54 protein-coding genes and 1 riboswitch (1 of these 55 only partly in view) are annotated in these 57144 nt (G+C 59.3%); of the genes, 27 read left to right on the top strand and 27 right to left on the bottom strand.

The window, feature by feature from the left end:
• Nucleotides 1–67 precede the first annotated feature (67 nt).
• Nucleotides 68–3064 (top strand): cyclic nucleotide-binding domain-containing protein, encoded by a 2997-nt coding sequence (locus ACR0DB_RS03915; RefSeq protein ID WP_170790499.1) that lies wholly within the window; start codon nt 68–70, stop codon nt 3062–3064.
• Here ACR0DB_RS03915 and ACR0DB_RS03910 read toward each other — a convergent pair.
• The 9 genes from ACR0DB_RS03910 to ACR0DB_RS03870 form a co-directional block, all read right to left on the bottom strand.
• A complete protein-coding gene (locus ACR0DB_RS03910; RefSeq protein ID WP_170770588.1) occupies nt 3061–3348 on the bottom strand; it encodes an ArsR/SmtB family transcription factor in 288 nt (95 codons plus the stop codon). The genes ACR0DB_RS03915 and ACR0DB_RS03910 overlap by 4 nt on opposite strands.
• A gap of 109 nt (nt 3349–3457) precedes the next feature.
• A complete protein-coding gene (locus ACR0DB_RS03905) occupies nt 3458–4690 on the bottom strand; it encodes a mandelate racemase/muconate lactonizing enzyme family protein (RefSeq protein WP_480549004.1) in 1233 nt (410 codons plus the stop codon).
• Between the two features lie 6 nt (nt 4691–4696).
• On the bottom strand, nt 4697–5791 hold the full coding sequence (locus tag ACR0DB_RS03900) for a Zn-dependent alcohol dehydrogenase (RefSeq protein WP_480549002.1): 1095 nt from the start codon (nt 5789–5791) through the stop codon (nt 4697–4699).
• Between the two features lie 82 nt (nt 5792–5873).
• Nucleotides 5874–7073 carry a TCR/Tet family MFS transporter gene (locus tag ACR0DB_RS03895; RefSeq protein WP_480549000.1) on the bottom strand — a complete coding sequence of 400 codons (1200 nt, stop codon included), beginning with the start codon at nt 7071–7073 and terminating at the stop codon, nt 5874–5876.
• 61 nt (nt 7074–7134) lie between these two features.
• Nucleotides 7135–7869 (bottom strand): alpha/beta fold hydrolase, encoded by a 735-nt coding sequence (locus tag ACR0DB_RS03890; protein ID WP_480548998.1) that lies wholly within the window; start codon nt 7867–7869, stop codon nt 7135–7137.
• An 11-nt stretch (nt 7870–7880) separates the two neighbouring features.
• On the bottom strand, nt 7881–8669 hold the full coding sequence (pcaD, locus tag ACR0DB_RS03885; RefSeq protein WP_480548996.1) for a 3-oxoadipate enol-lactonase: 789 nt from the start codon (nt 8667–8669) through the stop codon (nt 7881–7883).
• Nucleotides 8670–8728: 59 nt separating this feature from the next.
• Nucleotides 8729–9703 carry a threonine ammonia-lyase gene (locus tag ACR0DB_RS03880; RefSeq protein WP_480548994.1) on the bottom strand — a complete coding sequence of 325 codons (975 nt, stop codon included), beginning with the start codon at nt 9701–9703 and terminating at the stop codon, nt 8729–8731.
• Nucleotides 9700–10527 (bottom strand): alpha/beta fold hydrolase, encoded by an 828-nt coding sequence (locus tag ACR0DB_RS03875; RefSeq protein WP_480548992.1) that lies wholly within the window; start codon nt 10525–10527, stop codon nt 9700–9702. Before ACR0DB_RS03875 ends, ACR0DB_RS03880 begins: the two co-directional genes overlap by 4 nt.
• Nucleotides 10524–11213 carry a haloacid dehalogenase type II gene (locus ACR0DB_RS03870; RefSeq protein WP_480548990.1) on the bottom strand — a complete coding sequence of 230 codons (690 nt, stop codon included), beginning with the start codon at nt 11211–11213 and terminating at the stop codon, nt 10524–10526. Before ACR0DB_RS03870 ends, ACR0DB_RS03875 begins: the two co-directional genes overlap by 4 nt.
• A 108-nt stretch (nt 11214–11321) precedes the next feature.
• Between ACR0DB_RS03870 and ACR0DB_RS03865 the strand changes: the two genes are divergently transcribed.
• Nucleotides 11322–11750 (top strand): FKBP-type peptidyl-prolyl cis-trans isomerase, encoded by a 429-nt coding sequence (locus tag ACR0DB_RS03865; RefSeq protein WP_480548988.1) that lies wholly within the window; start codon nt 11322–11324, stop codon nt 11748–11750.
• Between the two features lie 17 nt (nt 11751–11767).
• On the opposite strand, the gene ACR0DB_RS03860 is transcribed toward ACR0DB_RS03865, so the two are convergent.
• From ACR0DB_RS03860 to fabA, 4 genes are read right to left on the bottom strand one after another with little or no spacing between them, the layout of a single operon-like run.
• The gene (locus tag ACR0DB_RS03860; protein WP_480548986.1) at nt 11768–11959 is read right to left on the bottom strand and encodes a hypothetical protein; all 192 of its coding nucleotides are present in this window, start codon (nt 11957–11959) and stop codon (nt 11768–11770) included.
• Nucleotides 11960–12018: 59 nt separating this feature from the next.
• The gene (locus ACR0DB_RS03855) at nt 12019–12810 is read right to left on the bottom strand and encodes an enoyl-ACP reductase FabI (protein WP_170782930.1); all 792 of its coding nucleotides are present in this window, start codon (nt 12808–12810) and stop codon (nt 12019–12021) included.
• Between the two features lie 5 nt (nt 12811–12815).
• A complete protein-coding gene (gene fabB, locus ACR0DB_RS03850; protein WP_170354844.1) occupies nt 12816–14045 on the bottom strand; it encodes a beta-ketoacyl-ACP synthase I in 1230 nt (409 codons plus the stop codon).
• A 31-nt stretch (nt 14046–14076) separates the two neighbouring features.
• Complete coding sequence (gene fabA / locus ACR0DB_RS03845) at nt 14077–14586, bottom strand: bifunctional 3-hydroxydecanoyl-ACP dehydratase/trans-2-decenoyl-ACP isomerase (RefSeq protein WP_170326986.1); 510 nt, start codon at nt 14584–14586, stop codon at nt 14077–14079.
• Between the two features lie 188 nt (nt 14587–14774).
• Here fabA and irrA point away from each other — a divergent pair, with 188 nt between their 5' ends.
• Nucleotides 14775–15191, top strand: a complete 417-nt coding sequence (gene irrA / locus ACR0DB_RS03840) for an iron response transcriptional regulator IrrA (RefSeq protein WP_170769903.1) — start codon at nt 14775–14777, stop codon at nt 15189–15191.
• Between the two features lie 2 nt (nt 15192–15193).
• Here the strand turns inward: irrA and ACR0DB_RS03835 are convergent, their stop codons facing one another.
• Nucleotides 15194–16084 (bottom strand): LysR family transcriptional regulator, encoded by an 891-nt coding sequence (locus ACR0DB_RS03835; RefSeq protein WP_480548984.1) that lies wholly within the window; start codon nt 16082–16084, stop codon nt 15194–15196.
• Between the two features lie 86 nt (nt 16085–16170).
• Between ACR0DB_RS03835 and ACR0DB_RS03830 the strand changes: the two genes are divergently transcribed.
• Nucleotides 16171–16968, top strand: a complete 798-nt coding sequence (locus tag ACR0DB_RS03830; RefSeq protein ID WP_480548982.1) for a phytanoyl-CoA dioxygenase family protein — start codon at nt 16171–16173, stop codon at nt 16966–16968.
• 68 nt (nt 16969–17036) lie between these two features.
• Here the strand turns inward: ACR0DB_RS03830 and ACR0DB_RS03825 are convergent, their stop codons facing one another.
• Nucleotides 17037–17960: a glycosyltransferase family 2 protein gene (locus tag ACR0DB_RS03825; RefSeq protein ID WP_480548980.1), complete on the bottom strand. Its 924-nt coding sequence runs from the start codon at nt 17958–17960 to the stop codon at nt 17037–17039.
• 60 nt (nt 17961–18020) lie between these two features.
• Between ACR0DB_RS03825 and miaB the strand changes: the two genes are divergently transcribed.
• From miaB to cmk, 10 genes are all read left to right on the top strand, one after another.
• Nucleotides 18021–19340, top strand: a complete 1320-nt coding sequence (miaB, locus tag ACR0DB_RS03820; protein WP_480548978.1) for a tRNA (N6-isopentenyl adenosine(37)-C2)-methylthiotransferase MiaB — start codon at nt 18021–18023, stop codon at nt 19338–19340.
• A 185-nt stretch (nt 19341–19525) separates the two neighbouring features.
• A complete protein-coding gene (locus tag ACR0DB_RS03815; RefSeq protein WP_336510117.1) occupies nt 19526–20290 on the top strand; it encodes an outer membrane protein in 765 nt (254 codons plus the stop codon).
• Between the two features lie 156 nt (nt 20291–20446).
• A complete protein-coding gene (locus ACR0DB_RS03810; RefSeq protein WP_480548976.1) occupies nt 20447–21469 on the top strand; it encodes a PhoH family protein in 1023 nt (340 codons plus the stop codon).
• 38 nt (nt 21470–21507) lie between these two features.
• On the top strand, nt 21508–22002 hold the full coding sequence (gene ybeY, locus ACR0DB_RS03805) for an rRNA maturation RNase YbeY (protein WP_480548974.1): 495 nt from the start codon (nt 21508–21510) through the stop codon (nt 22000–22002).
• Nucleotides 22003–22038: 36 nt separating this feature from the next.
• Nucleotides 22039–22926: a hemolysin family protein gene (locus ACR0DB_RS03800; protein ID WP_480502838.1), complete on the top strand. Its 888-nt coding sequence runs from the start codon at nt 22039–22041 to the stop codon at nt 22924–22926.
• Nucleotides 22923–24419: an apolipoprotein N-acyltransferase gene (lnt, locus tag ACR0DB_RS03795; RefSeq protein WP_480548972.1), complete on the top strand. Its 1497-nt coding sequence runs from the start codon at nt 22923–22925 to the stop codon at nt 24417–24419. The genes ACR0DB_RS03800 and lnt overlap by 4 nt, the downstream gene beginning before the upstream one ends.
• A 42-nt stretch (nt 24420–24461) precedes the next feature.
• Nucleotides 24462–24510: riboswitch (SAM-SAH riboswitch) on the top strand.
• Nucleotides 24511–24515: 5 nt separating this feature from the next.
• A complete protein-coding gene (gene metK / locus ACR0DB_RS03790) occupies nt 24516–25697 on the top strand; it encodes a methionine adenosyltransferase (protein WP_170782922.1) in 1182 nt (393 codons plus the stop codon).
• A gap of 125 nt (nt 25698–25822) precedes the next feature.
• The gene (trmB, locus tag ACR0DB_RS03785) at nt 25823–26533 is read left to right on the top strand and encodes a tRNA (guanine(46)-N(7))-methyltransferase TrmB (protein WP_480548970.1); all 711 of its coding nucleotides are present in this window, start codon (nt 25823–25825) and stop codon (nt 26531–26533) included.
• A 69-nt stretch (nt 26534–26602) separates the two neighbouring features.
• A complete protein-coding gene (gene aroA, locus ACR0DB_RS03780) occupies nt 26603–27949 on the top strand; it encodes a 3-phosphoshikimate 1-carboxyvinyltransferase (protein WP_480548968.1) in 1347 nt (448 codons plus the stop codon).
• Nucleotides 27946–28563, top strand: a complete 618-nt coding sequence (gene cmk / locus ACR0DB_RS03775; RefSeq protein WP_480548966.1) for a (d)CMP kinase — start codon at nt 27946–27948, stop codon at nt 28561–28563. The genes aroA and cmk overlap by 4 nt, the downstream gene beginning before the upstream one ends.
• A gap of 31 nt (nt 28564–28594) precedes the next feature.
• Here cmk and ACR0DB_RS03770 read toward each other — a convergent pair whose 3' ends face one another.
• The gene (locus ACR0DB_RS03770; protein ID WP_480548964.1) at nt 28595–29074 is read right to left on the bottom strand and encodes a YHS domain-containing (seleno)protein; all 480 of its coding nucleotides are present in this window, start codon (nt 29072–29074) and stop codon (nt 28595–28597) included.
• Nucleotides 29075–29292: 218 nt separating this feature from the next.
• On the opposite strand from ACR0DB_RS03770, the gene ACR0DB_RS03765 reads away from it, so the two are divergent.
• The 8 genes from ACR0DB_RS03765 to trpB all read left to right on the top strand — a co-directional run bounded on the left by ACR0DB_RS03765 (nt 29293) and on the right by trpB (nt 36839).
• On the top strand, nt 29293–29826 hold the full coding sequence (locus tag ACR0DB_RS03765) for a hypothetical protein (protein ID WP_480548962.1): 534 nt from the start codon (nt 29293–29295) through the stop codon (nt 29824–29826).
• Nucleotides 29827–29947: 121 nt separating this feature from the next.
• Nucleotides 29948–31627 carry a tryptophan halogenase family protein gene (locus ACR0DB_RS03760; RefSeq protein ID WP_480548960.1) on the top strand — a complete coding sequence of 560 codons (1680 nt, stop codon included), beginning with the start codon at nt 29948–29950 and terminating at the stop codon, nt 31625–31627.
• Nucleotides 31628–31768: 141 nt separating this feature from the next.
• Nucleotides 31769–32062 carry a DUF6525 family protein gene (locus ACR0DB_RS03755; RefSeq protein ID WP_480548958.1) on the top strand — a complete coding sequence of 98 codons (294 nt, stop codon included), beginning with the start codon at nt 31769–31771 and terminating at the stop codon, nt 32060–32062.
• Between the two features lie 225 nt (nt 32063–32287).
• A complete protein-coding gene (gene rpsA / locus ACR0DB_RS03750) occupies nt 32288–33964 on the top strand; it encodes a 30S ribosomal protein S1 (RefSeq protein ID WP_170769919.1) in 1677 nt (558 codons plus the stop codon).
• 270 nt (nt 33965–34234) lie between these two features.
• Nucleotides 34235–34519 carry an integration host factor subunit beta gene (gene ihfB / locus ACR0DB_RS03745; protein ID WP_050603110.1) on the top strand — a complete coding sequence of 95 codons (285 nt, stop codon included), beginning with the start codon at nt 34235–34237 and terminating at the stop codon, nt 34517–34519.
• A gap of 6 nt (nt 34520–34525) precedes the next feature.
• Nucleotides 34526–34876: a LapA family protein gene (locus ACR0DB_RS03740; protein WP_170770593.1), complete on the top strand. Its 351-nt coding sequence runs from the start codon at nt 34526–34528 to the stop codon at nt 34874–34876.
• Between the two features lie 6 nt (nt 34877–34882).
• Nucleotides 34883–35524, top strand: a complete 642-nt coding sequence (locus tag ACR0DB_RS03735) for a phosphoribosylanthranilate isomerase (protein WP_480548956.1) — start codon at nt 34883–34885, stop codon at nt 35522–35524.
• 67 nt (nt 35525–35591) lie between these two features.
• Nucleotides 35592–36839, top strand: a complete 1248-nt coding sequence (gene trpB, locus ACR0DB_RS03730) for a tryptophan synthase subunit beta (RefSeq protein WP_480548954.1) — start codon at nt 35592–35594, stop codon at nt 36837–36839.
• A 120-nt stretch (nt 36840–36959) separates the two neighbouring features.
• Here the strand turns inward: trpB and ACR0DB_RS03725 are convergent, their stop codons facing one another.
• The 7 genes from ACR0DB_RS03725 to ACR0DB_RS03695 form a co-directional block, all read right to left on the bottom strand.
• Nucleotides 36960–37337 carry a DUF2237 family protein gene (locus ACR0DB_RS03725; RefSeq protein ID WP_170769922.1) on the bottom strand — a complete coding sequence of 126 codons (378 nt, stop codon included), beginning with the start codon at nt 37335–37337 and terminating at the stop codon, nt 36960–36962.
• A 9-nt stretch (nt 37338–37346) separates the two neighbouring features.
• Nucleotides 37347–38510 (bottom strand): serine hydrolase domain-containing protein, encoded by a 1164-nt coding sequence (locus ACR0DB_RS03720; RefSeq protein WP_480548952.1) that lies wholly within the window; start codon nt 38508–38510, stop codon nt 37347–37349.
• An 82-nt stretch (nt 38511–38592) separates the two neighbouring features.
• Nucleotides 38593–39273 carry an aminoacyl-tRNA hydrolase gene (gene pth / locus ACR0DB_RS03715; protein ID WP_170782914.1) on the bottom strand — a complete coding sequence of 227 codons (681 nt, stop codon included), beginning with the start codon at nt 39271–39273 and terminating at the stop codon, nt 38593–38595.
• 126 nt (nt 39274–39399) lie between these two features.
• A complete protein-coding gene (locus ACR0DB_RS03710; protein ID WP_480548950.1) occupies nt 39400–40053 on the bottom strand; it encodes a 50S ribosomal protein L25/general stress protein Ctc in 654 nt (217 codons plus the stop codon).
• A 247-nt stretch (nt 40054–40300) separates the two neighbouring features.
• Nucleotides 40301–41467, bottom strand: a complete 1167-nt coding sequence (locus ACR0DB_RS03705; RefSeq protein ID WP_480548948.1) for an alpha-hydroxy acid oxidase — start codon at nt 41465–41467, stop codon at nt 40301–40303.
• A 153-nt stretch (nt 41468–41620) separates the two neighbouring features.
• The gene (gene trpA, locus ACR0DB_RS03700) at nt 41621–42412 is read right to left on the bottom strand and encodes a tryptophan synthase subunit alpha (protein WP_170782913.1); all 792 of its coding nucleotides are present in this window, start codon (nt 42410–42412) and stop codon (nt 41621–41623) included.
• A 78-nt stretch (nt 42413–42490) separates the two neighbouring features.
• Nucleotides 42491–42976, bottom strand: coding sequence for an acyloxyacyl hydrolase (locus tag ACR0DB_RS03695; RefSeq protein ID WP_170782912.1), 486 nt, complete (start codon nt 42974–42976; stop codon nt 42491–42493).
• A gap of 193 nt (nt 42977–43169) precedes the next feature.
• On the opposite strand from ACR0DB_RS03695, the gene ychF reads away from it, so the two are divergent.
• Nucleotides 43170–44267, top strand: coding sequence for a redox-regulated ATPase YchF (gene ychF / locus ACR0DB_RS03690; RefSeq protein WP_170769929.1), 1098 nt, complete (start codon nt 43170–43172; stop codon nt 44265–44267).
• Nucleotides 44268–44289: 22 nt separating this feature from the next.
• Here ychF and ACR0DB_RS03685 read toward each other — a convergent pair whose 3' ends face one another.
• The gene (locus tag ACR0DB_RS03685) at nt 44290–44646 is read right to left on the bottom strand and encodes a YybH family protein (RefSeq protein WP_170782911.1); all 357 of its coding nucleotides are present in this window, start codon (nt 44644–44646) and stop codon (nt 44290–44292) included.
• A gap of 156 nt (nt 44647–44802) precedes the next feature.
• Here ACR0DB_RS03685 and ACR0DB_RS03680 point away from each other — a divergent pair, with 156 nt between their 5' ends.
• From ACR0DB_RS03680 to ACR0DB_RS03665, 4 genes are all read left to right on the top strand, one after another.
• A complete protein-coding gene (locus tag ACR0DB_RS03680) occupies nt 44803–45684 on the top strand; it encodes a LysR family transcriptional regulator (RefSeq protein ID WP_170769931.1) in 882 nt (293 codons plus the stop codon).
• Between the two features lie 85 nt (nt 45685–45769).
• Nucleotides 45770–47473, top strand: coding sequence for an NAD(P)H-dependent oxidoreductase subunit E (locus ACR0DB_RS03675; RefSeq protein ID WP_480548946.1), 1704 nt, complete (start codon nt 45770–45772; stop codon nt 47471–47473).
• Between the two features lie 14 nt (nt 47474–47487).
• Nucleotides 47488–50271, top strand: a complete 2784-nt coding sequence (gene fdhF, locus ACR0DB_RS03670; RefSeq protein WP_480548944.1) for a formate dehydrogenase subunit alpha — start codon at nt 47488–47490, stop codon at nt 50269–50271.
• A gap of 94 nt (nt 50272–50365) precedes the next feature.
• A complete protein-coding gene (locus tag ACR0DB_RS03665; protein ID WP_237217226.1) occupies nt 50366–50875 on the top strand; it encodes a thioesterase family protein in 510 nt (169 codons plus the stop codon).
• Here ACR0DB_RS03665 and ACR0DB_RS03660 read toward each other — a convergent pair.
• The 3 genes from ACR0DB_RS03660 to ACR0DB_RS03650 all read right to left on the bottom strand — a co-directional run.
• Nucleotides 50869–54942, bottom strand: coding sequence for a translocation/assembly module TamB domain-containing protein (locus ACR0DB_RS03660; RefSeq protein ID WP_480548942.1), 4074 nt, complete (start codon nt 54940–54942; stop codon nt 50869–50871). The genes ACR0DB_RS03665 and ACR0DB_RS03660 overlap by 7 nt on opposite strands.
• Entirely contained in the window at nt 54939–56741 is a 1803-nt protein-coding gene (locus tag ACR0DB_RS03655; RefSeq protein ID WP_480548940.1) for an autotransporter assembly complex protein TamA, read from the bottom strand. The genes ACR0DB_RS03660 and ACR0DB_RS03655 overlap by 4 nt, the downstream gene beginning before the upstream one ends.
• A gap of 325 nt (nt 56742–57066) precedes the next feature.
• Nucleotides 57067–57144: the final stretch of a type I glyceraldehyde-3-phosphate dehydrogenase gene (locus ACR0DB_RS03650; RefSeq protein WP_480548939.1), read on the bottom strand. It continues 909 nt past the right edge of the window; only the last 78 of its 987 coding nucleotides appear in the window; the start codon falls outside the window, past its right edge; it ends in the stop codon at nt 57067–57069.

Raw genomic sequence — 57144 nt, 5'->3', positions numbered from 1 at the left:
TTGTGCGGCGATGCTGTTCAGGCCGGGTCCATGAACCGTAGCAGGGGCAGGTTCCATAGAACGCACGATCTTCCGCTTTATTTGGAAATATTCGAAGCGCGACCAGTTAATCCTGCTGGCTGTGACTTCGACGCTGTTTCCCTTGCTGTATCTCACGCTGGAGTTGCCTAAGCGGATCATCAATGACGCCATCGGGGCCGGAAGCTCGGTGGTGAATGTGCTTGGCTACCAACTGCCGCAAACCACATTTCTGATCATCCTGTGTTTTGCTTTCCTTGCCGCAGTTTTGGCTCATGGCCTGATGAAAATGCGGATCAACACGATGAAAGGTGTGCTGAGCGAGCGGATGCTGCGCCGCTTTCGTTATCAGTTAATCAGCCGTGCCCTTCGGTTCCCTCAACCCTATTTCGAGCGGGTCAGCCAGGGTGAGATGGTATCGATGATCACCGCCGAAAGCGAGCCGATGGGCGGGCTGATGGGCGATGCGATCAGTCAGCCGGTGTTGCAGGCAGGACAGATGATTACCATCCTGTCCTTCCTGTTTTTGCAAAGCGTCTGGTTCGGCTTGGCCGCTGTTGCGTTGATCCCGGTGCAGGCGTGGCTGATCCCCAAGCTTCAACGCCAGATCAACCTGCTGAACAAGAAGCGTATTCAGGAAGTCCGCGTTCTGGCCGCCCAGATCGGTGAAAACGCGGCTGGTGCCTCGACCCTGCGCACCAATGGCGGATGGCGGTATCGGCGGGCGATGGTCTCGGATCAGTTGGGGCGTCTGTTCGGTATCCGGTTCGAGATCTACCAGAAAAAGTTCTTTATGAAGTTCATCAACAACTTCATCTCGCAACTGACCCCGTTCATGTTCTATCTGGTCGGTGGTTTGCTGGTACTTCAGGGTTCGGTCTCGCTGGGGGCGCTGGTGGCGGCGCTGGCGGCGTATAAGGACCTCAGCTCGCCCTGGAAGGAATTGCTGACCTACTACAACCAGACTCAGGACATGTCGCTGAGATGGGAGGTGGTCGTCGAGCGATTTGCCCCACCGGGCATGCTGGACGAAAAGCTGTTCGAGGGTGAGCCCGAAAAACAACCGCGTCTGCGGGGCGATATCGTGCTGGATCATGTCTCGGTCCGGGATATGGACGGCAATCAGGTGCTGGATGATCTGAACCTCAGCTTTCCAGCGGGTAAGACTATCGGGATCGCGGCACCCAGCGAGGAAGATCGCCGCGCCATTGCCGAGCTGCTGACGCGCGAGATGCTGCCCAGTGCCGGGCGAGTGTCGATAGGGACGCAGGATATTGCGAGCCTGCATCAGGGGGTCGTCGCGGCGCGTATCGGCTATGCTTCGTCGCGCCCGGTGATGTTTCAGGGCACGCTGGGCGACAACGTAATGATGCCGATCCGGTTCAAACCGCTAAGCGCGTCCACAGACGATCCCGGATTTGCCGAAACTCGACGGGCGGGCAACAGCGATGACCCGTTGCAGGCCCAATGGCTGGACCCGTCGCGTGCGGATCTGGACAGTCCCGAGGCGCTACGCGACTGGTGGTTGCACCTGATTGACGGGATGGGCTCGGGTGGGGCGTTGTTCCAGCGCGGGGCGGAACAGGCGTTTGATCCGGACACGCACCAAAATCTGGCGGGAAAACTGATTGAGCTGCGCCCGGTGGTGCAACAGGCCGTGCGTGATGCCGGGCTGGAGCAACAGGCGCTGGTCTTTGATCGCTGCTGCTACAACGCGGCCCTGCCGGTGGCCGAGAACCTGCTGTTTGCCACCCCGCGCGTTCCGGTGACGCAGGCCCTGTTGGCACAGCAGACCGTTTTCCTTGGCCAGCTTCGGGAATTGGGGCTGGATGAAACACTGGTGCATCTGACCCGCGACGTGATCGAAATGCTGCGCCAGATTTTCGGTCTGGACGGAACCGATCACCCTTTGTTCCGAAAGCTTGGGCTTGAGGCGCAAACCTATGAAAAGGCCATCGAACTTTTGGAACGCACGCGGGACGAAGGCGTGTCAGGTCTGGATGATGAACAGCTTGCCACGCTTCTGGCCGTGCCGGTTGTGATCTCGGCCGAGCAGATCGGGCCTGCGTTCACCGATGAGCTGAAAGATCGGATTCTGGAACTGCGCCACAGTCACTCGCAAAAGCTGCTGGAAACGCTGCACGATGTGTTTGTGCCACTGAACGCAGATGCTTTTGCACCGGGCTTGACGGTGATGGAGAATGCGCTGTTCGGAAAAGTCAGCCAGATCGGTGGCGCGCGCTCGGACGAGGTGCGCAAGCTGATCGTGGATGTGCTGGATCAGAACGGCGCACGGCCTTTGGTGGTCGAGCTGATATATGACGTGCCGGTGGCGTTGGGCGGGCAGAACCTGCCTGCGGTTTTTGCCGAACCGCTTTCCTTTACCCGTGCGACGATCAAGAAACCCGATATCCTGATCCTCGATAGTGCGCTCGCCAGCTATGACATGTCCACGCAGGTTGCGGTCTATAAGAACCTGCGATCGCTGCTACCCGAGACGACTGTCATCTATCTGAACGACCAGTTCGACAACCCCGGCGTATTCGACATGTTTGTCGAAATACGGCAAGGTCGTGTGGTTTCAGACGAAGGACCTACGGACGTGGAAGAAGACAGTGCTGCATCGGCCGACCTCGCGCGCAAACTGCGCGCGTTGGAGCAGACGCCGCTGTTTTCTGGCCTCGACCGTCGCCAACTTCGCCTGCTGGCATTTGGTGCCCGCTGGTTCGACGCCAAACCGGGCGAGATTGTTTTCCTCAAAGATGACCAGCCTACCGACGGGGCCTATGTAGTTCTGGAAGGCGAGGCAGGGCTGTACTTGCCGCAGCCCGACGGACCGGATCAGTTGATCACCACTGTAGGCGCAGGGGCGTTGGTGGGCGAACTGGGACTGATCCGCAAAGAACCGCGCGCGCTGAGCATGATCGCCGAGACAGAGCTGTCCTGTCTGCGCGTGGGCGAAGAGGAATTCCTGGCCGTTGTGGAAAATGACGCCGCGACGGCGTTTAAGCTGATGCAGGTGATTGCGGGCTACGTGTCGAACTAATCCTGCGGCTTGCAGAACAGATCGTAAAGCAGGCCGATCACCTGCTCGGTATTGCCGTCTTTCAACGAGTAATAGATCGTCTTGCCATCGCGACGGGTTGAAACCAACCCCTCGGCCCGCAAACGCGCCAGCATCTGGCTGACGGCGGCCTGACGGATTTCCAGCAGCCTTTCCAACTCACCCACCGATTTTTCGCCCGTTCCCAAATGGCACAGGATCATCAGTCGGCCTTCATGGGCCAGAGCTTTGAGAAAAGCCGCCGCCTGCGCGGCGCTTTCCTTCATATCTGTTACGGCACCATCTGCCGTCTGCGTGTCGTTTTCCATGAGCGTCATGGGTGGCCTGTCCGAAACTAGGGGGTTCATGCAATATGCCGCAAAACCCTGCGGTTTGTCACCCCTCGGTTGCAGGCGCACCGCCCTGAAACGCATTTCCGTTGACATAGTCGCAAGGTTCTTCCTGCATCTGTAAATGCAGACCCGTTCCGTCATAGGGATGCGCGCGGGCCAAGTCCTCGTCGACCTCAATTCCCAACCCCGGCGCGGTGGGCGCGGTGACAAACCCGTCCTCAACCCGCAGGCTGCCCTTGATCAGGGCGTCGTGGTACGGGGTTTCGATTGTCTCCAGCAGAAGCAGGTTCGGGATCGAGGCCGCCAGATGGATATTCGCGGCCCACTCGATCGGCCCGGCATAAAGATGCGGTGCCATCTGGGCGTTGAAGACCTCGGCCATGGCGGCGACCTTCTTCATCTCCCATATCCCGCCCGCACGTCCCAAGGCAGGTTGCAGGATCTCAGCCGCGCCCGCGCGCAGAACCGCGCCGAATTCGGCCTTGGTCGTCATCCGTTCACCGGTTGCCACCGGGATGCGGACATTGCGGGCGACGCGGGCCATGTCCTCGACCATGTCGGGCGGCGTCGGTTCTTCGAACCATAGCGGAGAATACGGCTCCAGCGCTTGTCCCAGACGGATCGCGCCTGCGGTGTTGAACTGGCCGTGGGTTCCGAACAACAGGTCGGCTTTGTCGCCAACCGCCTCGCGGATCGCTTTGCAGAAGGCCACGGACATTGAGATATCGGACATAGCAGGCATGTGCCCACCCCGGATCGTGTATGGCCCGGCGGGGTCGAATTTAACGGCCGTAAAGCCGCGCCGCACCATCTCGGCCGCGCATTCCCCGGCCTGTTCGGGTGAAGTCCAGAAGTCAGTCAGATTATGCTGAGGCAGGGGGTAGAGATACGTATAAGCGCGAATGCGTTCATTCATCAGCCCGCCAAGCAAGGCATAAACCGGGCGGTCGCGGTCTTTGCCCAGAATGTCCCAGCAGGCGATCTCGAGCCCCGAAAACGCGCCCATCACCGTCAGGTCGGGGCGCTGCGTGAAGCCGCTGGAATAGGCGCGGCGGAACATGAGTTCGATGTTTTCGGGGTTTTCGCCCAGCATATGCCGTTCGAACACGTCGCGGATGACGTGGCGCATCGCCTCGGGCCCGACGGAGGAGGCATAGCATTCCCCCCAGCCGGTAATCCCGGTATCGGTCGTGAGCTTTACCAATATCCAATAGCGCCCCCCCCAGCCCGGCGCAGGCGGGGCGGTGACGATAATGTCGAGATCTTGCAGTTTCATGCGCGGCTAGCCTCGGTCAAACAGGATCACATTGCGTTTGGCCGATCCGGTCTTGGTGTCGGCAATCGCTTCGTTGATCTGATCCAGTGACCAGCGACCCGAGATCAGTTCATCCAGCTTCAGTCGCCCTTGTTCATAGAGGTCGATCATCCACGGAATATCCCGCTGAATGACCACATCGCCCATTTTCGACCCGATCACGCCCTGGCCCATAGCGGCCAGCATAACTGGTTCATAGGTGGACATATCCCCGGAATGCGGCATCCCGATCATGATCGCCTTGCCGCCGCGTCCCAGATAGCGCGGGGCCTGATCATAGGCAGGGATGGCCCCGACGGTAATCAGTACGGCATCCGCGCCGCGCCCGCCCAAAGCCTTGTAAGATTCCTTCCAAGGGGCCTTGGCCGTTGCCAGAACGCCATGGGTTGCGCCGAATTCCTTTGCGATCTCAAGCTTCTCTTCCGTCATGTCGACAGCCACGATGCGGCGGGCCCCAGCAATACGAGCGCCTTGAATTGCATTCAGGCCGACCCCGCCCGCGCCGATCACTACAACGTCCTGACCGGCCCGCAAACCAGCGGCGTTGACGGCGGCACCGAATCCGGTGATCACACCGCAGGACAGCAGGCTGGCAACGTCCTTGGGCATGGTTTCGGGGATTTTCACGATCTGCCTATGGCTGACGACGACCTTTTCGGCAAAGGCACCGCAGGCCATGGCCTGTTCCAGCGGTTCACCGTCCGAAGTCCGCAATGGGCCCTTCACAGTGTCATAGGGCGTTTCGCAAATGGTCGGTTGCCCACCCGCACAGGACGGACAGGACCCGCAGGCGCGGATCAGCGTGACAACGACCGGATCCCCGACCTGAAACCCGTCGGTAGCAGCGCCCACGGCGGTGATGACACCCGCGGCCTCATGCCCATAGACCGCAGGCAGGAACCCGCCCCACGCACCGCTGGCGTAAGAGATGTCCGAGTGGCAGATCGCCACCGCATCCAGGGTCACTTCGACCTCGCCTGTTCCCGGTGGTGCCAGTTGAACATCCTCGATGACCAGAGGTTCGTTAAACGCCCGGCATACGGCGGCTTTGATGGTTTGCATGGTTTGCCCTCGTCCTTTTCCGGTCACGGTGACGCGGACGGGCGCGCGACGCAAGGCGGAAACCGTCACAAAAGCGTCGTTGTCAGGTCATGACCTTAGGTGACCGGAAGAAAAGGACAAAGCCCACAACCATCAACAGCATGGCCAGTAAAAACGGTGCCCCCGGCAGATAGAGCACGGCATCCGGGCGCGCAAACTGCGCAAAGACGCTGGTCATCACCAAAGGCGATATTACCATCGACAAGGCATGCAGTGAGGTCAGGACGCCCTGCAACTCTCCTTGCTGGGAATCCGGCGTGGCGCGGGATGTCATCGCTTGCAAAGCCGGGGTGACGATCGCGCCAATTGCGGTGATCGGGATCAGCATCAGGGCGATGAAGCCGTTGGTCAGAAATCCCAGTATGATAAAGCTGACGATCTCGAAGCCCATGCCGTAGATGATGGTCTTGCGCTCGCCGAAATACCGCATGGCCGGTCGGATCAATCCGCCCTGAACCGCGGCCATTCCGATGCCGTAGACGCCCAGCGACAGGCCAATCATCTGCGGCGACCAGCCAAAGCGCTCGGTGGTGAAATAAGCCCAGATTGCCGGATAGACGTAGATCGACACGGAATAGAGGAAATAAACCCACAACAACGGGCGAATTCCGGGCAGGCTGGCTATGGCGCGCAAAGAGTTGACCGGATTGGCGCGGCGCAGGCTGAACGCGCGGCGGGTTTTGTCGGTAACGGTCTCGGGCATGACAAAGACACCGATGGCGAATGCGAGGGTTGAAAGCCCAGCGGCAGCCCAAAAGGGCGCGCGGGTTCCGTATTCGCTGAGCAATCCACCGATTACGGGGCCAAGGACAAAGCCGATGCCAAAAGCCGCGCCCAGCAGGCCGAAATTGGCTGCCTTGTCTTTCGGTTTCGAGACATCGGCCATGAAGGCGGCAGCGGTGGCATGGGTGGCTGCTGTGATACCTCCGACAAGGCGCCCAATCAGCAAGAGCCAAATGCTGCCTGCCAGTGCCATCACGACATAGTCCAGCGCCATCACGAACAGCGAGACCAGCAAAACAACCCGCCGCCCATACGCGTCCGAGAGGTTGCCCAGGATCGGGCCGAATACAAATTGCATGGCCGCGAATGTTGTGCTGAGCACGCCGCCCCAGATAGCGGCGCTTGCGAGGGTGCCGCCCTGAACCTCGACAATGAGCTCTGGCATGATTGGCAGAACAAGGCCGATGCCCATCGCGTCGATCATCACGGTCAGCAGGACAAAGAGGAAGGGCAGGCGCATCGTCAGCAATCACCCAAGTGGTCCGGCGGGCGCTGGTCCCTCGGTGATTGGACGAAAAGCGTCAACACGGACGACCGGATGGAAAGGTTTGTTCGGCGATGGCGTTCAGAATTCCGGCCAATGTGTCAGGCTGCGAGAAGAACGGAGAGTGCGAACTGTCGATGTCAAAGCGCATATCTGGCGGCACCGACAGGCTCATTTGTGCCTGATATTCTGGGGGAATGGTGCGGTCGTCGGTCGCGCGGATATAAGCCTTTGGAACTTGATCCCACCTGTCGGTGAGGGGCAGAGGCGTGTCCTGCGGCGCGATGGGTTGCGGGCACAGACGCGCCAAAGCATTTCGCACGGTGGCAGGTGGGCAATCGTGATAGAACAGCTCTTGGACGCAATCGGGCTTTACGGTGTACGACAGGCCATCCGCGGATTTGTCGACCGCGTCAGCGATGGTCTGGCGCGGCGATTGGCGGCGCATCTCGACCATCGACATGCCATCTTTGGGCACATAGGCGCACAGATAGACCAGCGCCTTCATGGCGGAAGGATCGGCCTCGGCCGCGGCGCTGATCGGGTAGCCGCCCCAGGAATGTCCGACGATGATCGTTTCGGGGGTTGAGGCGGCCAACACCGCATCCCGGCACCCGGCCAATGTGACCTGCGCGACCGGCGTCGGATCCGAGCCATGGCTGGGCATGTCGATCGCGCGGGCCGTGTGCCCCAAAGCCTGAAGCGCCGGGATCAGATCGCGCCAGCACCACGCGCCGTGGCAGGAGCCGTGAACCAACAGAAAATCCGCCATGTCTCCCTCCTTCAAATATGACCGATATCGGTCAGGAAACGGTGCAGCAGGTTTGCATATTCTTCGGGCTGCTCGACGCAGGGCAAATGACCGGCCCTGCGCATCAACTCGAACTTCGATCCGGGGATCAACTCGATGGTCTCGCGCACCAGATCGGGCGGGGTCGAGCCATCCTCGCTGCCCGCAATGCCCAGCGTGGGCAGGCGCAAGCCGCTTGTGGGGGTGTAAAAATCCGTGCCCGAAATGGCCGCACAACACCCAATATATCCTTCGGCAGGCTGGCGTTCCATCATGTTTCGCCACAGCAGCATATCAGGCGTGGTGCGAAACGCGCGCGAGAACCAGCGCTCCATCGTGGCGTCGGCCAGCGCCTCGATCCCATCCTTGCGGATGGCGTCGATCCGGTCCTGCCACATGGCAGGCGTGCCGATCTTGGCCGCCGTGTTCGACAGCACCAGTGCGCGCACCTGATCCATGCGTTTAACCGCCAAGCCTTGCGCAATCAGCCCGCCGATAGACAGGCCCACAAAAACGCAGTCGCGCACATTCAGAAGATCCAGCAACGCTTCGGCATCCCGCACCAGCGCACCCATCGAATAGGGACCGGCTGGGCACGACGACAGGCCATGTCCGCGTTTGTCATATCGAATGATGCGAAGACCAGCGGGCAGATGGGGCAGCACGGCGTCCCACAGGCGCATATCGGTGCCCAGCGAGTTCGCGAACACCACGGTCGGCCCATCTGGGTCACCGTCGACCCGATAGTGAATCTGGACATCCCCAAGATCAGCGATCTGCATGACTGTTCCCCCGTTCATCCCATCTGGAACCGACTAATACCCAAATCGCGTAGGGTTTGTCAGGTCAGGAACTCCAGCGCTTTGACAAAGACATCCGGGTCTGTGTTGCCGCCCGAGGCGACGACGATCACCGCATCACCCTCGATCTCGTCGCGCCGAAACAGGGCCGAGGCCAGCGATACGGCTCCGCCCGGTTCCAGAACAATCTTGAGGCGCAAGAAGGCCAGCGCCATGGCGTGCATGGCTTCATCTTCGGACACAGACAGGCCGGGGCCGCACAGGCGGTTGAGGATGGGGAAGGTGATGTCCCCCGGTTGCGGAGTCAGGATAGCGTCGCAGATATTGCCGCTGGTTGCCGCGTTGCTTTGGATTTGCCCCGTCGCTAAAGAGCGTTTCACGTCGTCGAACCCCTCGGGTTCGCAGGGGCGGGGACGCAGGCCGGGAGCGTGTTTTTCAAGCGCCAGCGCAATGCCCGAAGTCAGCCCGCCGCCACCGCAGCACACCAGCACATCTGCGTGTTTCACGCCCAAATCCGCAGCTTGCCGGGCGATCTCCAGACCAGTGGTGCCTTGCCCGGCAATCACTTGCGGTTCGTCATAGGGGCGGATCAGGGTCAGGCCACGCTCGACGGCCAAAGCCTCACCAATTTCTTCGCGGCTTTCCGTAGCGCGGTCGTACAGAACCACCTCACCGCCCAGAGCGCGGGTGTTGTTGATTTTCAACTGGGGCGCGTCTGACGGCATGATGATCACCGACGCGATACCGTGACGGGCGGCGGCGTGGGCCACGCCCTGTGCGTGATTGCCCGAGGAAAAAGCGATCACCCCGCGGCTGCGCTCGGCTTCGCTGAGCGCTGAAATCGCCGACCAAGCTCCGCGAAACTTGAAGCTGCCGGTATGTTGCAGGCACTCGGGTTTGACCAGCACCCGGCGGCCCGCAATCTCGTCCAGAAACGGAGAGGTCAGGATCGGTGTTTCCCGCACATGGCCCCGCAACCGGTCGGCGGCCGCTTCAATCATTTGTAATGTGCTCATACGGCGTCCAATACGTCGCGGATCAGCTCCAGGGATTGCGGTTCGTCCAGAAAGGGCGCGTGGCCCCGGTCAGGGACTTCGACTGAGACGAGGCCGGGATGACGTCTATGCATCTCGGCCAGAGTATCCTTGCCCAGCACATCGGAATTTGCACCCCGAATTACGCCGGTTGGAATGTCGCGCAAAGCCTCAAAAAACAGCCACATATCCGGGATCGCCCCGGCGGCGGCCTGTTCCAGCAAGGCGGTGCGCAACCCCAGATCATAGCGCAAAGCTAGGCCCTGTTCAGTTTCCTGATTCTGGAATTCAGCCATTTGCCGCCATCGCTCCAGCGGAACTCCGGGGAAATGCTCGGCCATCATATGCTGCAGGGCAAGAGCTGCTTCATCATAGGTTTTGGAAACCGGCTTTTTGCCGACATAGCCCATGATTTTGGCAATCCCTGACGTGTCGATAACCGGCCCGATATCGTTCAGCACGACCGAGGCCAAACGCTCGGGGTGACTGGCGGCGAGCGCCATGGCTATCAACCCGCCGCGCGAAGTACCGATCACCGAAACCCGCTCAAGCCCAAGATGGTCCAGCAATTCGATCGCGTCATGGGCTTCGCGCAGAACGTTATAGTTGCCGTGGTCGGTGTCATACTCCGACTGGCCGCGCCCTCGGTAGTCCATCGCAATCATCCGATGATCTGCCATATGCGGTGTCAGAAACGAGAAGTCCTGGGTATTACGTGTCAGCCCTGCAAGGCAAAGGACGGGCGAACCTGATCCGTTTTCTTCGAAATACAGGTTCTTTCCATCAGTTGTTGTAAAAAATGTCATTCCAGCCCAGCAAGTTGAGGGATCATCGTCAGGTCGGACAATACATGTGCGGGTCTCCAGGGCAAGCGGTCCATTGGTTCCTTTGCGCGGTTGACCCATGCGGTGGTAAAACCATAGCCACTGGCACCTGCGGCGTCCCAGCCGTTTGAACTCACGAACAAAATCTCGTTCCGTTCGCCGCCGAACCGTTCCTGCACCAGATCGTAGACGCGTACATGGGGTTTGAAGACCCCGACGCTTTCGACCGACAGGACATCGTCCAGCACATCGCCAATCCCCGCAGATTGCACCGCACCGTCCAACATCGGCGGCGAGCCGTTCGACAGAATCGCGGTCTGCAATCCTCCGGCCTTGAGCGCTTGCAGCATCTGGGGCACTTCGGGGTAGGCCTGCAACTCCCAATAGAGGTCGAGCAGACGTTGCCGTAGTTTTGAATCGCCATCCAGACCGGTGGCCTCCAAAGCCCAATCCAACCCGTCCTGAGTGACATCCCAGAAATCCGCATGTGCGTCCGAGACCGCGCGCAGCCAAGTATATTGCAACTGCTTCAGGCGCCAGTAATTGGCCAGTTCGGGCCATTTCTGCCCCAGTGCTTCAAACCCCGGCTCGGCTGCGGCCTGTCGTGCGGCGGCGGCTACGTCAAACAGCGTCCCGTAAGCGTCGAAGATACATGTTTTGATCGGCATCTGATCCCTCCATCCCTGGGGCGCAGGTTGGCAAAAGAGGAACGGGTTTACAATGGCGTGTCACACTCTAGGGTTGGCCGTTCAACTCTTTAACGGCCGGAGGCCAGAATGACCGCTATCAAACAGGGCGACACGGTTCGCATTCACTATACGGGGACGTTACTGGACGGGAATGTCTTTGACAGCTCGGACGGGCGCGATCCGCTGGAATTCGTGGTGGGATCGGGGCAGATCATTGCGGGGCTCGACAGTGCTATGCCCGGCCTGACGGTGGGTGAGAAGAAGAAGGTCGAAATTGCCTGCGTCGATGCGTACGGGCCGATCAACCCGGCGATGCGGCAAAGCATCCCGCGCGAAGGCATCCCCGATGATATCCCGCTGGAGCCCGGTTCGCGGCTGCAAATGCAGGCACCCGACGGGCAGGTCATGCCGGTGACGGTGGTTGAAGCGGATGAGGCAACGGTGACACTGGACGCCAACCATCCCTTGGCCGGTCAGGACCTCGTGTTTGATATCGAGGTCGTGTCGATCAACTGACCCTGCGCCGATGCGGATCAGCCTGCCAGCAGGCTGGTCCAGGATGCGACTGCGCTTCTGACCTGCGGCTGGGTGAAATACACAAACAGCATCAGCATTGTGGTCAGGCCCAGCAGGGCTATGCGCCCTCGCGCACCCAGAAATCCAGACTTGCGACGGGATCGGGATGTGCGCGCGGTGCTTGCCGCAATATGTTCAGCTTTGCTCATACCCGTATCCCTGCCGGTGAAAGATGGTCAAATCTTGGCACCGGCGGGGAAAAGTGGGGTCACATAAAGTCAGGCTGTGGCATGCCCAGAACGTGGAAGCCACCATCTACCTTGATGATCTCGCCCGAGGTGCATGCCCCGGCCTCGGATGCCAAATAAACAGCGGTGCCGCCTACTGCCTCAAGCGTAGCGTTCGAACGCATGGGCGCGTTCTGGTCGCAGAACTTGTAGGTCTTGCGTGCGCCACCGATGGCCGCACCGGCCAGCGTTTTCATCGGACCGGGCGAGATGGCGTTGACGCGAATGCCCTCGGGGCCAAGATCATTGGCCAGATAGCGCGTCGCCGATTCCAGCGCCGCCTTGGCCACACCCATCACGTTGTAGTTCGGAACCACGCGGTTCGAACCCTGATATGTCAGCGTCAGCAGCGTGCCACCATTGTCTTTCATCATCGGATAGGCGCGGCGCGCGACCTCGATGAAGGAATAGGCCGACACGTCCATCGAGTGTTTGAAATTCGCCCGCGTCGTGTTCAGGAAGCGGCCGGTCAGTTCCGACTTGTCCGAATAGGCAATCGCATGAACCACGAAATCAATGGTGGGCCAGCGTTCGCCCAGCTCGCCGAACGCTCGGTCCAGCGAGTCGTCATCGGTGACATCGGCGTCGACCATGAAGTCGCTGCCGAGGCTCTGGGCCAGCGGCTCCAGCCGTTTACCAAAAGCCTCGCCCTGATAGGTGAATGCCAGTTCGGCACCGGCCTCGTGCATGGCTTTGGCGATACCCCACGCGATCGAGCGATCGTTCGCCACGCCCATGATCAGGCCGCGTTTGCCTTTAAGAAGATCCGACATCACATTCACCCGTTATACTTTGAAAGAACCATGGATCCGTTGGTGCCGCCAAAGCCGAAGCTGTTGGTCATCACCGAGTCGAGTCCCGCATTTTCAACGACTTGCGTTGCAATTTCACCGGGCTGGATGCCTTCGGCGAGCGTTTCGACATTGATCGACGGTGTAATGAAATCATTGTCCAGCATCAGCAAGCAGAAGATCGCCTCTAACGCGCCTGCGGCACCTTGCGCGTGGCCGGTCATCGACTTGGTCGAGGAAATCGGCGGCACGTTGCCTTCACCAAAGATGCGGCGCACGGCCTCAACTTCGCCCACATCGCCGACCGGGGTCGAGGTGCCGTGGGCGTTGATATATCCAACCTTGCGGCCTTCGGGCAGGGTGGACAGGGCCAGACGCATCGCGCGTTCGCCGCCTTCACCCGAAGGGGCCACCATGTCATGCCCGTCCGAGGTTGCGGCATAACCGGTCACTTCGGCATAGATCTTGGCACCGCGTGCCAACGCGTGATCCAGATCCTCCAGCACGACAATGCCGCCGCCGCCGGAAATCACGAAACCGTCGCGATTCTGGTCAAAGGCGCGCGAGGCTTTGTCCGGCGTGTCATTGTATTTCGACGACATCGCGCCCATCGCGTCAAACAGGCAGGACAGCGTCCAGTCCAGCTCTTCGCCTCCGCCTGCAAACATCACGTCCTGCTTGCCCAGCATGATCTGTTCCGCCGCGTTGCCGATGCAATGCAGTGAGGTCGAGCAGGCCGAGGTGATCGAGTAGTTGATGCCCTTGATCTTGAACGCGGTCGCAAGGTTGGCCGAAATCGTTGAGCACATGCATTTCGGCACTGCAAACGGCCCGATCCGCTTGGTCGCGCCATTCTTCAGTACGGTTTGGTGCGCAGTCAGCATCGCACTGGTCGAGGGGCCACCCGAGCCGGCCACCAGACCTGTGCGCGGGTTCACCACCTGATCTTCGGTCAGACCGGAATCTGCGATCGCCTGGCTCATCGCGATATGGGCATAAGCCGCGCCGGGACCCATGAAACGCAAGGTGCGCTTGTCCACATACTCGGTCACGTCGATCTTCAGCGACCCGGCAATCTGGCTGCGGAAACCGTGTTCGACCATCTGGTCGTTGGCCTCAATGCCGGATTTGCCAGCTTTGAGTGAGGCCAGAACCTCTTGGGCATTGTTCCCGATGGAGGAGACAATCCCCAAACCGGTGACAACTACTCGACGCATATGCGTGCTCCTTATTTCGGGCCGATCAGGCTCAGGCTTCGGACAGGACGACTTTCATGTCCTTGACGTCGTAAATCATTTCACCGTCCGCTTCGACGATACCATCCGCCACACCCATGGTCAGGCGGCGCGTCTGGATCGCTTTTTTGAAATCAATTTTGTAAGTCAGCATCTTGCGGTCGGGGCGGACCATGCCGGTCAGCTTGACCTCGCCCACGCCAACAGCCATGCCACGCCCCTGCCAGCCGCGCCAGCCCAGGTTAAAGCCGGTCAGCTGCCACAGGCCATCCAGCCCCAGACAACCGGGCATAATCGGGTTGCCGGGGAAGTGGCAGTCAAAGAACCACAGGTCCGGAGTAATGTCGAATTCCGCCAAAACATGACCTTTGCCATGGGCTCCACCATCGGCTGAGATATCGGTAATCCGGTCCATCATCAGCATCGGCGGGGCGGGCAACTGCGCGTTACCGGGGCCGAATAATTCGCCACGGGCGCATTTCAGCAGATCATCCTTGTCAAAGCTGCTCGGGAATTGGGCCATTCTTGCCGCCTCTCCTGCCAGGGGTCCGTTTATCTAACCTGGCCTCGTCTAGCACCCGTATGCAAGGTCCTGCAAGAGCGGTGACATACATCATGACCAGTTCCGTCTGTTCTTGCGAATGAATTTCATTTGAAATTCCTAGGCCTCAGCACTTATATATACACAAGCAACAAATCGGTATCGGATTCATGACACCAGAAAGCCAGAGCATAGCCACTAATTGGTTGGTTCACGCCGGATTGCGCCCGACACGTCAGCGCGTGGCCCTGGCGGAGCTTTTGGTGGGTGACGGAAATCATCGTCATGTCACCGCGGAAAGCCTGTTTGAATCGGCCAAAAAGAACGGCGATGCTGTGTCTTTGGCGACGGTCTACAACACGCTGCGCGCGTTCTGCGAGGCCGGAGTGTTGCAGGAAATCACCGTGGACGGCTCGAAAAGCTATTTCGACACCAACACCCATGACCATCCGCATTTCTTCTGGGAAGACGAAGGCCGCCTGAGCGATGCGCCGTCGGACCAGTTGGTGATTCAGCGCCTGCCTGACGCGCCTGAGGGGGTCGAAATCGCGTCGGTCGACGTGGTGATCCGTCTGCGGAAGAAATAACCTTACGTCGATAATTCAGCCAGGACCTGTTGCGCCCGTTCGGTAAGCGCATCCAGCGGTCCCGTTCCGTGCCGCGCCAGCACAACCGGCTCGCGCGCGATCTGGTCAGTGACGGGCAGGCTGACCAGTGGCATTCCGTCGTAGCTGAGCGGGGCTGGGATGTTGGCATAAGTCATCGCAACCCCTTCTTCATGCGCCGCAAAGCTGCGTTGAATTTCCAGCGACGCTGCCCGGTGGGCAACCTTTGGGGTCTGTCCGGCTGAGCGGAAGAGATTGAGAAAATGTTGTGCCGAAAGCCCTTCATCCGACAGGATCAAGGGATAGGCGGCCACGTCACTTAACAAGACGTGTTCCCGCCCCGCAAGCGGGTGATCCGGAGACATCACCGCGTTCGGGGAATTTGCAAACAACTGCGTCGTCGAGAAGCCAGCATCCAAAGTCAGGCCGTAGGTGAATGCCAAGTCGATTTCCCCCTGAACCAGGCCCGAGACCAGGCCCTGAAAATCCGCCACGCGGTAGGTCACAGCGACATCTGGAAGTTCCCTGCGCAACAGGCGCAAAGCGCGCGCCAGCAAGAACGGCGCAAGATCTTCGAAACATCCCAAGCGCAGGCGCGCCGCCGCAGGTCCCTCGGCAGATGAGTTTTCCAGTTGCGCTGCGCGGGCCAGCAGGGCCTCAGCCTGTTCGATGAACCTGCGCCCTTGTGGGGTCAGGCTCATGGCTGCGCCGCGTTTGCGGGTGAATAGTGGGTGGCCCACTTGTTCTTCGACCCGTGTCAGGGCGTTGGACAGGGCGGGTTGCGACACATTCAGGTACTGCGCTGCCGACGACAGGCCCCCATGTCGACCGATGGCGCAGACATATTCGTACTGTCGTAGAGAAAGATATAACATGATTTTATATCTACCTTCAAAAGATATGACTTGAACAGAGGGCAATGCCATGCGCAGATCATCGCACAACCGGCTCGGAGACGAACATGACCCACTCCCTTGTGACGCAAGACATGATCGACACTTATCAGCGTGACGGCGTCGTACTGATCAGGGGGCTGTTTGCCGACTACGTTGATAGTCTGCGCGACGGGGTTGCAGCGAATATGGCGGATCCCGGTCCATATGCCTCGGACAACAAGAAACAGGGCGAAACGGGACTGTTCTTTGACGACTACTGCAACTGGTCGCGAATCGAGCAGTTTCAGGACGTAGTCCACAACTCGCCGGCGGCCGAGGTCGCGGCGGATCTCATGCAATCACAGACCGTGCAAATGTTTCACGATCATGTGCTGGTGAAAGAGCCGGGGACCTCGATGGCGACGCCCTGGCATCAGGATGGGCCGTATTACTTTGTCGAGGGTCGGCAGACGATCAGCTTTTGGTCCCCGCTGGACTCGGTGACACAGGCCACCTTGCGTTGTGTGGCCGGATCGCATCGGTGGGAGAAAGAGGTTTTGCCGACCCGCTGGGTGTCTGAGGAGGGGTTCTTTGCGGATGAGGGCCAGTACATCCCTGTACCCGACCCGGATACCGAAGGGATGAAAGTGGTTGAATTCGAGATGCAGCCGGGTGACGCGGTAGCTTTCAACTATCGCACTTTGCACGGCGCACGCGGGAATCACTCAAACAGTCGCCGCCGTGCGTTTTCGTTGCGGTTGGTGGGGGATGATGCGCGCTATGTGGAGCGACCCGGCCGCACCTCCCCCCCGTTTCCGGGCCATGACATGGTGCCGGGGCAGCGCTTGCGCGAGGATTGGTTTCCGATGGTGTGGCCGCGATAGGGGGCTCTGCCCCCGGCGCAGCGGGGCCGCACCTCCCCCGGGGTATTTTTGGCCAGATGAAGGATGGATCAGAACCATTGCCCCGGTTCGATCAGGCCCAGGTCCAGCAACTGGTTTGAGGTCCATTCGAACGCGACCGAGTTGCGCCATTGAAAACTTGGGATTTCAAAGGTCGATCCTGCGTTTGATTTCAGAGCCTTTGCAGCGCGGAAGGAACAGATTGCAGCCGTCAGGTTATGGTGCCAGGGGCAGGAATAGGTGTTGTATTCCTGCGTGTTGAACGTGTGATCTGACCGGAGCGTCAGGCCCTTGCGGGATTTGAACAGACCAATCCGGTCGATGCGGCGGCGTTCATAAGGAATGTGATCTTCAAAGCGCCAGCGCAGCCCCCCTGACATGTCCAACTGCCGTTCAACCGGGTGGCCGTCGGGCGTGTGGCGGGTGTGTGCGTAGTACCCGCTTCGGTCCAGCATCGCGCGATCCGGAGCAACCCCGTTGGGGAAGGCCGCCAGATCGTCCGCATAGAGGTCGATCACGTGGGTCAACATTGCATCACGGCGTTCTTCGGTGTGAAAAGCCAGCATCTCGCCGATGGTGCGGGTCTCGCAGAAGGGGAAGAACAGGTATTCGGCGTTGTAGCAATAATACATCCAACGCGTCGGGGCCGATGCGATCATAGTATTGATCGTGTCGAAGACGACTGTGCGCGGGGCGCAGGTCAAAGTGACACGTTGTATGCGCTCGGCCAGATCGTCGGACAAAGTGAAGTCGGCGGGCATGAAGGCTACCAGCGCAGCGAAGCCGAGGTTCAGGTGGTGACGGATCGTGCTTTCGACCTCGACCTCATCCTCGGCAAAGATCAGAGCAATTGGGCCATTTGACAGCGTGGGCATACCAGATCGCAGAAAGGAATTCACCGAGTCGTATTGCATGGCCTGTTCGCGCTCGTCTTGCTGGCATTTCGGGCCAAAATCGGGTAATCGCGCGGGCATTGCAAGCGGCGTTAGTAAGGTATAGACGACGCCGATCCCGCGAACGCAAAGGCCTTACCCATGTCGGAACCCAAAAAGCTGTACATCAAGACCTATGGTTGCCAGATGAACGTCTATGACAGCGAGCGTATGGCCGAAACGCTGGGCGGTCAGGGATATGTGGAAACCCAAAGCCCCGATGACGCGGATATGATTCTGCTGAATACCTGCCATATCCGCGAAAAGGCAGCTGAAAAGGTCTATTCCGAGTTGGGTCGCTTCAAAGGGCTGAAAGCGGAAAAGCCTGATCTGAAGATCGGTGTGGCCGGTTGTGTTGCACAGGCCGAGGGTGAAGAGATCATGCGCCGTCAGCCTCTGGTCGATCTGGTGGTCGGGCCGCAAAGCTATCACCGCCTGCCCGAGATGGAGGCCAAGACCCGCGAGGGCGCCAAGGCGCTGGACACCGACTTCCCCGAGGAAGACAAGTTCGAAAAGCTCAAGAACCGGCCCAAAGCCAAGCGTGGCCCGACTGCGTTTTTGACCGTTCAGGAGGGCTGCGACAAGTTCTGTGCCTTCTGCGTTGTGCCCTATACCCGCGGGGCCGAGGTTAGCCGCCCGGCAGATCGCATCATCCGTGAGGCGCAGGATCTGGTCGAACGCGGCGTGCGCGAGATTACTCTGCTGGGTCAGAACGTCAACGCGTATCACGGGGCCGGACCCAACGGTGACATGACGCTGGCCGGGCTGATCTGGGAGTTGAACAAAGTTGACGGGCTGGAGCGCATCCGGTTCACCACGTCGCACCCCAACGACATGGCCGATGACCTGATCGAGGCGCACGGTACCTGTGACAAGTTGATGCCCTATTTGCATCTGCCGGTTCAGTCGGGCTCGGATCGAATTCTGAAGCGGATGAACCGCAGCCACACGGCGGACAGCTATCTGCGTCTGATCGAACGCATCCGTGAAGCACGGCCCGACATCATGATGTCAGGTGATTTCATCGTGGGCTTTCCTGAGGAGACCAACGATGACTTTCAGGCCACGCTGGATCTGGTGGAGCAGGTCAGATACGGGTACGCGTATTCGTTTAAGTATTCTACCCGTCCGGGAACGCCGGCGGCCGAACGGTCTCAGGTTGATCCCGAGGTGGCGGATGACCGCCTACAGCGCCTGCAGGCTGTGATCACCCGTCATCAGCGCGAAATTCAGGATGCAATGGTAGGCCGAAACGTGCGTGTTTTGTTTGAAAAGCCGGGTCGTCTACCGGGGCAGATGGTCGGAAAATCCGAGTATCTTCATTCGGTTCACGTGGCCGACGCGGATTTGGCCATCGGCGAGTTGCGAGACGTACGCATCATCTCGTCGGGCGCGAATTCGCTGGCGGGTGAGCTTGTCTGACACGCGCGCTATCTGTGATGAAAACGCCAAGGGTCAATTTGAACTGAAAATTAACGCTTGATTTATCGCTTCGTTCTATGCTCCGAGAAAAGCCAGATTTTTTAGGGACCTACGACATTTGTAGCCTCTGAATTTTCGGGTTGTGTACTGACGCGGGCAAAGTGTCTGGGCCTTGGAGGATGCGAGTGGTAGTCGAAAGAAATAAAACAAAGCTTTGTTTGCAGTTTGTTTTGGCGGTGATGGTTTCGCTTTTGGGGCTCTCAGGGGCAGCGATTGCGGGCAATACCGATGCCGCCTTGTCAGACCCTCCGGTATTGGATCCGCAGCGGGTTGATCGCGACGTTAGCGCTTTCTATCTGGGATTGACGGCGGGATACGCAAGTGGCGGAACGGATCAGTTCGGTTTGGCCACACCAGGCGGCACGTTTCCCATTGGCGAATTGGACTTGAACGGGTCATTCGGTGGCGTTCGGGCTGGATGGCGCGGTGTTCTTCCGGCCAAAGGCGGGCGCGACTATGTTTACGGCCTTGAAATCGGGTATGAGTTCGGCTCGATTGACGATGAAACAACCGCGCTGATCAGTGGAACGACAGTAACCGGCGGGTCCGAAGTGTCGGACGTGTTGTCCATCCGATTCCGCAATGGCCTGACAAACAAAAGCGGCTCCATCCTTTATTTTGTATCCGCTGGCTATGTGCGCGGCGACATCGAAACGACAAACAGCATTACCACCGGCGCAACGACACAGTCATTTCAGGAGAGTGACAGCCGGGATGGATTCTCGCTGAGTATTGGGGCTGAGCATTACCTGAACGACGATTGGTCAATCACCGGCGAATATGAATATGTTCAGTTTCAGGGTGAGGATATCGAATTTGGCAACGGATTCTCGACCCGTTCCACGCCGGAGTATCGCAGTCTTCGGTTTGGTCTGACTTATACGTTCTGATTTGCAGAGGGTGCTCTGTCGAATACCGGGATGATTGGCTGAAATCACAAACAATCGGCGGAATTGTCATCTGATCCGGAAAATTTGAATCTGTGGCTTGCACCTACCGGAAATTGTTGTCACGCTCAGGGTGAAACGCCAAGACAGGAGAACGGATTGGCCATCGGTGCCCTGACCCCACCGCAAGATGAAATGCCCCAGCGTGAGGCGTTTGTTGAATTTCCAGACAACCGGTTGTTGATTGACCTTTGCGGCGAATATGACCGCAATCTGACCAATATTGAAAACAAGCTATCGGTTCAGATCGTGCGCCGTGGCAATCAGCTTGTCGTCATGGGTGACGAGGATGCCCAGAAACAGGCGATTGAGGTGCTCCAGGCGCTTTACACGCGTCTGGAAGGCGGGCGCGAGGTTGAAGCCGCAGATGTGGATCGTGAGTTGCGCATGGGCGGGTCCGAGACCGGAACCGGTAGCCGCGACGGCGATCAGCTTGAGATGTTCAAGGGCGGCACGGTCGAGATCAAGACTCGCAAGAAACTGGTCGAGCCCCGCACGGACGCGCAGAAAGCCTATGTGCAGTCGCTGTTCAACAATGAACTAGCCTTTGGAATCGGGCCGGCAGGCACGGGTAAAACCTATCTTGCCGTTGCTGTTGGTGTGTCGATGTTCATCGGCGGGCATGTGGATCGCATCATCCTCAGCCGTCCGGCGGTCGAGGCGGGCGAGAAGCTTGGATACCTGCCCGGCGATATGAAGGACAAGGTCGATCCCTACATGCAGCCGCTCTATGACGCGTTGAACGACTTTTTGCCCGGCAAGCAACTGGCCAAACTGATCGAAGAAAAGCGTATCGAAATCGCGCCGCTGGCCTTCATGCGGGGGCGTACCCTTGCGAATGCCTTCGTGGTGCTTGATGAGGCGCAAAACGCCACGACCATGCAGATGAAGATGTTCCTGACCCGTCTGGGTGAAGGTAGCCGGATGGTGATCACCGGTGACCGCTCGCAGGTCGATCTGCCGCGCGGGGTGCAATCGGGGCTGGCAGATGCGGAACGTTTGTTGAAAACGATCCCGAATATCAGCTTCAACTACTTCACTTCCAAAGATGTGGTCCGCCACCCGCTTGTCGCCGCCATTATCGAGGCGTATGAGGCCGACGCGGGGCGTGAAACCGGATAAGGCCCGCGCCGCGGATACCGGGTATTGGGCGAATTGACATGGCTATTGAACTGACGGTCGAAGACCCTCGTTGGAGCGGTCTGGAAGCATTGGTAGACCGTGCCGCTCAGGCGGTGTTCCATCGTTTTGATCTGGACGTAGATCTGTGTGAAGTCAGTGTTCTGGCCTGCGATGATGCCCACATTGCCGCGCTGAACGCCGAGTTTCGGGAAAAACCCAGCCCAACCAACGTGCTGAGCTGGCCCGCCGAGGATCTGTCGCCCGAGGCCGCAGGCGACATCCCTGACCATCCACAGCCCGATTTTACCGGTGAAATCGCCCTTGGTGATATCGCCATTTCCTTCGATACTTGCACCCGCGAGGCAGCCGAGGCGGGCAAACCCATGGACGATCACGTGACGCATCTGATCGTTCACGGATTGTTACATCTGTTGGGCTATGATCACATTCGTGACCCCGACGCCACTTTGATGGAGGGGCTTGAGGTCGAGATACTTGGCAAAATGGGTATTGATAACCCATATATAGTTTAATACGGGCCAGTCAGGCCGATCATTTGGACTAGGATAATGGGCGAAACAGACGGCAGTTCTATGGCGGCGCAAAGCGCGCAACCGCAGAGCAGCGGCGAAAACAGCAAAGAGAAGACAGGGTTTTTCTCTCGAATAGTAGATGCGTTCTCAACCCCGACCGAGGGGGAGGCCACTGCGATGAATGGTCATGACACTGAGGCGACACAGCCACGCGGCATGATCAACCTGCGCCGGATGCGGGTTGAAGATGTGGCCATTCCCACGGCAGAAATCGTGTCAGTTCCTTCGACCATCTCCAAAGACGAGCTTGCGCAGGTGTTTCGCGAAAGCGGTCTGTCGCGGATCCCTGTTTATGAAGGGACACTGGATACGCCTTTGGGCTTCGTGCACCTTAAGGATTTCGCGCTGACCCATGGGTTCAACGGAACATCATCCGAATTCGATCTCGTCTCGATGTTACGGACTTTGCTGTTTGTTCCGCCCTCGATGCCAATTGGGGTTCTGCTGACCAAGATGCAGACAGAACGTAGGCATATGGCCTTGGTTATTGATGAATATGGTGGTGTTGACGGGTTGCTGACCATCGAAGACCTGATTGAGCAGGTTGTGGGTGAGATTGCAGATGAGCATGACGCTGACGAAAGTCAGCTATGGGTGCAGGAAAAGCCAGGCTGCTATGTCGTTCAGGCCCGCGTCCCAGTCGAGGAGTTCGAGGCCGAGATTGGAAGGTCTCTGACCAGCCACGAGGATGTGGACGAGGAAGAAATCGACACGTTGGGCGGGTTGGTCTTTATGCTGTCCGGCCGCGTGCCTGCGCGCGGCGAGGTTGTTTTGCATCCCGAAGGCCCTGAGTTTGAGGTGATCGACGCCGACCCGCGCCGTATCAAGCGCCTGCGCGTAATGTTGCCGGATCTTGTTGCATGACCCCTGTGGGGGGCTGGCCATTCTGGCTGATCTTCCTGTCTGCCGCAGTGCTTGGTGGCGTGGCCGCCTTTGGCCTTGCTCCGTTCGGGTATTGGTGGGCGACAGTTATCGCGCTGACGCTGCTGGCCCCGGTTTACCTGTCCAGCAAAAGCCAAGGGCAGGCAGCCTGGATCGGTTGGGCCTTCGCGACGGGCTATTTCGTCCATGCCCTAAGCTGGATCGTTGAGCCATTTCTGGTCGACGCGCCGCGCTACGGATGGATGGCGCCTTTTGCGCTGGTGTTTATGGCCGGAGGGCTTGCCCTGTTCTGGGCTCTGGCATTTTGGGTGGCACGAAAATCCGGCGCATCGGGGGTGGGGCAAACTGTTTTGCTCGCACTGATCATCGCGCTGGCAGAAGCGGCGCGTGGCTATGTGCTGACCGGGTTTCCGTGGGCCGGGTTGGCGCAGGTCTGGGTGGACACACCCGTGGCGCAGGTTCTTGCTCTGACCGGGCCCTATGGGTTGGGGGCGTTGACCTTGCTGGCTACTCTGCCGCTGGGCGCGGCGCTGTCGCGGCGCAAGGGGATTTTCCTGCCTTTGTGTCTGTCGGTTGGTTTTGTAGGTCTGGGTTTGGGATACGCCGCGATGCGCCCGGACGTTACCAATACCGAACACATCGTCCGTCTGATCCAGCCGAACGCGCCGCAGCACCAGAAATGGGACCCAGACTATGCTCCGCTTTTCTTTGCTCGCCAGATTGAATTTTCGGCGCAGCAGCCACGCCCGGACCTGATCGTGTGGCCGGAAACCTCGGTTCCCGCTTGGCTGGGTAGCGCGCAGCCTCATCTGGACGCGATTGCCGAAGCCGCGCAGGGAACGCCGGTTTTTCTGGGCATTCAACGGGGGGATGGGCCCCGGATCTACAATTCGATGATCTACCTGAATGAAGATGGGCAGCGGCAGGGCCTGTATGACAAGCACCATCTGGCCCCGTTTGGCGAATTCGTTCCGTTTGGGGACGTGATGGCCCGGTTCGGCATTCACGGCATGGCCACGACCACGGGCAACGGCTTCAGCGCCGGTCCGGGCGCTGAGCTGATCGAGGCGGGAAAGCTGGGGCTGGCCCTGCCGTTGATCTGCTATGAGGCGGTGTTCACGCAAGATGTTTTGTCGGCACCGGGGCGCGCGGATTTTCTGATGCAGATCACCAATGATGCTTGGTTTGGCACTCGGTCCGGGCCGTATCAGCACCTCGCCCAAGCCCAAATGCGCGCGGTTGAACAGGGCCTGCCAATGATGCGCGCCGCCAATACTGGTGTCTCGGCGATGATCGACCCTTTGGGGCGGATCACCAAGGCACTGCCACTTGGAGAGGCGGGGTTTATCGACGCGCTTTTGCCTGCCCCGCTGGCTCGGACACTGTATGCGCGGATCGGCGACTATCCGGTCTTTTTTGTGCTATTCGGCCTGACCGCGCTGCTTTGGCGCAACTCCCGGCGGGTAGACGCATAAATACCGATTGACCCCGGCTTTGTGCGGGCGTATCCCCTCGCATGCCTGTCACAACGGCTTCCTGGCGTGATGGGGAAATCTTAATGGAGCACATTCATGTCCCGACAGAACTATACTTTCACTTCGGAATCCGTGTCCGAAGGGCACCCGGATAAGGTCTGCGACCGTATTTCCGATGCCGTACTTGATGCCTTTTTGAACGAAGAACCCGAAGCACGCGTAGCGTGCGAGACGTTTGCCACCACCAACCGGGTTGTCATCGGTGGCGAAGTTGGCCTGTCGGATCAGGACAAGTTGCACGACTACATGGCGCATATCGACGACATCGCGCGCGCCTGTATCAAGGATATCGGCTACGAGCAGGACAAGTTCCACCACGAAACCGTCGAAGTGACGAACCTGCTGCACGAACAATCCGCCCATATCGCGCAGGGTGTCGATGCCGCCGATGACAAGGACGAAGGGGCAGGCGATCAGGGGATCATGTTCGGCTATGCCACGACCGAAACGCCTGCGTTGATGCCGGCTCCGATCCAGTATTCCCACGCGATCCTGCGTCGGCTGGCTGAAGTGCGCAAAAACGGCTCCGAGCCTGCGCTGGGCCCCGATGCCAAGTCACAGCTTTCGGTTGTCTACCGTGACGGAAAACCCGTCGGCGTCAGCTCGATCGTGCTGTCGACCCAGCATCTGGACGCGGCGCTGAGCTCGGATGACATCCGCGCCATTGTCGAACCTTATATCCGCGAGACTCTGCCCGAAGGTTGGCTGTCGGCCGAGACCGAATGGCACGTAAACCCGACCGGCAAATTTGTGATCGGCGGCCCCGACGGCGATGCTGGCCTGACTGGTCGCAAGATCATCGTGGACACCTATGGGGGTGCAGCACCTCACGGTGGTGGCGCGTTCTCGGGTAAAGACCCGACCAAAGTGGATCGTTCGGCCGCCTATGCCGCACGCTATCTGGCAAAGAATGTAGTGGCTGCCGGTATGGCTGAACGTTGCACGATCCAGCTCAGCTATGCGATTGGCGTGTCCAAGCCTCTATCGATCTACGCGGATACGCATGGCACGGGCCAGATCGCAGATGCGGCGATCGAAAAAGCCGTGGGCCAGGTAATGGACCTGACCCCGCGCGGCATCCGCGAGCATCTGCAACTGAACAAGCCGATCTACCAGCGCACTGCAGCCTACGGCCACTTCGGCCGCGAACCCGATGCCGATGGCGGCTTCAGCTGGGAAAGCACTGATCTGGCGGACGCGCTGAAAGCGGCGGTCTGATCTTAGACCAAAGGTTCGCCCATTCGGGCGCGCTCTATTCTGGTGCTTTTTGGGGGCGGCAGGTCTGTTGAGTGGACCGGTCGCCCTCTTGCGTCCGTGGTTTCGGCACAGTATGGGCTCGGCCCATGAGCACCGAGATCCCCCAACGCCCCCGCCGGAACTTTTATGGCCGCTTCAAAGGCAAAACCCTGAAGCAAAGCCAGAAGACCTATCTAAGCGAAGACCTTGATGCGCTGTCCCCGGGTGCGGTCGATTGGGAGAGCAACCCTGAACGCAAGCCGCTGGACTTGCAGGAGCTGTTTGACGGTCGCGACGTCTGGCTTGAGGTCGGCTTTGGTGGTGGTGAGCACCTGGTGCATCAGGCTGCGCGCAATCCTGACATCGGCATCATAGGGGCCGAACCTTACATTAACGGCGTCGCCATGTTGTTGGGTAAAATCCGGCAGGCTGGGGTCGAGAACCTCGCTGTGCATCCTGGCGATGCGCGCGACCTGTTCGATGTTTTGCCCGAGGCCAGCATCTCGCGTGCATTCCTGCTCTATCCCGATCCGTGGCCCAAGACGCGGCACCATCGTCGCCGCTTTGTGACACAGGAACATCTGCAACCGCTGGCGCGGGCGCTGAAACCGGGTTCGATCTTTCGGGTCGCGACTGATATTCCCGACTATGTTCGCCAAACGCTTGAGGAAGTGCCACGCGCCGGGTTCGAGTGGCTGGCCGAGCGCCCGGCTGACTGGCGCGAACCATGGGACGATTGGATTTCCACCCGTTACGAACAGAAGGCTCTGCGCGAAGGGCGCACGCCGCATTACCTGACCTTCCGCCGCACAGGCTGATTGCCGCTGGACCAACCGGCCCCAATTCGCTAAGCGGCTAAGGCACTGATAGCGAAAACAGGAGCCCCCATGTCCGGACACGGCACGCCCATCCCGATGACCTCATATCCCTGCGGTCCGCTGACCGGAACGGCAGAGGTGCCCGGCGACAAGTCGATCTCGCACAGGTCGCTGATTTTGGGCGCGATGGCGGTGGGTGAGACGAAGATTTCCGGCCTGCTGGAAGGTGAGGATGTTCTGGACACTGCCAAGGCCATGCGCGCCTTTGGTGCCGAGGTCACGGATCACGGCGGAGGGGAATGGACCGTGCATGGCGTGGGCGTTGGCGGCTTTGCCGAGCCGGATCAGGTGATTGATTGCGGCAATTCGGGCACGGGTGTGCGGCTGATCATGGGTGCGATGGCGACCTGCCCGATCTCAGCCACGTTTACCGGCGATGCCAGCCTGAACAAACGCCCCATGGCGCGGGTGACGGACCCGCTGGCGCTGTTTGGGGCGCAATCGGTTGGCCGCTCGGGTGGGCGTTTGCCGATGACCATTGTGGGTGCCGCCGAACCGGTTCCGGTGCGCTATGAGGTTCCCGTTCCGTCGGCGCAGGTGAAATCCGCTGTGCTGTTGGCCGGTCTGAACGCACCGGGCAAAACCGTGGTGATCGAAAAAGAGGCCACCCGCGACCATTCCGAACGGATGCTGGCCGGGTTCGGCGCAGAGATCACCGTTGAGGATACCGATGAGGGCCGGGTTATCACTCTGACCGGTCGCCCCGAGTTGAAACCGCAGGTTATTGCCGTGCCGCGTGACCCGTCCAGCGCGGCCTTTCCTGTTTGCGCGGCGCTGATCACGCCGGGTTCGGATGTGCTGGTGCCGGGCATTGGCCTGAACCCGACCCGCGCGGGGCTGTTTACCACGCTGCGCGAGATGGGTGCGGACCTGACTTATGAGAATGAGCGTGAAGAGGGTGGCGAGCCGGTCGCTGACCTGCGCGCGAAATACTCGCCCAACATGAAGGGCATCAACGTGCCGCCGGAACGCGCGGCCTCGATGATTGACGAATACCCGGTGCTGTCTGTGGTTGCGGCCAATGCCACGGGCACCACGATGATGGGCGGGGTGAAAGAGCTGCGCGTCAAGGAAAGCGACCGGATCGACGCCATGGCCCGCGGGTTGCGTGCCAATGGCGTGACCGTGGATGAGGGCGAGGATTGGTGGTCGATTGACGGTCTGGGCATCGGCAATGTCCCCGGCAGCGGCACCTGCGAGAGCTTTCTGGATCACCGCATCGCCATGTCGTTCATGGTGATGGGAATGGGAGCGAAATCGCCGGTCTCGGTTGATGATGGCGGCCCGATTGCGACTTCGTTCCCGATTTTTGAACCGCTGATGGCTGCGCTGGGCGCCAAGGTCGTACGCACATGAGCTTTACGGTCGCCATAGACGGCCCTGCAGCTGCTGGGAAGGGCACGATCTCGAAAGGGGTTGCGGCACATTTCGGCTTTGCGCATCTGGACACCGGGCTTTTGTACCGCGCGGTGGGGCGGCGGACGCTGGAAAAGATGGAGCCCATCGCGGCGGCCGAGGCCCTGACCGCCGAGGAGTTGCAGCAGGGCGATCTGCGCACGGCCGAGATCGCTCAGGCCGCGTCGAAAGTGGCGGTGATCCCCGAGGTTCGCGCGGCTTTGGTCGATTTCCAGCGCGCCTTTGCCCGACGGGATAGCGGCGCAGTGCTGGACGGGCGTGACATCGGAACCGTGATCTGCCCCGAGGCCGAGGTCAAGCTGTTCGTCACCGCCAGCGCCGAGGTGCGCGCTGAACGGCGGTATCTGGAACTAAGCGCCAAGGGCGACGATGTGACCCGTGAAAAGGTCCTTGCTGATGTGCGCGAGCGCGATGCCCGCGATGCCGAGCGGAGTACAGCCCCGATGAAACCGGCTGAGGATGCCGTTTTGCTGGATACTTCGGACCTCAGCGTCGAAGAGGCCCTGGCACAGGCCATTACGCTGATCGCAGAACGCAAGCCCGCGACGCCGTAGCGCCGCGGGTGATCGCTGCGAGGTGTCGGGATTACAGCTCGCCGACTGCGATGCTTTTGATATTCGACCACTGACCATCAGCTGTTTTTGCTGTGCCGGGGACGTCTTTCAGGAAGGCGGCGCGGGTTTCTGCATTCAGGAACAGGTACAGCTTGCCATCTGCAATCAGGTACTGATCCGGGTCGCCATCAAATTTCTTCCCGACCGACACACCGAACGAGCAGAAACCGCCATGTTGGGGCAGATACGCCGCCGGGTTGGCCTCGAACGCGGCGAGGTTATCCGCCGAGGTGAAATAGTACGATGCGCCATCATAAGTCGCCGAGTGGTTGGCAAAGCCTTCCACCGGATTGCCATTTGTCACCAGCGCCACTAGGTCGACACCATGCGCCGCCAGTGGAGCGCCCGCTGCTGAAATGCCGTTCGAGACGTTGATTTCGTCTGCTGCAAAGGCCGGTGCAGCAACCAAGGGCAGGGCGGCGATCAGGGTGGTCAGGATCAGAGATTTCATTGCGTTTCCTTACGTGCTTTGGACTCAGAGCGGTCGGGGTATCCGTCGCTGAAACAAATCTAACAACGCTCAACCGAACGAACTATGACAGAAAGGACTTACAGTTTTGCAGATCGTTCAAAATTGCGGCGCTTCTCGGTGATGCCTTCACTAAGCTTTGTTTGGTCACGTGACCTGCTGCCTTTTATGCTGACACTGAAACCAGCGGGAGCCTCGCCATGATCCGACTAGCCTTTTTCATGATATTTCTGGCCACAGGTCTGGCTGCTCAAGAGGCGCAAGAGACCCCGGTACTGGAACCTCCCATGACCTATGAACGGCTGGGTAAAATTCTGTTTGCATTGGATCCCGAGGCACTGCCGCAAGGTCCGGGTTTTCAACTAACATTGGGCGACGTCCCGGTTTTTGTTGTTACTGATATCAACGCCGACCGGATGCGGGCCATGGTGGCGATTGTCAGTGCGGCCGATCTGTCGCCAGCGGATCTGCAGCGCGTGATGCAAGCGAATTTCGACAGTACTTTGGATGCACGCTATGCCATAGCCAATGGTACATTGTGGGCGGCCTATATCCATCCGTTGTCGGCGCTTGAGAAGGATCAGCTGATCTCGGGTCTGGCGCAGACAGTGAACATAGCCAAGACATATGGCACGCTCTATTCCGGTGGTGCGGCCGAGTTTGGGGGCGGTGACAGTCAGGGTTTGCAGCGCGCCCTCATCGAAGAGCTTTTGAAGAAGGGCGAGGAAATCTGAACGCCGATGTCGCGGCGCAGACTTCTGCTATCTGGCAACATTTCCAAAGCACCGGTCATAGGCTCTGGCTAGGTTAGGGAAAGCTGTTATAGTCCCCCAAAACAAGGGGGAGCAGAGCCTAATGAGCAAGCGTTTGAGCAAGATTACCATCGTGGGTGGTGGCACAGCGGGGTGGATGACCGCGTTGATCCTCGAGATGGTGTTTTCCCGCACATCCGCCCCCAAGGACCGCCCCCGCATCTGCCTGATCGAAAGCCCAAATATCTCGACCGTGGGTGTGGGCGAAGCAACCGTGCCGCGTATGCCGGTCACACTGCGTCAGGCAGGCATATCCGAGCGCGATTTCTTCCGCGAAACCAACGCGTCGTTCAAATTGGGTGTGAAGTTCTGCAACTGGAACAAGGACGCCAACGGCAATCGTATCGACTATATGAACCCATTCGCGCATGGCCAGTTGCTGGAAGGGTTGGAGGCCTCGGAATATTTCCTGCGCTTCGGCAACGGGGATCGGGATTTTACTCAATCCATAGCCCCGCATGATGATCTTGCGCGGCTGTGCAAAGGTGCGCGTCCTTTGGGCGCGCCGGAGTTCGAACAACGGTTCGGCTATGCCTACCATCTGGACGCGGTAAAATTCGCCGGGATGCTGACGAAGGTCTGCACCAAACGTGGCGTCGAGCACATTCAGGATGAGGTTCAGGCGGTTGAACTGGACGAACAGGGCAATGTCAGCCACCTGATGCTTGAACGCAAAGGCCGTCATGACATCGAGATGGTCGTGGATTGCACCGGATTCCGGGGGTTGATCATCAATCAGGCTCTGGGCGAGCCGTTCATGGATTATTCGGACTATCTGCCCAATGACCGGGCCATGGCGTTGCAGGTCGAACATCCCAATCCGGAGAAGATCGAAAGCGCCACGCGCTCGACCGCGTTGGGGGCGGGTTGGACGTGGCGAGTGCCATTGTTCAATCGCGTAGGCACGGGCTATGTGTATTCTTCGGCGCATCGGACGGATGATCAGGCAGCCGATGAATATCTTGAGTGGCTGGGTGACAGCGGCAAGGGTCTTACGCCACGTGTGATCCCGATGCGGGTTGGGCGAGTGCGCAATGCCTGGGTCAAGAACTGTGTGGCCATCGGCCTATCGGGCGGCTTTATTGAGCCGCTGGAAAGCACCGCGATCCATATGATCGACCACGCCATCCGTTGGTTCGCGGAACATCTGCCGACGCGTGACATCGAGCCGTCGTTGCGCGCGCGCTATAACCGGCAGATGGACAAGCTCTACAATGAGGTGCTGGAATTCATCTGTCTGCATTACCGGTTGGGCAACCGCACGGATGACCAATACTGGATCGACGCGCGGACCGAGATGAAAATCCCCGATCGTCTGGCTGAGAATCTTGAGCTTTGGCAGCACCGCCTGCCGATGGAGCATGATGTGGAGTTCGCCACCCTGTTCGACCATCGCGTATTCCAGACTGTACTGTTGGGCAAGCAAGTCTATGACACGGGCTATGGTACAGGTATCCGTGACCGTATCCGACCGCTGAAGAAACCGATTTGGTTCCAGTGGTGGAAGGGTGCGAAGGTAGACCTTGCGCAGATACTCAAATCCATGCCGGACCACAAAACGCTGCTGCGCGATATTCGTGGCGAGCTTGAGAAACCGGCCTTCGGCAAGCCAGCCAAACCGACAGTGGCGATGCCTGGCACGAAACCGGCCCCAGTGGCGGTCCAGAACATGCCGAACTTTGCCGAGATTCAAAGTGGTGCAAAGGATCTGCAACTGTTTTGAGAAGTTTGGGCGCTTTGCGGCGCCGCGTCTTTAGCATGGAAAGGGCGGTGAATTGATCCCGCCCTTTTTGCATTTGGAGTGCTTGTCTAACCAAACCTGAAATGTAATAACATTACAATTAATTTTGTGGCGAGGTTTGCCATGCGACGAAACAATACCGGGCGAGGCGGTCGTAATCTTTGCAGCGGTCTAAAGCGGCGGCGCAGGGTGTCTCCGATGCGAACCTATGATTCCCTGCCGCCTGAATTGCGCGGCTGGTTGGCAGCGGCATGCCTGCCGTGGAGCCCGGCCTCGGCGCTGAAGATCTGGAACCGGTCGGGCGGATCGACGGATATTGCCGGAGCGCTGTCCCGACTGGATGCCATCGAACGGTCGATGTTGCAGAAGGACGCAGGCATCTGGCACATGAAAGATAGCCGAGCAGCCAGTAACTAAGGGCTTTGCTCTTGCACATTACCTGAATTCGGCCTATACGCGCGCTGTCTGAACAAGGGCGGTCAACGTCCGGATGACGTATCTGAGCAGGGCCGGGTTACCTCGGCCCTTTGCGTTTGTGTAGTCAGATGCGCACCGGGTCACGCCAGAGGACACCATGAAACAAGACCGGCGGAGACAACCGCTCGGCCAGCAAAAACGTACTGTAAAGGAAAACAACGCCACATGGCTAACGCATCCATGGAGGAATTCGAAGCCCTCCTGAATGAAAGCTTCGAAATGGACACACCCGAAGAGGGTTCTGTTGTCAAAGGCAAGGTTCTGGCGATCGAAGCCGGCCAAGCCATCATCGACGTCGGCTACAAAATGGAAGGCCGCGTTGATCTGAAAGAATTCGCAAATCCCGGCGAAGCCCCTGAAATCGCTGTAGGCGACGAGGTCGAAGTTTACCTGCGCGCCGCAGAAAACGCCCGTGGCGAAGCCGTCATCTCGCGCGAGATGGCCCGCCGCGAAGAGGCATGGGACCGTCTGGAAAAAGCATATGCCGACGACCAGCGTGTCGAAGGTGCAATCTTCGGTCGCGTCAAAGGTGGCTTCACCGTCGATCTGGGTGGCGCAGTTGCGTTCCTGCCCGGCTCGCAGGTTGACGTCCGCCCCGTGCGCGACGCTGGCCCGCTGATGGGTCTGAAGCAGCCGTTCCAGATTCTGAAAATGGACCGCCGCCGTGGCAACATCGTTGTGTCGCGTCGCGCAATCCTGGAAGAATCGCGTGCCGAACAGCGTGCCGAAGTTATCGGCAACCTGTCCGAAGGTCAGACCGTCGAGGGTGTCGTCAAAAACATCACCGAATACGGTGCATTTGTTGACCTCGGCGGCGTTGACGGCCTGCTGCACGTCACCGACATGGCATGGCGTCGTGTGAACCACCCGTCCGAGATCCTGACGATTGGCGAAACCATCAAGGTTCAGGTCATCAAGATCAACAAAGAAACCCACCGCATCAGCCTGGGCATGAAGCAGCTGCAGGAAGATCCGTGGGATCTGGTTGCTGCGAAATACCCGCTGGGCTCGGTCCATCAGGGTCGTGTCACCAACATCACCGACTACGGCGCGTTCGTCGAGCTGGAAGCTGGTGTCGAAGGTCTGGTGCACGTGTCCGAGATGTCCTGGACCAAGAAAAACGTCCACCCCGGCAAGATCGTTTCGACCAGCCAGGAAGTCGACGTCATGGTTCTGGAAATCGACGGCGCCAAGCGTCGTGTCTCTCTGGGCCTGAAGCAGACTCAGCGCAACCCATGGGAAGTGTTTGCAGAAACGCACCCCGAGGGCACCGAGGTCGAAGGCGAAGTCAAGAACATCACCGAATTCGGTCTGTTCATTGGCCTCGAAGGCGACATCGACGGTATGGTTCACCTGTCGGACCTGTCCTGGGACGAGCGTGGCGAGGATGCGATCCAGAACTACCGCAAAGGCGACATGGTTTCGGCCGTCGTTTCGGAAGTTGACGTCGAAAAAGAGCGTATCTCGCTGTCGATCAAAGCCCTGGGCGGTGACAAGTTCGCCGAAGCCGTGGGTGGCGTGAAGCGTGGCTCGGTCATCACTGTCGAAGTCACCGCGATCGAAGATGGTGGTATCGAGGTGGAATACGAAGGCATGAAATCCTTCATCCGCCGTTCGGACCTGTCGCGTGACCGCGCCGAGCAGCGCCCCGAGCGTTTCTCGACCGGTGACAAGGTTGACGTCCGCGTCACCAACGTTGACAGCAAAACCCGCCGTCTGGGTCTGTCGATCAAGGCGCGCGAAATCGCCGAAGAGAAAGAGGCCGTGGAACAGTACGGTTCGTCGGACTCGGGCGCGTCGCTGGGCGACATCCTGGGTGCAGCGCTGAAGTCGGGCGACTAAGCCCGGACCTCAGTCCAAGCAGAATTTGCGGCCCCGCATGAGAGTGCGGGGCCGTTTTTGTTGCGAATCAACACGTTCCGATTTGCAGGCTTTATTCATCTGTGGTTCACGATTTGCCGGCCAATTCCCCGACAAGTGCAAAAATTCGCGTGAGTTTGACGTAGAATCAAGGTCGCACACACAGAGTCAACGTTCCCCCGAACCAAGTTTTTTTCTATAGTGATCAGAATAATAGACATGGTAATCCGGTCGCCTGGGAGGGTAACGCACATGATCCGTTCAGAACTGATTCAGAAAATCGCCGACGAGAACCCGCATCTCTACCAACGCGACGTCGAGCGGATCGTGAATACTGTGTTCGAAGAAGTGACGGACGCCATGGCCCGCGGGGACCGGGTGGAACTGCGCGGATTTGGCGCGTTTTCCGTCAAAAAGCGCGACGCGCGGGTTGGCCGTAACCCTCGGACAGGTGAGACTGTTCAGGTGGAAGAAAAATGTGTTCCATTTTTCAAGACAGGCAAGTTGCTAAGGGACCGTTTGAACGGTAAAGCCTAAGGCATGATGCGCTACATTCGATATGCTTTTCTGGCGACCCTCGGGATCGTCCTGATTTCGGTTTCGCTGGCCAACCGCGAAGCCGTTGAACTGACCTTGATGCCGCAGGCGATTGCCGATCTGGTTGGGGTTAATTTCAGCATCGCTCTGCCCTTGTTCATTGTGGTTCTGGGTAGCATCGTGGCCGGTCTGGTCATCGGTTTCCTGTGGGAATGGCTGCGCGAGCACAAGCACCGCGCGGATGCGTCGGCCAAGACCGGCGAAGTCCGCAAGCTTGAGCGTGAGGTCAAGAAGCTCAAGAAGAAACAGAACGAAGGCAAGGACGAGGTCCTCGCCATTCTGGATGAGGCCAGCTAGGGCACCATGTCCGATATTTCGGTCAAAATATGCGGTCTGACCGCCCCTGATCACGTACGCGCTGCGGCTGAGGCCGGGGCGCGTTATGTAGGGTTTGTGTTTTTCCCCAAATCGCCCCGACATCTGGAAGTGGAGGCAGCTGCAGAGCTGGCCCATATAGTGCCCGTCGGTGTGGCCAAGGTTGCGCTGACCGTCAATGTCTCGGACGCGGAACTGGACAGGCTTGTCGCGGATGTACCGCTGGACATGTTGCAACTGCATGGCAAGGAAAGCCCAGACCGCGTGGCTGAGATCCGGCAGAGTTACGGCCTGCCTGTGATGAAGGCCATAGGTGTGGCCGAGCCCGAAGATCTAATGGCGATTGATCTGTATTCTGAGGTGGCCGACCAGTTGCTTATCGACGCTAAACCGCCGCGCAACGCGGACTTGCCCGGCGGGAACGGTCTGGCCTTTGACTGGCGCCTGCTGGCTGGTCGCAAATACTGGCGGCGTCCGTGGATGTTGGCGGGTGGTCTGACCCCTGGCAACGTGGCCGAGGCTGTCCGCATGACCGGGGCACAACAGGTCGATGTATCCTCGGGTGTCGAAAGCGCGCCTGGGGTCAAGGATGCCGGTCTGATCCGCGCATTTGTTGACGCAGCGGGCTGATACGTTTTGCCATGGCAAATCCCGCCGCTACCTCCTATGAACTACGGGAATGACGAGGGAGACACCCATGGCCAACGATCTTTTCAATTCCTTCATGTCCGGCCCGGATGAGCAGGGCCGTTTCGGCATCTTCGGCGGGCGGTTTGTCAGCGAGACGCTGATGCCGCTGATCCTGTCGCTGGAAGAGGAATATGAGAAGGCCAAAGACGATCCGACCTTCTGGGCCGAGATGGATGATCTGTGGGCGAACTATGTGGGTCGTCCCTCGCCGCTGTATTTCGCGGAACGCCTAACCGAACACTTGGGCGGCGCGAAGATCTACCTCAAGCGCGACGAGCTGAACCACACCGGCGCGCACAAGATCAACAACGTGCTGGGCCAAATCATTCTGGCGCGCCGTATGGGCAAGACCCGGATCATCGCCGAGACCGGCGCAGGGCAGCACGGCGTGGCCACCGCCACAGTCTGCGCCAAGTTCGGCTTGAAGTGCATTGTCTATATGGGTGCCCATGACGTGCAGCGTCAGGCCCCCAACGTGTTCCGTATGCGCCTGCTGGGGGCCGAGGTGATTCCGGTCACGTCCGGTCGTGGCACGCTGAAAGACGCGATGAATGACGCGCTGCGCGATTGGGTGACGAATGTGCGCGACACGTTCTACTGTATTGGCACCGTAGCCGGTCCACACCCGTACCCTGCAATGGTCCGCGATTTCCAGTCGATTATCGGCAAGGAAGCCAAGGAACAGATGATGAAGGCCGAAGGTCGTCTGCCCGACACGATCATTGCCGCCATCGGTGGCGGATCGAACGCGATGGGCCTGTTCTACCCGTTCCTTGACGACAAATCCGTCAATATCATCGGTGTCGAGGCTGGTGGCAAAGGTGTAAACGAGAAGATGGAGCATTGCGCCTCGCTGACCGGCGGTCGTCCGGGCGTGCTGCATGGCAACCGCACCTATCTGCTGCAAGATGATGACGGACAGATTCTGGAAGGCTATTCGATTTCGGCCGGACTGGACTATCCCGGTATCGGGCCGGAACATTCGTGGCTGAACGATATTGGCCGCGCGAACTATGTCTCGATCACCGACAAAGAAGCACTCGAGGCGTTCCAGCTCTGCTGCGCTACCGAAGGGATTATCCCGGCGCTGGAACCCAGCCACGCGCTGGCCCACGTGATGAAAATTGCGCCCGACCTGCCCAAGGATCACCTGATCTGTATGAACATGTGCGGGCGGGGCGACAAGGATGTGCAGACCGTGGCCAAGTATCTGAACTTCGATATGTCAGATACCGAAGGGCGTACGGCGGGCTAAGCGCCATAGCGTTAAACGTTTGGAGCCGGCCCCAAAACAGGGCCGGTTTTTTTGACCGCGCCCACAAGAGGGCCCGCGCGGCGGTCTATTGATGTCGCAAACCAGAGGTTCAGTCAGGTCTCAATCACCTGCAGCCGCGTGGTCGCGTAGTATATCCAGCGGCACCACTTCTAAGGCGCGTTGGTGTGTGGCCTCAAGGTGTACCATGGGCGCGCAGCCTTCGTCATGCGCTTGCAGGAACCGCCCGGCGCACAGGCACCAACGATCCCCGGGTTTGAGGCCGGGAAAGTCGAACTCTGGTCGAGGGGTGCTCAGGTCGTTGCCGACATATTTGGAAAAAGCCAGAAACTCGGCTGTCATCACAGCGCAGACGGTGTGGCTGCCCTGATCCTCGGGGCAGGTGTTGCAAGCGCCGTCGCGAAAGAACCCGGTCAGCGGATCGCGGGAACAGGGCGCAAGCACGCCGCCCAGTACATTTATGCTGTCCTGTTTCTGCATAATCCGACTTTACAGGCTTTGCGCGATGCTGCGGAACATTTCTACATTGGCCTCATTCACCCCGTCATCGCGGAATTTACGGTCCGCGCCGGTTGTTACGATCAGAACGCCCCGAGGCTGATCGAAATAGATATATTGGCCATAGACGCCGCGGGCCAGAAACTCACCCTCATGCGCGCCGACGGGAATCCACCACTGATAGCCATACCCGATCTTGCCCGCCTGTGTTGGGGCGCTGGGCAGAACGGATTCGGCGATCCAGTCGGCAGGGACCAGTTGCTGCCCCCCATAGGTGCCATTTTGTAGGATCATCTGCCCAAAGCGGGCGAAATCACGGGTGGTAAAGTTCAGCCCGCCCAACACAAAGGCCACTCCGGCACCGTCCGCCACATAGTAACCATCCTGTTCCAGACCTAGCGGCTGAACGATCTTTTCGGTCAACAGATCCGAGACGCTGCGCCCGGTCGCCCCTCGGATCACCATGCCAATGACATGTGTGTCGATGGACACGTATTGCCATTGCGCGCCGGGTTCTACGAAAGTGTCCTGCAACGAGGCCGCGAAATCGTCCAACTCACCACCCAAGGCCACCACGCGACCCATCCGATTGATATCGGAGTTCGGGTCGAAATAGTCTTCGTTAAAGGTGACGCCACTTGCCATGTTCAGCACGTTGCGGACTGTTGCGCCATCATAGGCCGTTCCCGCCAGCTTGGGCGCATATTGCACCACCGGATCGTCCAGCGACCCGATCGCGCCTTCGGCCAGCAGGATGCCGAACAGGGCTGATAGATAGCTTTTCGCAACCGACCATGAAATCCGGTGATCGTCGGGTCCGGTGCCCAGATAATATTCCTCAAACCGGATCTCGCCATCCTGCATCACCAGCAGGGACGTCACCGCCCGGTCCTCGGTCCATTGATCGGTGCCCTCGGGCAGGTCGAATCCAGCGCCATAGGGCAATTCGCTGGTTGGGCCGTTGCCACGGGGCAAAGCGACCGTTAGAAACGCCTCATCCATATGAGAGAAATTGTGGACGATCTTTTCTTCTGCAAACAAAGAGTTCACGGCCATGAGCCGCTGAATTTCTTCGCGCTTCCAGACCCCGACAACGATTGCGGCTAGCGCCAGCATCAAGGCGACGCGCAACATCCACTTCAGCAGTGATCTCATATGTCTCCTCCCATAGACGTGCCGCATTGGACCGCGTGCGGCAGCCATCTGCAATCAGGACGTTACGGCAAGAGCTAAGGGGCTATTTGAACTTATCCAGCAGTTTCTGCATCGCCGAGCGGTCATCAACCTGTGGTTCCGGCTTTGGTTGGGGCGCAGGTTTTTGCGCTTTGTCTGCAGTTTTCGACGATCGCGGCGGCGCGGTGCGCATGGCAACCGCGTTCATGAACTTGCCACCGTCACCATCGGCCAGATGCCCTGCACCATCCGAGACACCGCGTAGCACATCATCCAACCAGTCGGTATCAGCCTTGGCGAAGTCGCCCAGAACATAGGGCGAGACCATCTCTTTCCGCCCCGGGTGCCCGATCCCAAGGCGCACCCGGTCATAGGCGGGGCTGATATGTTCGTGGATTGACCGCAGTCCATTGTGCCCCGCATGCCCGCCGCCTGCCTTGACTCGCACTTTGCCAGGGACAAGGTCCAACTCGTCATGGAAAACGGTCACGTCGGTTGAGTCCAGCTTGTAGAACCGCATCGCCTCGCCCACGGACTGGCCTGAGCGGTTCATGAAGGTTTGCGGCTTGATCAGCAGAACCTTTTCACGGCCAAGACGACCTTCGGCGATCTCGGCCTGAAACTTGGATTTCCAGGGGCCGAAATTGTGATCTTCGGCAATCCGGTCCACGGCCATAAAGCCGATATTGTGCCGGTTGCGAGCATATTTCGATCCGGGGTTCCCCAATCCGACAAACAGTTTCATAAGAGCGCCCTTGTCTGATGCTACAGGTTGATGCCACGGTTTGCCCCCTGCTTTCCAGCCCACAGGGCAAAAGAAAACGGGGCCTGGATCAGGCCCCGCTTCAAACTCCAAACACCGGGTCTGGGTTTATTCTTCGGTTGCGTCCTGGCCGACGACTTCAACCTCATCCGCGGCCACTTCTTCGCCTTCCTCATCGTCGCTGGACGACAGGCCGGTCGGGGCCGAGATGTTGGCGATCACGAAGTCACGGTCAATGGTCGGCTTGGTGCCTGCGGGCAGGTCAACCGACGAGATGGTGACAACGTCGTTGATGTTCAGACCGGTCAGATCAATGGTGATCTTCTCAGGAATGTCACCAGCGGTGCAGACCAGCTCAACCTCGGGACGGACAACAGTCAGAACGCCGCCCTTCTTGATGCCGGGCGCTTCGTCTTCGTTGACGAACTCAACGGGGATGAACAGCGCGATCTTGGTGGTCCGGCGCAGACGCATCAGGTCCAGGTGGGTCGGCAGGTCTTTGACTACGTCACGCTGAACGTCGCGGCAGATGACGCGAACGTCTTCGTGGCCTTCAACCTTCAGGTTCCACAGGGTCGACTTGAATCGGCCTGCTTTCAGGCGCTTGAACAGAACATTGAACGGGATGTTGATCGGCAGCGGCTCTTTGTCGCCACCAAAAACAATGCCCGGAACCATGCCGTCGCGGCGTGCTTGACGAGCGGCGCCCTTGCCTGTCCCCGTCCGTTCCAGAGCTACGAGATCAGGAATCTCACCAGCCATGATATATCTCCAAATGTTAGGGCGGGCATCCTCCAAGGCTGTATGCCCGCGTGAAGCCGCGTCCTTAGCTTGATTCATTGGATTTGGAAAGGGCTTTTTTGAGCCATCGTTTTTTTGCGAGGCTCTGCCTCGCGCTCCGGGATATTTGGGGCCAGATGAAGAGCGGATCCAGACTTCATCTGGCTGAAAATATCCCGGGAGAGGCGCCCGGAACGGGCGGCGGGGGCAGAGCCCCCTGACCCAGTGATCACTTTTGCCAACGGCCCCCGAAATCTTCGGGCACCAACAGGTTGTGCGGCCCGACGTCCCCGAGATTGCGTTCACCGCACAGCGCCATTGTTGTGTCGAGTTCCTTGTGGATCACCTCCAGCGCGGTGGTGACACCTTTTTGTCCCATCGCTCCCAGACCATAGACAAAGGCGCGGCCAATATAGGTGCCTTGCGCACCCAGGGCGACGGCTTTCAAGACGTCCTGGCCCGAGCGTATGCCACTGTCTAAATGGACTTCGACATCATTGCCTACGGCGTCCATGATTTCGGGCAGTACCCGGATTGAACTGAGCGCGCCGTCCAGTTGGCGACCGCCGTGGTTTGAGACAACAATCGCATCCGCCCCCAGCTTGGCGGCCATCTTTGCGTCTTCGGCGTCCAAAATGCCCTTGAGGATCACCTTGCCGCCCCATTGCTCCATCAGTTTTTCGACCTTGTTCCAGTCGAGGCTGGGGTCGAACTGCTCGGCCGTCCACGCGCCAAGGGATGACGCATCTGATATCCCTTCGACATGGCCGACGATGTTGCCGAATTCGCGGCGCTTGGCGCCCAGCATCTCAATCCCCCAGGACCATTTGGTCATGAGGTTTGCGATAGTTTTAGGCGTCAGCTTTGGCGGTGCTGACAAGCCGTTCTTGAGGTCTTTGTGCCGTTGGCCCAGGATTTGTAGATCCAGTGTAATGACCAACGCGGAACACTTGGCGTCCTTGGCTCGTTGAATGAGGCGGCTGACATAGTCCTGATCTTTCATCGTATAGAGCTGAAACCAGAACGGTTTGGTCGTGTGCTCTGCCACGTCTTCGATCGAGTTGATCGACATGGTGGACAGGGTGAAGGGCACGCCGAACTCCTCGGCGGCTTTGGCGGCCTTGATCTCTCCGTCCGCGTGTTGCATGCCCGTCAGACCGACCGGGGCCAAGGCGACCGGCATTGACACGTCCTGACCAATCATCTGCGATGCGGTTGAACGCCCTGACATATCGACGGCAACCCTTTGCCGTAGGCGGATGTCATCGAAATCCGAGCTGTTGTCGCGGAAGGTCTGCTCGGTCCAGCTGCCGCTTTCCGCATAGTCATAGAACATACGCGGGACACGCCGCTCATAGATGCGTTTGAGGTCTTCTATGTTGGTGATGACGGGCATGAAGCAGGCTTTCGTAGGATTGGTTCACTTTGTTTACCAATCTTTATGCCGCGTCGCAATGTAAGGTTTGAGCAGGATTTTAGTGCGCTAACACAAAACCGCGACTGGGGCCTCCAGGCGCGGTTCATGGTCTTGATGTCGAGCAGGGCAGGGTCAGGCGGAGTGTGCGCCGTCAGATAGGGATTTTACGAAATCCAGAACCTCGGCCACCGGTTTGCCATCCGCGATTTGGCTGACAATGGCGGATCCCACTACGGCCCCGTCAGCAACGCTTGCAATGGCCTGCGATTTCTCGGGCGTGTTGATGCCGAAGCCGACGATGACGGGCAGGTCTGTGGCGGATTTGATGCGGGCCACTTCGGGGCCGACATTGGTGGCCTGGGCCTCGGCCGCGCCGGTGATACCGGTGATTGAGACATAGTACACAAAGCCGGACGTGTTCTGCAAAACGCGCGGTAGGCGCTTGTCGTCGGTCGTCGGGGTCGCAAGGCGGATGAAGTTCAGACCTGCATCCTGCGCAGGCAGGCAGAGTTCGTCGTCTTCTTCGGGCGGCAAGTCCACCACGATCAGCCCGTCGATGCCAGCTGCTTTGGCATCGGCCAAAAAGGTTTCTACCCCACGGCTGTAGATCGGGTTGTAGTATCCCATCAGAACAATCGGCGTCGTGTCATCCGTTTCGCGGAATGCACTGGCCAGGTCCAACGTGCGCTGCAAGGTCATCCCTCCGTCCAGGGCACGCTGACCTGCGGCCTGGATGGTCGGACCATCCGCCATAGGATCGGTGAAAGGCAGGCCAAGCTCGATCACGTCCACACCGGCCCCCGGCAATCCTTTGACGATCTCAAGCGAGGTGTCAAAGTCGGGATCACCAGCCATGATATAGGCAACGAAAGCCTTTTTACCCTCGGCCTTGAGAGCGGCGAACTTGGCGTCGATACGGGTCATCTGCGGTCCTTGCATTCAGGTTTGAACCTGATGTGCAGAAACTTTCGCCGGAAATCAATCCCGACCGCTCAGATTGGCCTAGAACCCGTAGTGATACCGCAGGAACAGTGCGTTGACGCCGGGGTTGAAGCTTTCTGTGCTGGCGTTCGACTTGTGAGTGACAGCCAGCGAAATGGCGTTGCCGCTGTCCAAAGTATAGCCAACACCCAGAAGGCTACGAATCTGAAAGCCACCACCCAAGTCATTGTCGCCGTTAGAGGCGTTAAAGTAGCCTGGCATCACACTCAACTCAGCGAACCAGCGATCCGAGAAGGAATAGATGCCCACCAGACCTGCGCCGATATGCGTGTCACCGTCGGTGTCGACAGTCAGGGCTGTACCCAGACCAGCGCTGAAACGCGTTGCTTCGTGAAACGGGCGATGCTGGTATTCTAGCGAAAAGACGCCCTGATCGTCGCCGTTGCCGTTAGAAAAATCCGCAAAACCCGCGCCAAAGATGACAGATTGGGCCTGTACCGAGGTTGCAGCCACGAGCAAGGCGACAGAAGTAAGTAACGCTTTCATTGGGTTCTTCGTCAATTAATTGTGTGTGTGTTCCTAATTGGGGACCATGACCCGCGCGGTTCAACTCACGCAAGTACAAATACCGTAACGGTTTAGTGAAGCTGCGGTGGCCATCTGCCGGTTGCACCGCTTGGGTTGCGCATTTTCCACAACCCGCCTAGAAGACGCCGTCACATCGCTTCAGGAGGCCGCAATGGGCTTTAAAATGGGAATCGTGGGTCTGCCGAATGTGGGCAAGTCGACCTTGTTCAACGCGCTGACCAAGACTGCCGCGGCGCAAGCGGCGAATTTCCCGTTCTGCACCATCGAGCCGAATGTGGGCGACGTGGCCGTGCCGGACGAGCGTTTGGACAAGCTGGCGGCAATTGCGTTCTCGAAGCAAATCATCCCGACGCGCATGACCTTCGTGGACATCGCCGGTCTGGTGAAGGGGGCGTCAAAGGGCGAGGGGCTGGGCAATCAGTTTCTGGCCAATATCCGTGAGACCGACGCGATCGCCCATGTGTTGCGCTGTTTCGAAGATGGCGATGTGACCCATGTGGATGGCCGTGTCGACCCGGTGGCTGATGCTGACACGATCGAGACCGAACTGATGCTGGCCGATCTGGAAAGCATCGAAAAGCGCCGCGCCAATCTGGTGCGCAAGCTGAAGGGCAACGACAAAGAGGCGCAGCAACAAGACCGCCTGCTGGCCGAAGCGCAGGCTATGCTGGAAAGCGGTAAACCCGCGCGGCTGGTTGAGGTTACGGCCGAGGACGCCAAGGCGTGGAAGATGCTGCAACTGCTGACCACCAAACCGGTTCTGTATGTCTGCAACGTGTCCGAAGAAGAAGCCGCCGAGGGCAATGAATATTCCGCCAAGGTCGCTGAAATGGCTGCCGCGCAGGGCAATTCTCACGTCATCATCAGCGCCAAGATCGAAGAAGAGATTAGCCTGCTGGAAGCAGACGAAGCCGAGATGTTCCTGACCGAGATGGGTTTGGAAGAACCCGGCCTCGACCGTCTGATCCGCGCCGGTTACGACCTGCTCAAGCTGGAAACCTATTTCACCGTAGGCCCGAAAGAGGCCCGCGCTTGGACCATCCGCACCGGCACCGCCGCGCCGCAAGCCGCAGGCGTGATCCATGGTGACTTCGAAAAAGGCTTCATCCGCGCCGAAACCATCGCCTATGACGACTACATCGCCGCTAATGGCGAGCAAGGAGCCAAGGAGGCAGGCAAGATGCGCGCCGAGGGCAAGGGTTACATCGTCAAGGATGGCGATGTGATGCACTTTTTGTTTAACAACTGAGCCCGTCTGGCAAACGTCTGTATCAGAGCTTTTCGTTCAGGCTGCAATGGCTGATCAGCCACCCGCCGTCAGGTTGCCGGTACAAAACGTTAAGGGATGTCCCGTAACCGGTCGTCCCTTCACTAAAGTGGACAAGGCACCAGCCGATTTGACCGTCGATGCCGGCCTGAACAACCGTAACGATTTTGTCCTCGCCACCTTCCTCAACCCATTCAGAATGGGTAGCTTCTATAGCCTTTCGGCCTTTGGCTGCAGGGCCGTAGGGCGAAAATAGTTGTGCGTCATCCATAAAGAATGACGCACAACCAGTTGCATCTTTTAACCGATAGCAATCAACATACTTGTCATACAATTTCTGAAAAACTTCTACTGCGGTCATCCGAAGCCTCTCCGTGTTGCCCTTGCCGTGTATTACAGGCGAGTATCTTGAGTAAGACAAGAATGCGTTCAAAGGTATGCTCGCCTGCAGACGGTGCTTTTCCCGCAGGTTAATACGGCTAAAGTGGTCGTCGGCCCGTTATTGGAAAACTCGAATATGATCGAAATCCGCGACCTCCAACTCCTTAGCGCCCTTGCGCGACACCAACATTTCGCCAAGGCAGCTGAGGAATGCGGGATATCGCAGCCCGCGTTCTCGATGCGCATCCGCAATCTTGAGGACCGGTTGGGTGTCTCGATCGTCCGTCGTGCCAACCGGTTTCAGGGCCTCACCGAAGAGGGCGAGATGATGGTTCGTCGGGCACGGCGGATATTGGATGATTCCAAGGCGCTGGAGCAACAAGTGCTGGCCGCGCGGGGAGAGATTACGGGCACGTTGATCCTAGGGGTCATTCCGACGGCGATCGCTTTCACCGGGCGGCTGATCAAGCGTTTGCAGCAGGCGCATCCACGCATCCTGTCGCGGATTGAGACCATGTCGGCCAGCGCCATTCAGCACCGGCTGGATGAGGGAAGTCTGGACGCGGGCATCACCTATGGCGACAGCATTGGCACCGATCTGCGGCAGGTGCAGCCTCTGTACGAGGAAACCTATGTGCTGCTTGTGCCTTCGCATATGACCGAACAGACGGGTCCGATCCCCTGGGCACAGGTGGCCGAATTTCCGATCAGCCTACTTGAGCCGCAGATGCAGAACCGCCGCATTCTGGATCGAATATTCGCCGAACAGGGCCTGCATCCGCACGTGGTGGCGGAAACCAGCGGCTTTACAGCCTCGATGGTCATGGCGCGCGAGGGGCTGGCAGCCACTGTTGTTCCGCGCGTTCTGGTGCGGGCTTTGGGCGATTTACGGGGCACCAAGGTGCTGCCGCTGGTCGATCCTGTTGTCAGCAAACCGATTTGTCTGGCCACCCTGACGCGCGAGCCCGAATTGCCCACGGTCGAGGCTTTGCGCGCCGTTGTCGCCTCATTGCGGTGATAAGCTGTCGTTATCGTGCGATTGCGATAAGAGATTTGACGATATGCTAGTCTGATGAGACACGGGGCCTTAATCGGAGGGCATCATGGCACCATTAGACACCAAGCCATCAGGCGCAGCCAAGGGCGTCTGGAAGTCAGGCAAAGGCAAAGGGCGGCACACGCCCAAAGGCCGTCAGTTCACGGATGAGGCACAGGCCGAGATCGCGCGCCTGCTGGGCGATCGCCCGCGCCGCCGTGATCTGCTGATCGAATTCCTGCATTTGATTCAGGACGAACACGGCCATATCAGCGCCGACCACATCGCCGCTCTGGCAGTCGAGATGCGCATCGGTCAGGCCGAGGTCTATGAGACCGCTACCTTTTATGCCCATTTCGACGTGGTGAAAGAGGGCGAGACGCCTCCGCCCGCGCTGACGATCCGTGTCTGTGATTCCCTGTCCTGCGAAATGGCCGGTGCCCAGCAGCTGCAAAAGGCGCTGGAGGACGGTCTGGATGCCTCGCAGGTCCGCGTCGTGCGCGCGCCCTGCATGGGCCGCTGCGATACTGCGCCTGTTCTTGAGATCGGTCACAACCATATCGACCACGCGACCCCCGAAAAGGTGCAGGCTGCGATTGCGGCTGATGACACCCACGCGCATCTGCCTGACTACGAAGCCTTCGCGGCCTATGAGGCCAATGGCGGCTATGCCAAGCTTAAAGAGCTGCGCGACGGTGGCGATTGGGAACAAGTGCAGGAAGACATCCTGTCCTCGGGCCTGCGTGGTCTGGGTGGTGCGGGCTTCCCGTCGGGCAAGAAATGGGGCTTTGTTCGCATGAACGAAGGCACCCGCTATCTGGCCGTGAACGGGGACGAGGGCGAGCCCGGCACGTTCAAAGACCGCTACTATCTGGAGCGTACGCCGCATGTCTTCCTTGAGGGCATGCTGATCGCCGCTTGGGCGGTCGAGGCGGAAACCTGCTTCATCTACATGCGCGACGAATATCCGGCGGTGCTGGAAATTCTGCGCCGTGAGATTGCCGCGCTGGAACAGGCCGGGATCGTCGAAGAAGGATACATCGATCTGCGCCGGGGGGCCGGTGCCTATATCTGCGGCGAAGAATCCGCGATGATTGAATCGATCGAGGGCAAGAAGGGCCTACCGCGTCACCGTCCTCCGTTCGTGGCGCAGGTCGGCGTGTTTAACCGCCCGACCTTGGTGCACAATGTCGAGACGCTGTATTGGGTCACCAAGGTGTGTCGCGAGGGGCCGGAATGCCTCAACAGCACCGAAAAGAACGGCCGCAAGGGCCTGCGCAGCTATTCGGTCTCGGGGCGTGTGGCAAAGCCGGGCGTCTATCTACTGCCCGCCGGTTCGACCATTCTGGACGTGATCGAAGCGGCCGGAGGGATGGCCGAAGGTCAGACCTTCAAGGCCTACCAGCCGGGCGGTCCGTCTTCGGGGCTGTTGCCCGCATCTATGGATGACATCCCGCTGGATTTCGACACGCTGCAACCGCATGGCACCTTCATCGGGTCCGCTGCTGTGGTCGTTTTGTCCGATCAGGACACCGCCCGCGATGCGGCGCTGAACATGCTGCGGTTTTTCGAGGATGAAAGCTGCGGCCAGTGTACGCCCTGCCGCGCAGGCTGCGAAAAGGCGGTCAAGCTGATGCAAGCCGAAAAATGGGACACCGATCTGCTGGAAGACCTGTGTCAGGTCATGGGTGATGCCTCGATCTGTGGTCTGGGGCAGGCGGCCCCAAACCCGATCCGCCTGGTCATGAAACACTTCGCTGACGAAATCTGAGGGGAGACAGAGCCATGCTAGACGCAAGCCCAAACAAGACCGTCACCTTCAACCTGAACGGCGAAGATGTAACCGTGCCCGAGGGCTGGACCATCTGGGAAGCCGCCAAGGGGCAAGGTTTCACCATTCCGCACCTGTGCCACAAGCCGCAGCCCGGCTACAAACCCGACGGCAACTGCCGCGCCTGCATGGTCGAGGTGGAGGGCGAACGCACACTGGTCGCTTCGTGCATCCGACCCGCAGCGGACGGTATGGTCGTCAAGACCGACAGTGACCGCGCCGAGAAATCACGCGCGATGGTCATGGAACTGCTGGTCGCAGATCAGCCGGAAGAGGCGCATGACACCTCCAGCCACTTCTGGGATATGGCCAAGCTGAACGATGTATCGGGCAGCCGTTTCCCTGCGAAAGAGGCCGAGAAAATCCCGCTGCTGGATGACAGCCACGTTGCGATGCGCGTCAATCTGGACGCCTGCATCAACTGCAATCTCTGCGTCCGTGCCTGCCGCGAGGTTCAGGTGAATGACGTGATCGGCATGGCCGGTCGTGGCCATACTGCGCAGGTGGTGTTCGACCAGAACGACCCGATGGGCGATTCGACCTGTGTAGCCTGTGGTGAATGCGTTCAGGCTTGCCCCACCGGCGCGCTGATGCCTGCCACCGTTCTGGACGATCAGCAGAAGGGCGACAGCAAGGATTATGACAGCGAAACCGAAAGCGTCTGCCCGTTCTGTGGTGTGGGCTGTAAGGTCTCGCTGAAGGTTAAGGACGGCAAGGTCAAATACGTCGAGGGCATCAATGGCCCCGCCAACGAAGGCCGTCTGTGTGTCAAAGGCCGTTTTGGCTTTGATTACATCCACCACCCGCACCGTTTGACCAAGCCGCTGATCCGGCGCGAGGACGCGCCTGCCAAGGGGCTGAATGTCGATCCCGCGAACCTGTCGACCCATTTCCGCGAAGCGACATGGGAAGAGGCGATGGATCTGGCCGCCTCCAAACTGGTGGCCCTGCGCGACCAAGACCCGCGCAGCGTGGCCGGTTTCGGCTCGGCCAAATGCACCAACGAAGAAGCCTATCTATTCCAGAAGTTCATCCGTCAGGGGTTCAAGCATAACAATGTCGACCACTGCACCCGTCTGTGCCACGCGTCGTCCGTTGCGGCGTTGATCGAAAACGTCGGATCAGGCGCTGTGACGGCTGCGTTCAACGACATCAAGGACGCGGACGTGGCGATCATTATCGGGTCGAACCCGATTGAAAACCATCCCGTCGCGGCAACGTATTTCAAACAATTCGCCAAACGCGGCGGCAAGCTGATCGTAATGGATCCGCGCGGCGTCGGCATGCGCAAGTTTGCGGATGAAATGCTGCAATTCCGCCCCGGGGCGGATGTCTCGATGCTCAACGCGATCATGAACGTGATCGTCGAGGAAGAGCTTTACGACAGCCAGTACATCCACCGCTGGACCGAGAACTGGGAAGCGGAGAAAGAGCATCTGCGCCAGTTTACGCCCGAAGCAATGGCCCCGATCTGCGGTATCGAAGCCGATCAGCTGCGCCGCGTCGCGCGCACTTTTGCGCAGGCCAAGGCCGGTCTGATTTTCTGGGGGATGGGCGTCAGTCAGCACATCCACGGCACGGACAATTCGCGCTGCCTGATCTCGCTGGCCCTGATGACCGGCAACGTTGGAAAACCCGGCGCAGGTCTGCACCCGCTGCGCGGTCAGAACAACGTGCAAGGTGCCTCGGACGCGGGTCTGATCCCGATGTTCCTGCCCGACTATCAGACCGTGACTGACGATGGCATTCGCGCCAAGTTCAACGAGGTCTGGAACTCGGACGACTTCTCGAACGAGAAGGGTCTGACGGTGACCGAGATCATCGACCAAGCCTATCAGGGCAACATCAAGGGTATGTACATCATGGGTGAGAACCCGGCCATGTCTGACCCGGATGTGAACCACGCCCGCGATGCGCTGGCCAAGTTGGACCTGATGATCGTGCAGGATATCTTCCTGACCGAGACAGCGAACTATGCCGACATCATCCTGCCTGCCTCGGCGCTGTATGAAAAGAACGGCACCGTGTCGAACACCAACCGTCAGGTGCAGCGGGTGCGCCCCGCCGTGCCGCCTCCGGGTGAGGCGCGCGAGGACTGGGCGATCACTGTTGAACTAGCGCAGCGCATCGGGCTGAACTGGGGCTACACGGACGTGTCTCAGGTGTTTGATGAGATGAAGCTGACAATGGCATCGCTCGATAACATCACTTGGGATCGACTGAAGTCCGAGACGATCACCTATCCGTCTCTGTCGGAAACCGATCCTGGTCAGTCCATCGTGTTTGGTGATGGCTTCCCGCGAACGGACGGTAAGGCCAAGTTCACCCCGGCAAGCGTTATCCCGCCGGATGAAGCCCCGGATGACGAATACCCGATGATTGCCACTACGGGCCGTCAGCTGGAACACTGGCACACCGGGTCGATGACGCGCCGGTCCAACGTTCTGGACGCGGTTGAGCCCGAGGCGAACTGTTCGATGAACCCCCGAACGCTTAAGTTGATGGGGATCGAGCCGGGCGAGACAATCCGACTGACGACCCGTCGCGGCAGCATCGACATCATGGTGCGCGCCGACCGTGCGATTGCCGAGGATATGGTGTTCATCCCCTTCGCCTACGTCGAGGCGGCGGCCAACATCCTGACCAACTCGGCTATCGACCCATATGGCAAAATCCCCGAGTTCAAGTTCTCGGCCATCAGGGTAGAAAAGATCGAAGACGCTATCGCGGCGGAATAACCGAACAAAGGCGGCCCTTATGGCCGCCTTTAACTTTTCTTGACAGCAGGGTTCGTGCGTCCAAACATGCCGCCCTGTTGCGAGGATGATGCAGATGACAGAACCGTTAAGCGGGCATGACGGCCCCTATGATGCGCCGGTCGAGATTCGGGGCTTTGAAGTGCTGCCCGAATGGATCGACTATAACGGCCATATGAATGTGGGCTACTACGGCGTTGCGTTCGACATGGCGCTCGAGCGGCTGATGGTGGATCATCTGGGCTTGGGTGAGGTGCAGGTCAACGCGCTGGGGCAGGGACCCTATGTGCTGCAATCGCAGATGTCCTTCCTGCAAGAGGTGCTCGAGGGGCAGCCTCTGACATTTCGTATCCGCATGTTGGATGCCGATCACAAGCGCGGGCATTATTTTGCCGAAATGCTGTCAGACACGGGAGAGGTTTGCGCCACGCAAGAGGCGTTGTTCATGAATGTCAGCCACACCACCGGTCGGTCTGAGGCGTATCCAGAGTGGGCCGCCGCCCGGTTGGCCCAAATGGTGCGCGACCACGCGGGGCTTACGCCTGCGCCGCAGGTCGGTCAGCCGATTGGTATCCGCCGTCAGTAGTCGCGTTGAAAGAACATGCCGATCCCTGTCTCACCCTGTCCGTCGACAGTGCCGCGCACGGTGAAGTTATCCGTCACGTCCAGGTTCAGGTTCACCTCGGTGTCACCTTCGGTGTTCACGGTGAAATCGGTATAGAGGTTGTCGCTCAGATACGCGCCTGCGCCCAGGCGTCCAGCGCCGCCCTCGGTGGCGCCGATATCAACTGTATCAACTCCGGTGCTGTCGCGCAGGCCTTTGGTCGCGTCCCCGCCCGCCCCGCTGAGCTGCGCCAATGACGCGGCCATCTGGGCGATGACAAAGGGCGACAATTCCGAGAACCGGTTGCCGAACAGCAGGATCGCCAACGCCTCTTCTGCAGGGCGCTCGGGGTCTGAGAATACATTGACCTCGGGCGCATCCAGCGGGCCTGCGATCTCGATTGTCGCGGTGCCCTCTGATGTGCTGGTCGAGGATGCGAACTCGATATAGGGCGTCAGGTCGCCTTGCAGGGTTACGACCCCCTTGGTCAGGGCCAGACGGCGGCCAAGGATGTCCAAGTTACCTCGGATCAGCTCGATCTGACCGGATGGGACCACGGAACTGGTTGTCCCGCCAATGAACAAACGCCCACCCAGCTCTGCATTTACGCCGCGACCGCGCACGAACACAGCCTTCGGAGCCAGCAGTGAAACATCAAGCGCGATGCGCGAGTCGCTTTGGGTGGCCTCCTCGTCCACGATCAAACCAGCGCGTTCCCGCGTCAGGTAGCTGGCCGGGCTTTCCCCGACATGTTCGATATTCGGGATCGGCGCGGCACCTACGGCGCCGGACGCCGCAGCAAGATTGATATTGGTTTCGCCGAAATTGATCTGGCCTGAAACGGCACTGTTGGCAGCCAGAGCGCCGGTCAGCGCGATCTGACCGTTCAGCGATGTTTCGAATAAGAGCTGATCTGTCAGCACCAGATTGTTCAGCGTCGTCGTCACATTGGCGTTGAAGGGCGGGGTCAGGTCAATCGGTCCGGACACGTTGAAACTGCCACCCGAGCGCGGGCCGCCGGTTATCGCAATGGTTGCCCGGCTTTGCGCTAATGTTACCGTTCCGTCGATCCCGGTGAAGGTCTGTCCTGCGGTTGGCAGCGCCAGCGAGGTGCCGTTGGTGGTGATTGTCCCGCTCAGCGCATCCAGCGCGGGCTTGCCCTTGAGCGCCACGTCAAACTGGGCCGTGCCGTCGATCTTGTTGGGCGAGATGAACAGGTTCGCGATGCCGATATTGACACCGCCCACGGCCTTCAGATCGGCTTCGCCCGAGGTTTCATCGAACGTACCCGACAAAGTGCTGTTAATTTGTGCCGGACCTTCGGTGTTGGAATCGATGGTCCAGACCCCGTTCTGCCGCTTTGCCGTGCCGCTTGTGGCGACTGAGCCAGGGAACTCTGGCAGGAACCGCTCGATCCGGTTGAACTTGGCGTCAAAGTCAAAATCTGCCGAACCGTCCGCGTCTACCGACCCGATCAATGACGCGTAGGAGCTGTCGGGACCACTCAGGGTTGTCGTACCCTCGACGCCATCCGCGGTGGGTGCGACATTGCCGGTCAATGTTAGCGGCCCTGACAGGATGTTCGTGATCCGCGCTAGGTCATCCAGCTGAACCGAATAATTCAGCCCGCCCGACTGACGCGCCACCTTGCCCGACGCATCGGCCGAGATTGCGGTGCCCTTCAGGCGAAAGGTTCTGACATCCAAGCCTTCGTCGCTGTTTTGGGCGTCCACAGACAGGGTCGTGCGGCCCTGAATTAGGCGGTCCACAAGGTCCATTCCAATCTGGATATTGTCGGCATCCACATCACCTTGTACGTCAAAAGCGCGGCTCGATAGGTCGCCGCTGCCCGTCACATTGGCGTTGACCACACCGGTCAGTTCCCGGCCCGCAATGCCCGAGAAAAGCGACAGGTCGGGCACGACCAACTGCACCGTCCCTTCACCCGAAGGCGCGTCCGTTGGGTTGTTGACCGTCGCCTGTACCTGCGCACGCAGCGCTGTGCCGTTCACGGTTGCTTTGCGAATTTCAATCTTGTCGAGCGAACGCGCGCCATCCCACAGAATCGTGGTTTGCCCGGTCAGCAACGGATCGTAATCGGCCAAGCCGGTCTGTAGATCGCGCGCGACGATGTTGAGCGTACCGTCGAATTCCTGTGTTTGCGCGGTGCCTTGGCCCGCGAACTCGGCCCGGACAGAGCCGCCCAGATCATGTTGGGCCAACCCGGAAAAGACCGACAGATCCGGGGCGTTGACTTTTGCCTGCCCGTCAATTGTCAGATTTCCATCTGGTGTCGTGACGTTGCCACTGGCCTCGACCTGCGCGGCGGAACTGTCCAGAGCGAAGGTACGCACCGTGATGCCGTCCGCCCCCCGCTGACCGTCCAGCGTGACGGTGGTGTTGCCGGTGATAATCGGGTCGATATCCTCGCGCCCAGTCGACAGGTCGGCCCCCTCAACGTTCAGTTTGCCGTTAAAGCTGCCATCAAGCGGGGATCCTTTGCCCTCGACCCGCGCCGTGATCTGACCGCCCAGTTCCATCTGCGCCAGATCGGAAAAGCGCGACAGGTCGGTTGCGTTCAACTCGGCCGAGCCATCGATGCTGAGCCCGCTGTTCAGGCCGTTGACCAGCGCATCCAGCGCCAGATCATAGTCCGAGCCGATCAGCTCGAACCCGGACAGGTTCAAGGACTGATCGCTGCCATAGTCGAACTGTCCGTCCAATATGATCCGCTGCCCCAAAGCGGCGTTCAGGGCGGGATCGTTCAGGTCAATGCCGGAAACACTGGCCTGAAGATCGCCGCTGACCGCAAAGCCCTCGTCCTGATCCAGAACGCCCTGAGCGGTAATGCGCGCGTTTTGCAGATTGGCTTGCGGTGCGTTCAGCCCGTTGGCCGTCAGGCTGAGATCCCACAGATTGCCGTTTTTCCGGTCAAACAGCGCCGAAATCTGTGCCGCTTTGATCGACGTATCCCCACCTGCGACGGGTAGGGTCACGGATTGCCCGTCGGGCGGGGTGATCCGCCCTTGCAGGGCCGCCAGTTGCAAGGCGCTGCCTTCGCCCAGTTGCAATTCCCCTTTCAGGCTCAGGGCCTGCGTCGTCAGTTCAAGGTCCGAGACCTCCAGAGCGCCGTCGGGTTTGGTCTGCCCGTCGACGAACAGGCGGGTCTCGGTGCCAAAAAACGGGTCAATCTCGGCGGTCAGAAACGGGGTCAGGTCGCCGCTGAGGTCGGTGGTGAAGGCGATACCCTGATCGGCTTCAGCCGCGCGCAGGCGTACCTGCCCCGAAACGCGCTGCTGGTTATCGCTGCTCAGCCCGATATCGGCAGTAAAATCCGTCAGCGGGCCTGATCCCTTGGCCGTCAACCCAATCGGCGGGCTGTCGGGGATTTTCAGCGCTGTCGATATGAGCCCGCCCGACGCCTCGATCACCTGCAAATCCAGTGTGATCTGGCTCGAGTCGTTCTGGAATCCAGCGGTCAGCTTGATCTCATCCCCGGCGCGATCCAGCCGGGTGATGTCCAGATTGGTGTCCAGCGTTCCATCGGCCAGAGACAGATTTCCAGTGACAGACAGATCGGCCGCCACACCGATTAGAGGCTCGCCCAAGGCCAGCTCATCCACCCGAATCTCGCCGATCTCGATGGAAACCGGCAATTCAGGGAGTTGAAATGGCTGCGTCTCAGCCGAAGCGGCGGGTTCCTCCGTTGTCGTCGCCCCCGGTGCGCGGGCGATGTCGATTTCCTGTGCTGTCAGTGCATTGACCGAAAACCGTCCCCGGATCAGGGCCAGTCGGTTCCAATCAAGCTGGGCGTCCTTGATGGTCAGCCAGACGCCTTCATCATCGGCGACAGTGATTTCCTCAATCGTCGCACGGGCGCTGAGCGCGCCTTGCAGGCCCTTGACCGTTACGTTCTGATTGTCGCCCGACAATGTGTCCTGCAAGAAGGTCTCGAGCATACTGCCGCCGCCGTCGTCCTGCGCGAATACCGGTGGTGCGGTTGCGATCAGAGTGGCACTGACAATCGTATATGAAGTGCGTCGTATCAAAATGCCTGTCCGATCCCGATATAGAATTGCAGACCATTGCCCGTGTCACCCTGAACCGGCACAGCCAGATCAAGCCGCAACGGGCCAAAGCCGCCCAAATCGTACCTGACCCCCAGACCAGCCCCCGAATGGGAATTCGCCGTGCTGGTCACAAAAGCCGTCGTATCGACCGCCCCGTAGTCATAAAACCCGACCAACGAGATAGTATCGGTGATTTTACCACGAACTTCGCCCGAAAGCCCCAAAAACGACTTGCCGCCTGCAACCTCATCTCCGACGGGGATACCAAGGCTTTCAAAGGGCTGCCCGCGAACAGTGCCTGCACCGCCAGAATAGAACAGGAAGTCCGGGGTCACACCGTCCAGCGAGGGGCCGATGACTGAGCCGATTTGCACCCGACCCGCCAGAACGATGCGCCCGTCGGTTCCAAGGCTGGTATAGCTGCGCGCATCCGCGAAGAAGCGGGCACCTGTTTCCGTGCCTGACAGTCCAACAAATGGCATAGCCTGCGCATCCAGATAGAACCCGCGCGTGGCGCTGACCTTACTGTCGCGTTCATCCCACTCGGCGCGGAACGGAAGGATGAAATACCTGAATTTGCGTCCGTCGCCGAAGGCATCGTCCGCGTTTGACAACTGAAACCCTGCCGAAGCCTCGGCATAAAGCCGGTCCGAGAAGGTCCGGCGCGCACCATATGCCAGCGAGGTGATTGACACACTGTAGTTGTCCGTATTGCGGCGGTCGATCAGGGCATTCCAGAAGGTGCTGTCATCGGGGCCAAGCCGGTCTGGCTGGTCCAGTCGCAAGCCGATCCGGCCATCCAAGTCCTCGGACCCGCCGATGTTGCGCAATGCAGCTTCAAAACGCAGACGCTCGGCGCGTTTGAACACGTTGCGGTGTGTCCAGGTGGCGGTCAGGTCGATCCCATCGCGCGAGGCTATTTCGAAACCCAGCGTCAGGCGGCGCTTGGGCAGGTCTTCGAAATAGACGTCGAAATCCAACGTGCCGTCGGGGTTCGGGTTTTCACGCTCTTCAATGGCGACCACATTGAACGTTCCGGTCCTGCGCAACCGGGTGCCGACCTTCTGGATTTCTTCGGGCGAATAGACCTGACCCGAGGGGAAACCCGCTATCTTTTCGATCGAAGAGTGTTTGACGTCAGAATCACCCAGAATGAACATCTCGCCAAATCTCAGGCGCGGGCCGGGATCGACGTCGATCTCTGCGTCCAGCCGGGCCTGTGGGTGGCGCGCGATCACCTTTTGCCCGGCGACATCGGCCTTGGCATGACCCACGTTGCGCCAGCCCTGAACACCGGCCGAGGCCGCGCGCTGGATGGCCCCAGTCGAGGCGGGTTTGCCAATCGCAAAATCCTCGGGCAAGACGGTTTCCGGCGCAATCGGTCGCAAGGTCGCCTCGCCAAAACGGTAGGAGGGGCCCGTTGCCACGGTAATCACCGCGCGGTCTATCTTGGCCGGGACGCTGAGCGAGCTGAGCTCTGCTGCTTCCTGACCATCTAGCTTGATGCTGACTTCCGGGCTGAAATATCCCTCATCATACATGATCTGGACGATAGTCCGATAATCCGACAGTGCGGCGGACAGGATTTCCAGCGGAGTATCCAACCCGCGGGATTCTGCGGTGGTAACCGAAGATGTCTCCTCGATCCGGTCCACCAACTCTTGCGGAGCGCCTGGCGCGACCAGCGAGGTTTCCAGAGCGGACAGTCCGGTCGGCATAGCGGCAGCCATGATGCCCAGTACCAAGGGTTTAGAAAAGCGCAGCCTGCTTCCCTGCATCTGTTGGCTCCAACTGCCCAAAATCGAACGCAATATTGCTGCCTTAAGAAGGGTGACAGCTCTTTCTGAACAGTTAGATCATCAGTCACGGCGTTGGGAAAGAAATTATCGAATATGTACTGGGAATTGCAGGCGGGTGTGGTGGCTAGGACCCTACGCAATGGTGCTGGAGGACCGTATTGAATGGTAGTGGCGCGTTAAATTGGTGATATTTGGCCGCATCGCGGCAGGTCGCGCAAAAGCGCCAAGTGAATTCAATGTGCGGGTGTTCTTCAGCGTCACGTTGATCTGCGACCCGGAGGGTGCTGTAGCTGGTCCGCGATTTTTAGCTTGCAGCCATTAGCTGCGCGACATCCAGCATCCGGGCGGAAAATCCCCATTCATTGTCGTACCAGCCGAATAC

Source organism: Ruegeria sp. AB6 (assembly GCF_056542685.1).
The sequence above is the reverse complement of the archived record's forward strand: the minus strand, read 5'-3'. Positions and strand labels throughout refer to the sequence as shown.

Coding starts and splice junctions, on each gene's coding strand:
- ACR0DB_RS03870 (WP_480548990.1), bottom strand. CDS start 11,213: ATGCCGATCAAAACATGTATCTTCGACGCTTACGGGACGCTGTTTGAC.
- ACR0DB_RS03860 (WP_480548986.1), bottom strand. CDS start 11,959: ATGAGCAAAGCTGAACATATTGCGGCAAGCACCGCGCGCACATCCCGA.
- ychF (WP_170769929.1), top strand. CDS start 43,170: ATGGGCTTTAAAATGGGAATCGTGGGTCTGCCGAATGTGGGCAAGTCG.
- trpA (WP_170782913.1), bottom strand. CDS start 42,412: ATGACCCGTATCGACGCCAAGTTCGCCGCTCTCAAGGCCGAGGGTAAA.
- ACR0DB_RS03765 (WP_480548962.1), top strand. CDS start 29,293: ATGATCCGACTAGCCTTTTTCATGATATTTCTGGCCACAGGTCTGGCT.
- ACR0DB_RS03725 (WP_170769922.1), bottom strand. CDS start 37,337: ATGCAGAAACAGGACAGCATAAATGTACTGGGCGGCGTGCTTGCGCCC.
- ACR0DB_RS03680 (WP_170769931.1), top strand. CDS start 44,803: ATGATCGAAATCCGCGACCTCCAACTCCTTAGCGCCCTTGCGCGACAC.
- ACR0DB_RS03875 (WP_480548992.1), bottom strand. CDS start 10,527: ATGACATTTTTTACAACAACTGATGGAAAGAACCTGTATTTCGAAGAA.
- cmk (WP_480548966.1), top strand. CDS start 27,946: ATGAGCTTTACGGTCGCCATAGACGGCCCTGCAGCTGCTGGGAAGGGC.
- rpsA (WP_170769919.1), top strand. CDS start 32,288: ATGGCTAACGCATCCATGGAGGAATTCGAAGCCCTCCTGAATGAAAGC.
- ACR0DB_RS03740 (WP_170770593.1), top strand. CDS start 34,526: ATGCGCTACATTCGATATGCTTTTCTGGCGACCCTCGGGATCGTCCTG.
- trmB (WP_480548970.1), top strand. CDS start 25,823: ATGAGCACCGAGATCCCCCAACGCCCCCGCCGGAACTTTTATGGCCGC.
- ybeY (WP_480548974.1), top strand. CDS start 21,508: ATGGCTATTGAACTGACGGTCGAAGACCCTCGTTGGAGCGGTCTGGAA.
- ACR0DB_RS03900 (WP_480549002.1), bottom strand. CDS start 5,791: ATGCAAACCATCAAAGCCGCCGTATGCCGGGCGTTTAACGAACCTCTG.
- ACR0DB_RS03685 (WP_170782911.1), bottom strand. CDS start 44,646: ATGACCGCAGTAGAAGTTTTTCAGAAATTGTATGACAAGTATGTTGAT.
- ACR0DB_RS03695 (WP_170782912.1), bottom strand. CDS start 42,976: ATGAAAGCGTTACTTACTTCTGTCGCCTTGCTCGTGGCTGCAACCTCG.
- ACR0DB_RS03720 (WP_480548952.1), bottom strand. CDS start 38,510: ATGAGATCACTGCTGAAGTGGATGTTGCGCGTCGCCTTGATGCTGGCG.
- aroA (WP_480548968.1), top strand. CDS start 26,603: ATGTCCGGACACGGCACGCCCATCCCGATGACCTCATATCCCTGCGGT.
- lnt (WP_480548972.1), top strand. CDS start 22,923: ATGACCCCTGTGGGGGGCTGGCCATTCTGGCTGATCTTCCTGTCTGCC.
- metK (WP_170782922.1), top strand. CDS start 24,516: ATGTCCCGACAGAACTATACTTTCACTTCGGAATCCGTGTCCGAAGGG.
- ACR0DB_RS03835 (WP_480548984.1), bottom strand. CDS start 16,084: ATGTTATATCTTTCTCTACGACAGTACGAATATGTCTGCGCCATCGGT.
- fabB (WP_170354844.1), bottom strand. CDS start 14,045: ATGCGTCGAGTAGTTGTCACCGGTTTGGGGATTGTCTCCTCCATCGGG.
- ACR0DB_RS03710 (WP_480548950.1), bottom strand. CDS start 40,053: ATGGCTGGTGAGATTCCTGATCTCGTAGCTCTGGAACGGACGGGGACA.
- ACR0DB_RS03890 (WP_480548998.1), bottom strand. CDS start 7,869: ATGGCGGATTTTCTGTTGGTTCACGGCTCCTGCCACGGCGCGTGGTGC.
- ACR0DB_RS03755 (WP_480548958.1), top strand. CDS start 31,769: ATGCGACGAAACAATACCGGGCGAGGCGGTCGTAATCTTTGCAGCGGT.
- ACR0DB_RS03705 (WP_480548948.1), bottom strand. CDS start 41,467: ATGCCCGTCATCACCAACATAGAAGACCTCAAACGCATCTATGAGCGG.
- fabA (WP_170326986.1), bottom strand. CDS start 14,586: ATGGCCCAATTCCCGAGCAGCTTTGACAAGGATGATCTGCTGAAATGC.
- ACR0DB_RS03800 (WP_480502838.1), top strand. CDS start 22,039: ATGGGCGAAACAGACGGCAGTTCTATGGCGGCGCAAAGCGCGCAACCG.
- trpB (WP_480548954.1), top strand. CDS start 35,592: ATGGCCAACGATCTTTTCAATTCCTTCATGTCCGGCCCGGATGAGCAG.
- ACR0DB_RS03735 (WP_480548956.1), top strand. CDS start 34,883: ATGTCCGATATTTCGGTCAAAATATGCGGTCTGACCGCCCCTGATCAC.
- ACR0DB_RS03830 (WP_480548982.1), top strand. CDS start 16,171: ATGACCCACTCCCTTGTGACGCAAGACATGATCGACACTTATCAGCGT.
- fdhF (WP_480548944.1), top strand. CDS start 47,488: ATGCTAGACGCAAGCCCAAACAAGACCGTCACCTTCAACCTGAACGGC.
- ACR0DB_RS03825 (WP_480548980.1), bottom strand. CDS start 17,960: ATGCCCGCGCGATTACCCGATTTTGGCCCGAAATGCCAGCAAGACGAG.
- ACR0DB_RS03665 (WP_237217226.1), top strand. CDS start 50,366: ATGACAGAACCGTTAAGCGGGCATGACGGCCCCTATGATGCGCCGGTC.
- ACR0DB_RS03760 (WP_480548960.1), top strand. CDS start 29,948: ATGAGCAAGCGTTTGAGCAAGATTACCATCGTGGGTGGTGGCACAGCG.
- miaB (WP_480548978.1), top strand. CDS start 18,021: ATGTCGGAACCCAAAAAGCTGTACATCAAGACCTATGGTTGCCAGATG.
- ACR0DB_RS03770 (WP_480548964.1), bottom strand. CDS start 29,074: ATGAAATCTCTGATCCTGACCACCCTGATCGCCGCCCTGCCCTTGGTT.
- irrA (WP_170769903.1), top strand. CDS start 14,775: ATGACACCAGAAAGCCAGAGCATAGCCACTAATTGGTTGGTTCACGCC.
- ihfB (WP_050603110.1), top strand. CDS start 34,235: ATGATCCGTTCAGAACTGATTCAGAAAATCGCCGACGAGAACCCGCAT.
- ACR0DB_RS03855 (WP_170782930.1), bottom strand. CDS start 12,810: ATGTCGGATCTTCTTAAAGGCAAACGCGGCCTGATCATGGGCGTGGCG.
- ACR0DB_RS03675 (WP_480548946.1), top strand. CDS start 45,770: ATGGCACCATTAGACACCAAGCCATCAGGCGCAGCCAAGGGCGTCTGG.
- ACR0DB_RS03895 (WP_480549000.1), bottom strand. CDS start 7,073: ATGCGCCTGCCCTTCCTCTTTGTCCTGCTGACCGTGATGATCGACGCG.
- ACR0DB_RS03905 (WP_480549004.1), bottom strand. CDS start 4,690: ATGAAACTGCAAGATCTCGACATTATCGTCACCGCCCCGCCTGCGCCG.
- pth (WP_170782914.1), bottom strand. CDS start 39,273: ATGAAACTGTTTGTCGGATTGGGGAACCCCGGATCGAAATATGCTCGC.
- ACR0DB_RS03910 (WP_170770588.1), bottom strand. CDS start 3,348: ATGAAGGAAAGCGCCGCGCAGGCGGCGGCTTTTCTCAAAGCTCTGGCC.
- pcaD (WP_480548996.1), bottom strand. CDS start 8,669: ATGCAGATCGCTGATCTTGGGGATGTCCAGATTCACTATCGGGTCGAC.
- ACR0DB_RS03880 (WP_480548994.1), bottom strand. CDS start 9,703: ATGAGCACATTACAAATGATTGAAGCGGCCGCCGACCGGTTGCGGGGC.
- ACR0DB_RS03655 (WP_480548940.1), bottom strand. CDS start 56,741: ATGCAGGGAAGCAGGCTGCGCTTTTCTAAACCCTTGGTACTGGGCATC.
- ACR0DB_RS03865 (WP_480548988.1), top strand. CDS start 11,322: ATGACCGCTATCAAACAGGGCGACACGGTTCGCATTCACTATACGGGG.